This is a genomic window from Streptomyces sp. NBRC 109706, assembly GCF_000974485.1.
Taxonomy (GTDB): Bacteria; Actinomycetota; Actinomycetes; order Streptomycetales; family Streptomycetaceae; genus Streptomyces.
In genome coordinates this window covers 55,863-111,684 of record NZ_BBOM01000013.1, presented here as the reverse complement: position 1 = coordinate 111,684, position 55,822 = coordinate 55,863, and the positions used below count along the sequence as shown (strand labels likewise).

Below are 55,822 nucleotides of genomic sequence, written 5' to 3'. Positions count from 1 at the left end.
CCGGCCGAGCCCGCCCTCGCCGGCTGATCGCGTCGCCCGCCGCTGAGGCGTCCCGCGCCTCAGCGGTCGCCGGCGCCGGCTTCCGTTTCCGCCGAGGCCCGGCGGAGGGCGGCGTCGCGGGCGCGGACGTACCAGAGGCCGATGAGGCCGAGGCCGGCGCCGGCCGCGCAGGTCCAGAGCCACCAGGTGTGGTCGTGGTCGTCGAACCAGCCGTAGAACGGGAGCTGGACGAGGAAGAGCGCGGCCCACAGCACCGTGCCGATCAGCACCGTGCGGACCGGATTGCCCTCCAGCGGTTCCGGCGCCTCCCGCTTGCCGTCCGCCAGATCGCCCCAGCGCATCGCGCCGCCTCCCATGTGCCGTGAACCCGTCCCGATGGACCCGCCGGCTCAGCGTACCCGTGGCCGGGAAACGGGTGAGCTTCGTGGGGTTGCTCACTACTTCGGCCCTAAGGAATGTACAGGGGCCACCAATCGTCTTATATTTCGTTAGGCAAGCTAATGAGCGAACGGTGGTGTTCATGCCTCACGCGATGGATCGTCCGGAGGACGCCGAGGCGGTCAACACCCTGCGGGTGGGAGTGCTACGGCTCTCCCGGCGCATGCGCCACCTGAGCGTCGACCGCACACTGAGCCTGGCCGAGCTGTCCGCCCTGGGCACCCTCGCCCGCTGCGGGGCGATGACCCCGGGGGAGCTGGCCCGCAAGGAGCATGTGCAGCCGCCGTCGATGACCCGCATCCTGTCGCTGCTGCAGGACCGGGATCTGGTCGCCCTCCAGCCGCATCCGGAGGACCGGCGGCAGAAGTTGGTGGTCGCGACGGACCAGGCCGAGGAGATGCTTGCGGCGAGCCGCGCCCAGCGGAACGCCTGGCTCGCCGGGCTCGCCGACGAGCTGGACGAGGAGGAGTGGGCCGCGCTGCGTGCCGCCGCCCCCATCCTCCACAAACTCGCGCACCTGTAGCGCGGGCAGCACCATCAGCAGAGAAGCAAGAGAAGCGAAGAAGTAAAGAAACAGAGAACGGCACAACCAGTACGGAACAGTACAGAGGAGAGTCACCCTTGAGTCCGGGAACCGGAGCAGGCTCCGCACCCGCATCCCTGACCGCCACCGACAAAGTATCCACCTTCAGCTCGTTCCGGGTTCGGAACTACCGCATCCACTTCATGGGCTCGTCGATATCCAACATCGGCACCTGGATGCAGCGCATCGCCCAGGACTGGCTGGTCCACGAACTGACCGGTTCCGCGGCCGCCGTCGGCGTCACGCTGGCGCTCCAGTTCCTCCCCATGCTGCTCTTCGGCCTCTACGGCGGGGTACTCGCCGACCGGCTCGACAAGCGCAAGCTGCTCATCGGCACCCAGATAGCCATGGGCCTGACCGGCCTCACCCTCGCCGCGCTGACGTTCACCGGCGTCGTGAACGTCTACCACGTGTACGCGCTGGCGCTGATCGTCGGCCTGGTCACCGTCGTCGACAACCCGGCCAGGCAGACGTTTGTCTCGGACATGGTCGGCCCGGCGCTGCTGCGGAACGCGGTCTCGTTGAACTCCGCGAACTTCCAGTCCGCGCGACTGATCGGCCCGGCCGTCGCCGGCGTGATGATCGCCGCCGTGGGCAGCGGCTGGGCGTTTCTCGCCAACGGGCTGTCCTTCATCGCGCCCATCGTCGGACTGCTGATGATGCGCACCTCCGAGCTGATCCCCGCCGAGCGCCAGCCGCGCGCCAAGGGACAGCTGCGCGAGGGCCTGCGGTATGTCGGGGGCCGCCCCGACCTGCTCTGGATGATCGTGCTGGTCGGCTTCATTGGCACCTTCGGCTACAACTTCGCGATCTGGCTGGTCGCCTTCACCGACCAGGTCTTCGCCTCCGGCGCCGGCACCTACGGTCTGCTGAACTCGATGATGGCCTCCGGATCCGTGATCGGCGCGCTGCTGGCCGCGCGCCGCGGCAGCAGCCGGATACGGTTCACCGTCGCCGCCGCCGCGGTCTTCGCGATCCTGCTGCTGATCGCCTCCGCCGCGCCGACGTTCCTGGTGTTCGCGCTGATGATGCCGCTGATCGGGCTGGCCGGCATGACGTTCCAGGTGACCGCGAACTCCACCATCCAGCTCGGCAGCGACCCGGCGATGCGGGGCCGGGTGATCAGCCTCTTCATGATGGTGTTCGTCGGCGGTACCCCGTTCGGCGGACCGCTGGTCGGCTGGCTCAGCGACGCCTTCGGCGCCCGGATCGGGCTGATCAGCGGCGCGGCCGTCTGCCTGGCCGCCGCCGTCGGCGTGGCCCTGATCCTGGCCAGGGTCGGCGGGCTGCGGCTGCGGATCAGCCTGCGTGCCGGCAGCCGGGGCGTGGCCCTGGTGCCGCGCGACGTCGAGCCGGCGCCCGCCGGCGCGGCGGCGGCCGTCCGCCCGGCGTGAGGGACGCCTGCCCCGGGCGCACGCCGCCCGGGGCGCGCCCCCTCGTCAGGCCACCCGCATCGCCAGCACCTGACCCGGCCAGTCGCCCACCGTGAACGTCTCGGTCGGGCTGAACCCCTGGCCCTCGTAGTAGGCGACGAGCCGCCCCTCCGAGCCGGCATAGCAGTCGACGCGCAGCAGATCGACCCCCTGCCGCCTGGTCTCCGCCGCCGCGTGCGCCAGCAGCGCGGCGCCGACACCCCGGCCGGCGAACCGGCGATCGGTGGCCAGCAGATGCACATACCGCTCGGGCTCGTCCGCCGGCGCCACCTCGGGCCCCGGGCCGTCGGTGAGCGTGAGGGTGCCGGCGGGCTCCCCGTCGATCTCGGCGATCCACGGATCGCCTTCGGCGACCATCCGCTCGACCTTCGCCACCGCCCTGGGCCGCGCCGACCACGGCTCCGTCCCCCACTGCCCCGTCCACCCCCGCCCCACCAACCACTCCACCGCACCGTCCAACATCCCCAGCACCAACGGCACATCGGCCGGGCTTCCCGATCTGATCTTCATGCCGCGCATCGTAGGCGGGGCTTACGATCACCGGCTATGAGAATCTTCGCGGCCCTGCTGCCGCCGTCCGAGGTGGTGGACGAACTGGCCCTGGCCGTCGAGCCGTTGCTCGCCCTCGACGAGGGCGACCGGCTGCGGTGGACGGACCGGGCCGGTTGGCATATCACCCTCGCCTTCTACGGCGAGGTGGACGGGCACCAGCTGCCGACGCTCCACGACGGGCTCACCGACGCGGCCAGGGCCTGCGCCCCGCTGACGCTGCGGCTCGCCGGCAGCGGCGACTTCGGCGGCCGGCATCTGTGGGCCGGCGTCGAGGGGGACGTTGACCGGCTGGCCGAGCTGGCCGCCGACACCGCGACGGCCGGCCGCACCGCCGGCGCCCCCGGCGGCGGCACCCAGGACACCTACCGCCCCCACCTCACCCTGGCCAGAGCCCGCCCCGGCCTCCAGCTCGCCCCCTGGCTCACCGCCCTCGCCGACTTCCGAGGCAGAACGTGGACGGCGGACCGGCTGACCCTCATGCACAGCGAAACCCTCCCCGAGGGCGCCCGCTACACCGCGCTGGGAGAGTGGCCACTGGGCGGGGTGACCGGTTAGCGAACGCGCCCGCGTACCGTGGAGGGCGTGGATGCCAAGACTCGTGCTCGTATCGTCAGTGCCGGACTCGTTCTGATCTTCGCCGTGGTGGCGATCGCCGCCGCCTTCGGCTGAGGGCGGCGGCGCACCAGCGGCGTCTTTACCAGGCGAAGGACTCCGGCGACGGGCCGGGGCCCGGGAAGATCCTGTCCAGTTCGGTCAGGATCTCGTCGCTCAGCTCCAACTCCACCGCGCGCAGCGCCGAGTCCAGCTGCTCGCGGACACGCGGGCCGACGATCGGCCCGGTCACGCCCGGCCGGGTCAGCAGCCAGGCCAGCGCCGCGTCGCCCGGCTCGATGCCGTGCTTCTCCAACAGGTCCTCGTACGCCTGCACCTTGGCGCGGAGTGTCGGGTCGGCCAGCGCCTCGGCGGACCGGCCGCCGGTGCTCCTGGACCCACCGCCGTCCCGTTCCTTACGGATCGCGCCGCCGAGCAGGCCGCCCTGCAGCGGCGACCAGGGGATCACGCCCAGGCCATAGCCCTCGGCGGCCGGGATGACCTCCATCTCGGCGCTGCGCTCGACCAGGTTGTACAGGCACTGCTCGCTCACCAGGCCCAGCGAACTGCGCCTGACCGCCGCCTCGTTGGCGCGCGCGATATGCCAGCCGGCGAAGTTGGACGACCCGGCGTACAGGATCTTGCCCTGCTGCACCAGCACGTCGATCGCCTGCCAGATCTCGTCCCAGGGGGTGTCCCTGTCCACATGGTGGAACTGGTAGAGATCGATATGGTCCGTCTGGAGCCGCTTGAGGCTGGCGTCCACCGCCCGGCGGATGTTCACCGCCGACAGCTTGTCGTGGTTGGGCCACGGCGCCTGACCGTCGCCGGCCATGTTGCCGTACACCTTGGTGGCCAACACCACCTTGTCGCGGCGGTCACCGCCCTTCGCGAACCAGGTGCCGAGGATTTCCTCGGTACGGCCCTTGTTGTCGCCCCAGCCGTAAACGTTCGCGGTGTCGAAGAAGTTCACTCCCGCGTCCAGCGCGGCATCCATGATCGAATGACTGTCCGCCTCGTCGGTGAGCGGGCCGAAGTTCATCGTCCCCAGCACCAACCTGCTGACCTTGAGTCCCGTGCGTCCCAGCTGTGTGTACTTCATGTTGGCCAAGAAAACGCCCTGGAGTGCGCTCGAAGCAAGGACCCGCGCCGCCGGGCCCGGGCGGCGCCGACCGAAGACCGACGGAAGGCTGACGGAAGGCTGACGGAAAGCGAAAGTCGGCCACCACGGAGTGATGACCGACTCACGGACGCCGAGCGGGAAGCAAGTCCCAGGTGACTTCCGGTTATTGCTTGTGTTGCTTGAGTAAACCAGCCGAACTACTTCTTCAGCTTGGTGGCCGCGAACCCGCCGACCCCGAGGGCGAGCAGGCCACCGACCAGCACCATGTAGAGGCCGACGCCGGCGGAGAAGTCGAACGCATTCAGGATGAAGTCGATCTCCTCGGATGTGAGGTTCGCGGCTTCCGGTTCACTTTCCAGATCCGCGCGCGCGATCCGGTCCAGGTCGGCGAAGTTGAGCACCCCGATGATCAGCGCGATCAGCCCGGGCGCCGCGGCGGCGGCAGTGAACACCACCTTCTTGGTGGCCAGGCCGGCCGCGAAGAGGCCGATCACGGCGATGCCTAGGAGCAGGGTCCAGAGACCGTCGCCCTCAAGTCCCTTGGCGCTGCCCGATTCTCCTTCGACGTCGACCGTCGCCCACGCGAGCACCGAGCCCAGCGCAGCGAGAACGCCGCCCGCGATGCCCGCGAAGTGGATCTGCTGCGGCAGGGCCGACGGCGCGGGGCCGGCGGGCTGGCCGTAGGGGGAGGGCTGGCCGTAAGGGGCCGGCTGCTGGGGCTGGCCGTAAGGCGCGGGCTGCTGAGGCTGCTGCCCGTAGGGCTGCTGGCCGCCCGGGGGAGGCGTCTGAGGTTGTCCGTATCCGCTCATAACGAGAGACGGTAGGAAGGTGTGATCAATCCACGCAAGCTACTTGACCGATAGACCGCTTATGCGCCATTTATCTTTGCGCACTTGTGTCCCGGGGGCCAAAGCCTCCCCATCCGGAATGGGCGCTCCGTTTGCCCCGATTCCGCGACCTATCCCATCATGCCCCCGCTGACCACCGGGTATTCCCACCCCCACAACGAAGTTGGTTCCCCGTCAGTTCCTCAGGTTGGTCGCGGCGAGAATGCCCGCGATCACGCTCGCCAGAGCGCCCGCGCTCACCACGAAGATGCCCAGGGCGCTGTGGAACTCGAAGTTGGCCATGGCCAGCTCCCACATCAGGTCCGAGACCGGTATCTCGCTCTCGGTGTCGGCGCGGGCCACCCGGTCGGGGTTGGCCAGGTTGATCAGGGCGATGATCGTCGCGAACAGCCCGGGTATTCCGGCGATCGCGTTGAGCACCGGCTTCCTGGCCGCCATGGCGACGATGGCAAGGCCGACGATCAGCACGCCCAGGATCAGGGTCCACACGCCGTCGCCCGAGGTGCCCCTGAAGCCGTACCGCGTGCCGGGTTCGACCGTTGGGCCCTCCACCCTGGTCCAGATGAGGAGCGAGCCGACGACCAGGCAGATGCCGCCGACCATGGCGACGATGTGTAACTGCTGCGGGAAGGCCGCCCGAGGCGGCGGTGGCGGGGGCGGGGGATAGGGGGGCGGCGATCCGAATCCGGTCATGGCGTGAACGTAGGGAGCGTTGGGTAACCGGGCAAGCCCCTCTGCGCGACGGCCGGTTCACGCGGTCGGCGCCCGCTCGTCGGGGATGGCAGGCTTGGGGCATGGCCTCATGGATCACCCGTCGTCTCGTTCTTCCCTGCCTGGTGGCGGCCGGTTGGGGTGCCGCAGTCGCCGTGCCGGCGGTGGCCGACGAGGGCGGGCCCGCCGCGTTCACCATCGAGGACCCGCGGATCACCGAGTCCAGTGGTCTGGCGGCCAGCGCGCAACACCCCGGGGTCTACTGGACGCACAACGACAGCGACGACGCGGCCCGGATCTACGCCGTCGACGGGGCCACGGGGGAGACCAGGGCGACGATCGATCTGGACGGGGTGACGGCCAGGGATGTCGAGGCGATCTCGCTCGGCCCGGACGGGGACCTCTATATAGCCGATATCGGCGACAACTACGGCGGCGAGTGGCCGGAGGTGTGGATCTACCGCGTCCCCGAGCCGGCGACGCTCGCCGACGCGCGGGTCACGCCGACCGTGCACACCGTCCAGTACGCCGACGGGCCGCGCGACGCCGAGGCGTTGATGGTGCACCCGACCACGGGCCGGGTGTATATCGCCAGCAAGCGGGGCGACGGCAGCGGCGCGCTGTACGCGGGGCCGGAGGAGCTGTCCAGCGCCGAGGTCAATGTGTTCGAGCCGGTCGCCGACATCGAACTGGAGGTCACCGACGGGGCGTTCTCGCCGGACGGCACCCGGCTGCTGCTGCGCGGCTACTTCGCGGCCCGGATGTATGCCTGGACGGACGAGGGGGTGCCGGAACGGATGGAACGCCGGGTGCCGGTGCCGCTGCAGCAGCAGGGCGAGTCGCTGACGTTCGCCCTCGACGGCCGGTATGTGATGTTCGGCTCGGAGGGTGAGCTGAGCGGGGTCGAACCGGTCGCGCTGGAGGGCGAGTTGCGGCCGGACAGCGTCCGGGAGGCCGAGGATGCCGGTGAGGAGGAGAGCTCCGGCCGGGAGAACGGGACGGCGGGGGACGGGGAGGACGAGGAGGGTTCGGACGGGTTGAGCGCCAACGCGATCACCGCGCTGCTGGTGGTCGGCGCCATCGCCCTGCTGGCCTCGCGCCGGCTGCCGAACCGGGGCGGCGGGAGCTGAGCCGGTGCTGACCCGGACGCGCCCTACCGGCAGGACCCGGCGCCGGGGTCGGCGCCGTCCGGGGGCGGGGGCCGCTCCGACCGTCTGGCGTTGACAAAGACCTCGATGCCGTCCAGCACCCGGGTCAGGCCGAACTCGATGATCTGCTCGGGGGAGTCGGCGAAGGAGTCCTCGTCCATCGTCATCACATGGGAGAACTCGTCCCCGCGCAGGGCCGTTTCCAGCGCCGGGCCCTGCATCTCCCAGAACTCCTCCTCGGTGATGTCCGACTCCTCGTTCGCCTGGCGCAGCAGCTCGTAGTGCCGGGTGATCCCGGTGACATAGGAGTCCAGCGTCATGATCACGCCGACCTTCTCCCGGCCGTTGAGCCCGGTGCCCTCCAGCGCGGCGACCGCCGCGTTGAAGCCGAGCAGCGCGTTGGGGCCCAACAGGGGGCGTGAGGAGTTGATCTGCAGGAGCCAGGGGTGGTCCTGGAAGAGCCGGTAGGTGGCCCAGCCGATCTCCTCCAGCTTGCCGCGCCAGTCGTCCGGCGCCGGCGGATCGCCGTCGGCGGGTGGTTCCGGCGGGCCGGAGACCTGGTCGAGCATCAGGTTGAGCAGTTCGGCCTTGCCCGGCACATAGCGGTAGAGCGACATGGTGCCGACGCCCAGCTCGGCGGCGACGCGGCGCATCGAGAGGGCGTTCAGGCCCTCCCGGTCGGCCAGGGTGACGGCGGCGGTGACGACGCGCTCCAGGGTGAGCCCCGGCTTGGGCCCCCGGGCGCGGGGGCCCCGCCCCTGCCAGAGCAGCTCCAGGCTGCGGGCGAGGATCGCGCGGTCGCGTCCCTGCGCCGGGCGTTCGCTCCCCAACTCCGTGCCCTCCGCGCTCGCGCTCCCGGTGCCCGCGCCGACCACGCGCTCACTCTCCGATTTCATCGCGGGCCATCCTAGAACTCACTAGGAGATGCGTACAGCGTACGCTACATTGGGGACGCTGTACTCAGTCAGCGGTGTCAGTCAGCCGTACCACAGCGCCCGAGGGCGGGAGGGGAACGTTTCCCATGGGGTCATCCGAGTACTCAGTGGTCGCCGAGGGGCTGCGCAAGCGCTATGGCGACAAGGTCGCCCTGGACGGGCTCGATCTGCAGGTCAGACGGGGCACGGTCTGCGGTCTGCTGGGGCCCAACGGCGCGGGCAAGACCACCTCCGTGCGGATCCTCGCCACCCTGCTGCGGGCGGACGGCGGCCGGGCCGAGGTGGGCGGGGTCGACGTCCGGGCCCGGCCGGATCTGGTGCGCCGGCGGATCGGGCTGACCGGGCAGAACGCGGCGGTGGACGAGATCCTGAGCGCCCGGCAGAACCTCCGGATGTTCGCCCGGCTCTTCCATCTGGACCATGCCACCGCGCGGCGCAGGACGGAGGAGCTGCTGGAGCAGTTCGATCTGACCGAATCGGCCGACAAGCAGGTGAAGGGGTTCAGCGGGGGGATGCGCCGGCGGCTCGATCTGGCCGCCTCGATGATCCTGGCGCCCGAGGTGCTGTTCCTCGACGAGCCGACCACCGGGCTCGACCCGCGCGGGCGCAGCGAGGTCTGGGACGCGGTGCGGGCGTTGACCGCCGAGGGCACCACGGTGCTGCTGACCACCCACTACCTGGACGAGGCGGACAAGCTCTCGGACCGGATCGCGGTGATCGACCAGGGCCGCAACATCACCGAGGACACCCCGGCCGGCCTCAAGCGCGCGGTCGGCGGGGACCGTCTTGAGGTGGTGGTCTCCGATCCCTCCGATGTCCCGCTGGTGGTCCGCACCATGGCGCGGGTGGCCAGGGGCGTCGGGCCCGAGACGGACGAGGCGGAGCTGCGGGTGCACGCCCCGGTGGACGACGGGGTGGCCGCGCTCACCGCCGTCGCCAAGCAGTTGGAGGAGGCCGGCGTCAGCGTCGCCGACATCGGGCTGCGCCGCCCAACGCTGGACGAGGTCTTCCTCCGGCTCACCGGGGGAAGGGCCGACGAGCCCGCCACGACGCCCGCCACGACCGAGGACGCCGCCGGTGAGCGGAGCAAGGAGCGGATCGTATGACCAGCGGCCCGACGACGGAGAAGACCCCGCCCCCCTCGGTCGTCCGGTTCGAACCGGGGCCCGAGCGGCGCCTCTACTGGGCCGTCACGGACTGCCTGACCATCGTCCGGCGGGAGTTGACCCATCTCCGCAAGCAACCCTCCCTGATCGCCTGGCAGTTGGGCTTCCCGATCGTCTCGGTGCTGCTCTTCGTCTATGTCTTCGGCAGCGCCATGGACGTGGGCGAAGGGGCGGACTACAAGTCCTTCGCGATGCCGGGGCTGTTCGCGATGACCATGGCGTTCGGCTTTATGAACACCGCGATGGCCGTTGTGGTGGAGAAGGACCGGGGGGTGATCGACCGCTTCCGTTCGATGCCGATGGCCTCATCGGCGGTGGTCACCGGGCGCGGCGTCTCGGATGTGCTGCACGCCGCGCTCGATCTGGTGGTGATCGCGATCATCGCGCTGGTCATCGGCTGGCGCTCCAACGGCGGACTGGCGGCCACCCTCGCCGCCTTCGGCCTGTTGCTGCTGCTGCGCTTCGCGCTGATCTGGATCGGCGTCTTCCTCGGCCTGGTGACGCCCAACCAGGAGGCGGCGGGCAACCTCTTCGCGGTGGCCTTCCCGTTCGGGATGGTCTCCAGCGTGTTCACGCCGCCGTCGATGATGCCGGACTGGCTGGGCACCATCGCCATGTGGAACCCGGTCTCCTCCACGGCCAACGCCATCCGCGACCTGTTCGGCAACCCGCTGCCCACCGGCGACAGCTGGATCGAGCAGAACGCGCTGCTGATGTCCGTGGTCTGGCCGCTGGTCATCACCGCGATCTTCCTCCCCCTCGCCGTCCGCCGCTACCAGGCCCTGGGCCGCTGACGGCGGGATACACGTGACAAGCGCCGGCGCCCGCAACGGGGCGTCGGCGCTTGTCACGTCGTGCGGAGGGAGCGGAGAGGTCAGAGGCGTTCGATGACGTGGTCGACGCAGTGGGTCAGGGCCTCGACGTCGTCCGGGGTGATCGCCGGGTACATCGCGATGCGGAGCTGGTTGCGGCCCAGCTTGCGGTAGGGCTCGGTGTCCACGATGCCGTTGGCGCGGAGCACGGAGGCGACCTTCGCCGCGTCCACCGAGTCGGCGAAGTCGATGGTGCCGACCACCGCCGAACGCGCCTCCGGGTCCGTGACATAGGGGGAGGCGACCTCGGACTTCTCGGCCCAGGAGTAGAGGCGGCCGGAGGAGTCGGCGGTGCGCTCGACGGCCCAGTCGAGGCCGCCCTGGCCGTTGATCCACTCCAGCTGGTCGGCCAGCAGGAAGAGCGTGGCCACCGCCGGGGTGTTGTAGGTCTGGTCCTTGCGGGAGTTGTCGATCGCCGTGGGCAGCGAGAAGAACTCCGGGATGTGCCGGCCCGATGCGGCGATCCGCTCCACCCGCTCCAGCGCGGTCGGCGAGAACACCGCGATCCACAGGCCGCCGTCGGCGGCGAAGGACTTCTGCGGGGCGAAGTAGTAGACGTCGGTCTCGGCGATGTCGACCGGCAGGCCGCCCGCGCCCGAGGTGGCGTCGACCAGCACCAGCGAGCCCTCGTCCGCGCCGGCGACCCGGCGGATCGGGGCCGCGACGCCCGTGGAGGTCTCGTTGTGGGTGAGGGCGTAGGCGTCGACGCCGCGCTGGGCGCGCGCCTGCGGCAGGCTGCCCGGGTTGGCGCTGATGACGGTGGGCTCGTCCAGCCAGGGCGCCTTGCTGGCGGCCTTGGCGAACTTCGAGGAGAACTCACCGAACGTCAGATGCTGAGACTTCGCCTCGATCAGGCCGTGGGTGGCGATGTCCCAGAAGGCGGTGGAGCCGCCGTTGCCGAGCACCACCTCGTAGCCGTCGGGGAGGGAGAACAGCGACGCCACGCCCGCGCGGACGCGGCCCACCAGACTCTTCACCGGAGCCTTCCGGTGCGAGGTGCCCAGCACGGAGACGCCGGTCCCGGCCAGGGCGTCCAGCGCCTCGACGCGCACCTTGGAGGGGCCCGATCCGAACCGGCCGTCGGCGGGCTTGATGTCAGCGGGAATCTCGATATCGGCCACGAGCCGGAGCGTAGTCCCTCGGTGCCTCGAAGCGCACCTCGTCCGCGAGGTGAGACACGTCGCTCCGCCTCGTGGTCGGTCGCTCCGGCTCGTATCCGGAGGTCAGCCGGCCGTGCCGTGCAGCAGGACGGGCAGTTCGTAGAGGTCGTTCTGGGTGACGTTGGGGCGGTGCCGCAGCTTGTCGTCGGGGACGGCCGGCGTCAGTTCGGGGAAGCGCTCGAAGAGCGCCGGCAGCGCCACCGCGCCCTCAAGTCGGGAGAGCGGCGCGCCCGGGCAGACATGGGGGCCGTGGCCGAAGGACATGTGCCGGATCGGGGTCGGCCGGGTGACGTCGAACCGGTCGGCGTCCGGGCCGTGTTGCGCCTCGTCCCAGCCGATGGCCACATAGGAGGTGATCAGGCCCTCGCCCTTGGGGATCACCTGCTCGCCCACCTCGATGTCCTCGGTGGCGAACCGGATCAGCACATGGGAGGTCGGCGACGACCAGCGCAGCGTCTCCTCGACCACCGTCTCCCAGGAGATCTCGCCGGCCAGCACCCGGGCCTTCTGGTCGGGGTTGGCCAGCAGCCCGCGCACCGCGTTGTTGATCAGCGCGATCGTGGTCTCATGGCCGGCGGTGACCATCAGCTGGAGGGTGTTGGTCACCTCGTCGTCGGTGAGCGGTTCGCCGCCCTCGTCCGCGTCGATCAGGGCGCTGGTCAGATCGTCGCCAGGCTGTGCGCGCTTCCCCGCGACCGTCCTGGCGAAGATGTCGTGCAGCTCCGCCAGCATCGCCGGCACCCGGGCCGGCGGCGTCTGGGTGTTGAAGAACTCGTCGTACAGCTCGCGCAGCTTCGGCTGGTCCGCCGGGTCTATGCCCATCAGCTCGCTGACCACGCCCATCGGCAGCGGATAGGCGAAGAGCGCCTTGAGATCGACCGGCCGCCCCGCCGGCTGGGCGGACAGCCCGTCGAGCAGCTTCGCGGTGATCCGCTCGATGCCGGGGCGCAGCCGCTGCACCCGGCGCGGGGTGAGCGCCTGCGCGGTCTTGGCGCGCAACCGCCGGTGCTCGGCGCCGTCGACGGTGAGCATGGAACGGGGCGGCGCGGCGAGGCCGATCAGCGGCCACTCCTGGGAGATCTCGCCGCGCTGCCAGGCGCCCCACGCCCGGACGTCCTTCACCAGCCGGGGATCGTTCAGCAGCCGCCGCGCCTCGGCGTGGTGGGTGACCGCCAACACGGGGACGCCGCCCGGGAGTTCGACCCGGGCGATGGGGCCGGCGGCCAGTAGTGCCCGCCCCTCACCCGCCAGATCGCCGACCAACGGGTCGAGCACGATGGTCTCGGTGGCTCCGGATCCGGCGGAGTGGTGGACGGGGCAGCTCATCTATGGCCTCCATGGGTGGGGGTCGGCGTGAAGCGCACCGGGAGCGTGGTCATGCCCCGCAGCCAGGGTGACGGCCGCCGCTGGAGCGCTTCCGGGGGTACGGACAGGTCAAGGTCGGGCAGCCGGTCGAGGATCACCTCGATTCCGGTCCTGGCGATGACTTCCGCGATTTCCATCGCGGGAAACGGGCAACGGTGTTCGCCGTGGCTGAAAGAGAAGAAGGCGTTGTTGCTCCCGGGACTCCCCGGGGAGCCGGGCAGCCCCGGGCCGCCGGCGTGCGGGTCGACCCGCACCTGGGGATCGTCGTTGGCGCCCTGGATGCCCAGCAGCAGCAGATCGCCCGCCAGGATGTGGCGGTCGCCGAGGCGGGTGTCCTTGCTGGCCCAGCGCCCGGCGATGATCTGGCTGGGCGCGTCCTCCCAGAGGACCTGGTTCATCGCGTCGCCGACGCTGTTCCGGCCGCCGAAGAACGAGGCGGCGAACCGGTCGTCCGTCAGCATCAGCCGCAGCGTGTTGCCGATCCAGTCGGCCGTTGGCTGGTGGCCGGCCGCCGACATCACCATCAGGTCCTGCACCAGCTCCTCGTCCGAGAAGCCCCTGGCGCCGGCGAGCATCCGGGTGGCGACGTCGGCGGTGGGCTGGACACGCCGCGCCGCGACCAACCTCCGCATGGAACCGAGCAGATGTTGCTGCCCGGCTATCGCGTCCGCACCGCCGTCGATCATGTCGTGAAGCGCCTCGGCCAGCGCCGGACACTCCGCGTCGGGGAAGCCGAACAGCCGCGCCAGCACCAGGATCGGCAGCGAGCTGGCGAAGTTCGCGATCAGCTCGGCCTCGCCCTGACCGCAGAAGCCGTCGATCAGCCGGTCCGCGTAGTACTCCACGATCCCGCGCAGCTCGATCCGGTCCACGGCGTCCAGGGCGTCGCTGACCATCGCGCCGCGCCGGGTGTGCGCCTCGCCCACGGTGTAGAGGATCGACGGCTGTTTCCGGCCGATCATCGGCAGCATCGGCCAGTCGTCCGCGATATACGGCCACTGGCTCCACAGATCCGAATCGCGGCTGAACAGCACCGGATCGCTGAGCAGTCGGTGCAGCTCGCGATAGCCGACGACCAGCCAGGCCGGCACATCCCCCACCAGCACCACCGGCACCACCGTGCCGTGCCGCTGCCGCAGCTCCCGATACATCCGGTGCGGATCCGAGTGGAAGCCCTCGATGCTCAGCGGCACCGCCTCCGGGTCCAGCGGGGGACGCGTGCCGGGGGCGGGCGGGGAGGCGGGAGTCGTCACGGAGCGGCCTCCTGGGCGCTGGACAGCGTGTGCAGATACTCGACGAGGGTGATCAGCACGTTCTTGCTCGAAGGGCGGGAACGCGCGTCGCAGTCGATCAGCGGGATGGACTCGGACAGGTCCAGCGCCTCCCGCACCTGCTCGGCGCTGTGCGCGGCCCCGCCGAAGTCGTTCCTGGCCACGATGAACGGGGTGCCGTGGTGTTCGAGGCGGTCGATGGCGTACCAGGAGTCGGCCAGCCTTCTGGTGTCCACCAGCACCACGGCGCCCAGCGTGCCGGTGAAGAGCCGGTCCCAGAGGAACCAGAAGCGTTCCTGCCCCGGGGCGCCGAAGAGGTAGAGCACGGTGCGCTCGTCGAGGGTGATCCGCCCGAAGTCGAACGCCACGGTGGTGGCCGTCTTGCCCCGGACCGCCGAGACGTCGTCGACCTGCTCCCCGGCCCTGGTCATCACCTCCTCGGTGTTCAACGGGCGGATATCGCTGACGGAGCGGACCATGGTGGTCTTGCCCACGCCGAAGCCGCCGACGATGACGATCTTCAGACCGTTGTCGGCTGCCCGGCCGAGGGGGGTGCGTATGGCCGGGCGGTCAGAGGTTGCGGAGTCCAACGAGCACCTGCTCAAGGAGATTCGAGTCGGGAAGGTGGTTCGCCGTGCCGGCGGTCCTGGGGTGGCGGGCGGTGATCCGGCCCATGTCGAGCAGATCGCTCAGCAGGATCCGCACCACGGTGATCGGCATGCGCAGCTCGGCGGAGATCTCGACCACGGCCGTGGGGAACTGGCACATCCGCAGGATCCTGGCGTGCTCCGACTGCATCCCCGCCGTCGGCTCCGATTCGCTCACCACCAGCGTGACCAGGTCGAACGCCTGGGAAGCGGCCCGGCTGCGCCCCTTGGTCACGGTGTAGAGGCGGTCCGGGTCGTCATCCCGGCCGGGCCGTGTCACGCGGCGCCTTCGGCTCGGTCTTCGGCCGCGCCGCCCGCTTCGCCCTCGGCCTGGTCGTCGGCCTCGTCGGTGGTGCGCGGCGCCGCCGTCAGATGCTCGCCCAACTGCTCGACCAGCTCGTTCATGTTGTGCCCTATCAGCCCGACGTCCGCGTGCTGATCGGCCACGATGGCCAGATGGGCGCCCTCGCCGGCCTCCACTATGAAGAGGATGCCGCCGTAGAACTCGGTCATGGACTGGCGCACCCCGCCGGTGCCGTCGCCGAACTCGATGGACGCGCCGTGCGACAGGCTCTGGATGCCGGCGGCGATCGCGGCCAACTGGTCGCCCTGGTCCTCGGACAGCTCGGGGGTGCGACACAGTTTGAGCCCGTCCCGGGAGAGCACCAGCGCGTGCCGGGCCCCCGGGGTGCGGACAAGCAGCTTCTCCAACAACCAGTTCAGCTGCTCGTTCGCCCCGGCGGATGATGTGGTCATGGTGCTTCTTCCTCTGGGTGGGACGTCGCGTTGCGGGAGGTGTCGGCGGGGTCGGGTGCCTGTCCCCGCAGGGCCTGGCGGAAGGCGCCGAACCTGGCGGCGGACTCGGCCGGCGAGTGACCGTTCGCCCGGGTGGTCTCCTGGGGCTCCCGCTGTCGGCTCCGCTCCTGGCGGAGGGCGTTGGCCAGCGTCCGGCCACGGCGCCGCTTGGGCAGACCGCTGTCGCCGAACGTCGGCAGCTCGTTGGTGCCCGTGCTCGACGAGTCGGCCGGCGCGTGCTCCTCGGTGGCGACCGGCCCTTCGAACGGGTCGGGAAGGGCCGGCGCGACGGGCGTCGCCGGCGGCCGGCCCTGGTTCTGCGGCTGGCTGAGGGGCTGGCTCTGGGGCTGGGTCTGGCTCGGCGGTGTCGCCGCTGCGGGCAGCCAGTCGGCCTCCTTGGGCCGGGTGATCAACTGCTGGGGGATCATCAGCAGCACGCCGGTGCCGCCGCGCGCCGACGGCCGGAACGAGACCTTCAACCCGTGCTTACGCGCCAGCCGGCCGACCACGGCCAGGCCGAGACGGGTGCCGGAGAGGGCCGCCGGGTCCAGGTTCTCGCCCGAGACGGCCTGCTCGGCGCGGCGCAGCGCGATATCGCTCATCACCAGTCCGCTGTCCTCCACGGTGATCACCACGCCGGCCTGCACCTCCTCGACATAGACATGCACCTCGGCGGTGGGCGGCGAGAAGTTGGCGGCGTTGTCCAGCAGTTCGGCCAGCGCGTGCATCACACCCTCGGCGGCGTGGCCGGCGACGGCCGTGTTCACCGTGGAGTGCGGGCGCACCCGCTGGTAGGCGCCGATCCGGCCCATGGCGCCGCGCAGGATGCTCTCCATCACGATCGGCTTGGCCCAGCGGCGGCCCGAACGGGCGCCGGTGAGCACCGCGAGGCTGTCCGCGAGGCGGCCGGCCTGGGCGGTGCGGTGGTCGAGCAGCAGCAGATCGCCCAGCACGTCCTCGTCGCCGTGCCGGTGTTCCATCTCGCGCAGGTCGGCCAGCATGCTGATGGCCAACGCCTGCATCCGGCCGGCCGCGTTGGCGCAGGCGGCCAGCGCCGCCGCCTTGCCGGCCTCGCTGCGCCCGACCTCCTCGGCCAGCAACCGGAGCACCCGTGCCTCGGGGGCGTCCGCCGGCTGCTCGATGGCGGCCAGCGCCGTATCGGCCGAGGCACCGACGCGCAGATGCCTGACCAACGCGGGCGCGGTCACGTCGGCGAAGTGCGCGGCGCGGCGGTCGCGTTCGGTCAGGACTGTGGACAGGCGTCGGGTTTCGGCCCGCCCGTGCACGGCGAGGGCCACCGCGGCGCACAGCGCCAGGCCGCCGGTGCCGGCGCCCCAGGCGAGGGGCAGCCGCACGGAGTCGGGCGCGCTGTAGACCGCGACCAACCAGGCCACACCGGTGGCGGCGAGAGAAATCAACAGGGCGAGCAGCGTCTGGCGCAGGGGGGGACGCTCTGCCCTGGGGCGCGCCTGGAGTGTGTGCGCTGTCATGAATCGGCGACCTCGGGGGGACATCAGGAGCATTAATTCGCCAACACTATAGGGTGAGTTGAGGACCACGGTGACGCAGTGTTCTTGGGGGTTCTCTGGAATTGCGTGTGCTTTCTGTGTGTTCGGATGCCGGGCCGCGCGGGAAAAGGGTGCAGGCTGGGAGTTATGGAACGGCAAAGGCGACGGATGGCGGATGGACAGGACGTCGGCGGTGTGACGGAGTTGGCCGCCGCGCTGCGCGGCCGGATGCGCGGCGAGGTGGAATTCGACGCGGCCAGTCGCGCGCTGGCCACCATGGACGCCTCCAACTACCGCCGGGTTCCGGTGGGGGTGGTTGCCCCGGTCGACGCGGCGGACGTGGCCGTGGCCCTGGAGGTCTGCCGGGCGCATGACACCCCGGTGGTGGCGCGCGGCGGCGGCACCAGCATCGCGGGCCAGGCCACCGGCATCGGCGTGGTGGTGGACTTCACCCGCCATATGAACAAGGTCCTGGCCATCGATCCCGAGGCGCGCACCGCCGTCGTCCAGCCGGGCGTGGTCTGCGACACGCTGCGCGCCGAGGCCGGCCGGCACGGGCTGACGTTCGGCCCCGATCCGTCCACCCACAGCCGGTGCACGCTGGGCGGGATGATCGGCAACAACTCCTGTGGCGCGCACTCCGTCGCCTGGGGTACCACGGCCGACAACGTGCGGGAGCTCGACGTGCTCACCTACCGGGGCGAGCGGGCGCTGCTCGGCCGGGGCGGCGCCGGGGTGCCGGCCCCGCTGCGGGAGCGGGTCGAGGAGCTGGTCGCCGGTGAACTGGCGCTGCTGCGCACCGGGTTCCCCGATCTGCCGCGCCGGATCTCCGGGTACGCGCTGGACGAGCTGCTGCCGGAGCGCGGCCGGGACTGGGCCCGCGCCTTCACCGGCAGCGAGGGCACCCTCGGCGTGGTCACCGAGGCCACCGTCGCGCTGGTCGCCGAGCCGGCCGCCCGGGTGCTCGCCGTGCTGGGCTATCCCGAGGAGGGCGACGCGGCCGACGCGGCGTCCGGGCTGCTGGCGCACGGCCCGCTGACCGTCGAGGGGATGGCCGTCGACCTGGTCGGCCGGCAGGCGGCGCGGGCGCTGCCGCCCGGCGGGGCCTGGCTCTTCGTCGAGGTCGGCGGCGCGGACGAGGCCGAGGCCAGGGCCTCGGCCGAGGCGCTCTGCCGGTCCGTCGCCGACTCCACCACGGGGCACACCGTGATCACGGATCCGGCGGCGCGCCGCGCGCTGTGGCGGATCAGGGAGGACGCCTCCGGCACCGCCACCCGGCTGCCCGACGGCGGCGAGGCGTGGCCGGGTTGGGAGGACTGTGCGGTGCCGCCGGCCCGACTCGGCGGCTATCTGCGGGAGTTCCGCGGCCTGCTGCGCGACCACGGGCTGCGCGGCCTGCCGTACGGGCACTTCGGCGACGGCTGCATCCATGTGCGGATCGACTTCGATCTGCTCAGCCTCGAAGGCGTCGCGCGCTTCCGGGAGTTCAGCCAGGATCTGGCCGATCTGGTGGTGGCGCACGGCGGTTCGCTCTCCGGCGAGCACGGCGACGGACTGGCCCGCTCCGAGCTGCTGCCCCGGATGTACGGGGAGCGGCTGACCGGGCTCTTCGACCGGTTCAAGACCGTCTGGGATCCCGACGACGGGCTCAACCCCGGGGTGCTGGCCCGGCCGGCCAGGCTGGACGAGCAGCTGCGGTTCACCGGGCTGCCCACCGGGCCGCCGGTCGCGTTCTCCTATCCGCACGACGGCGGGGACTTCTCGGCCGCCGTGCGGCGCTGCGTCGGCGTGGCCAAATGCCGCAACACCGAGGCGGGCGCCGGGGTGATGTGCCCCTCCTTCCGGGCCACCGGCGAGGAGACGCACTCCACCAGGGGCCGGGCCAGGCTGCTGCACGAGATGCTGCTGGGCGAGGTGGTCACCGACGGCTGGCGGTCGACGGAGGTGCGGGACGCGCTCGATCTCTGCCTCTCCTGCAAGGGCTGCCGCAGCGACTGCCCGGTGGGCGTCGACATGGCCACCTACAAGGCCGAGTTCCTGCACCAGCACTATGCCGGCCGGCTGCGTCCGGCCGGGCACTACGCGATGGGCCGGCTGCCGAGTTGGCTGCGGCTGACCTCGGCGCTGCGGCTGGCCGGGCCGGCCAATCTGGCGGCCAGGGTGCCGCCGCTGGCCGCGATCGCCAAGCGGCTCGGCGGCATCGCGCCGGAGCGCGCCATCCCGCCGCTGGCCGCCGAGTCGTTCACCCGCTGGTGGGCCAGGCAGGGGCGCGACGGCGGCGCGGATGTGCTGCTCTTCCCCGACAGTTTCACCAACTACCTGTCGCCCGAGGCGGGTCGGGCCGCCGTCCGGGTCCTCGACGACGCGGGGCTGCGGGTCGGCGTGCCGGAGGGCGCGGTCTGCTGTGGGCTGACGGAGATCTCCACCGGTCAGCTGGACCGGGCCAGGGCCACCGGGCGCCGCACCCTGGACCGGCTGGCCGAGCCGCTGGCCGCCGGCCGCACGGTCACCGTGCTGGAGCCGCCGTGCGCCGCCGCGCTCCGCACCGACCTGCCGGAGCTGCTGCCCGACGATCCGCGCGCCGCGCGACTGGCCGGGCAGGTCAGGACGTTCGCCGAGACGCTGGCCGAGCTGGCCCCCGACTGGGCGCCGCCGAGCGTCGGGCGGCCGGTCGCCGGGCAGACGCACTGCCATCAGCACGCGGTGCTCGGAGACACCGCCGACCGTCAGCTGCGCGCCAGGGCGGGTCTCGACGGCGCGCTCTCCGGCGGCTGTTGCGGTCTCGCGGGCAACTTCGGCTTCGAGAAGGGGCACTACGAGGTCTCCGTCGCCTGCGCGGAGGACCAACTGCTGCCCGCCGTGCGCCAGGCCCCTGACGACGCCGTGCTGTTGGCCGACGGCTACTCCTGCCGGCTTCAGCTGGAGCAGTTGGCGGGGCGCCGGGCGCGGCATCTGGCCGAGGTGCTGGCCGAGGCCATCGACCGCGACGCCGCCGCATCCGCCCGATAAGGCCGGCCGCCGCAGCCCGCCGCGATTCCGTGAACGCCGGATCTTGGTGGGCCTCGGCGGCCTGAGCCGCAGGGCCGGATAGGGGCGGGCGGGGAATTTCCGAACCCCTGTCCGAATGGGTGCGGTCGGCCGTCGGAAATACGGCGCGGTCGGGGCGGTCGGCCGGTTGCCGAGGGCCGTCGGCGACGGCGTTCTTCGGCCACGTTGTTTTCGTGGGCGGGGCAAGTTCGCGGGGCGAGTTCATTTAGCCATCAAGAAACCGTGCGTCAAATCGTCGGCTGAAAAGTCGGCTGGAAACAGCCATGTCCGTGGGCCGGTCGACGCGGCGCCGAGCCCCCGTGCGCCGCTCCCGGGGCCGGCCCGGCGCCCCGGGGCGGCCCCGGTCGGGCCAGGTTCAGACGGCTGAATCCGAGGGGGCGGCTCCCGCTGTTCAGACCCTTGACGCTCCCCAGGCGCACTTCTACAGTTGCCGGGTCTGTTCATGAGAATGGCCAAAGTTCAAATATGTGAATGGCTGGCTATGCGTATACGTGAGATCCACCTGACCCCCGTCGCCTTCAGGGACCCGCCGCTGCTCAACGCCAGCGGGGTGCACGAGCCTTGGGCGCTGCGGACCGTCGTCGAGATCGTCACCGACGAGGGCGTATCGGGGTTGGGCGAGACCTACGGCGACATCTCGCACCTCGACCGGCTGCGGGCCGCCGTGCCCGGGCTGATCGGTCTTGAGGTGCACGCCCACCACGCGATCTACGCCCGGGTCGCAGCCAGCGTCGGCGAGGATGTCGTCGTCGACCAGCACGGACTCATCGGCGCCGGCAGCAACCAGAAGACGGTGGACGCGGTCTTCTCCCCGTTCGAGGTCGCCTGCCTCGACATCCGGGGCAAGGCCGCCGGGCTGCGCGTCGCCGATCTGCTCGGCGGGCCGGTGCGGGACGCCGTCCCCTACAGCGCCTACCTCTTCTACAAGTGGGCGGGACACCCCGGCGCCGCCGAGGACCGCTTCGGCGCCGCGCTCGACCCCGAGGGCATCGTCGCCCAGGCCCGGCTGTTCATCGAGGAGTACGGCTTCGCCTCGATCAAGCTCAAGGGCGGCGTCTTCCCGCCCGACCAGGAGATCGACGCGGTGCTCGCGCTGCGCGACGCCTTCCCCGACCTCCCGCTGCGCATCGACCCCAACGCGGCCTGGACGCCGGCCACCTCGATCCGGGTCGGCCGCGCGCTCGCCGGCGTCCTGGAGTACCTGGAGGACCCGGCCCCGGAGATCGAGGGGATGGCCCAGGTGGCCCCCGAGGTCCCGATGCCGCTGGCCACCAACATGTGTGTGGTCACCCACGACCATCTGCCGCCCGCCATCGCCCAGGGCGCCATCGGCGTGCTGCTCACCGACCACCACTACTGGGGCGGGCTGCTGCGCTCCACCCAGGTCGCCGCGCTCTGCGGCACCTTCGGCCTGGAACTCTCCATGCACTCCAACACCCATCTGGGGATCAGCCTGGCCGCGATGACCCAACTCGCCGCCGCCACCCCCAACATCAACCACGCCTGTGACACCCACACCCCCTGGCAGCAGGGACAGGACGTGGTCGCCCCCGGCGCGCTGCGCTTCGTCGACGGCGCGGTCCCGCTCCCCGAAGGGCCGGGGCTCGGCGTCGAACTCGACCGCGACGCGCTGGCCGTGCTGCACGAGAACTACCTGAAGTGCGGCGTCGAACGCCGCGACGACACCGCCTACATGCGACGCACCGATCCCGCGTTCCAACCCAGACGCGGTCACTGGTGAGTCGCGAGCGGCTTTTGCACCGCCCCCGTTCCCCACCTCCTCCCTTTAGGAGCCGCGATGTCCCCACTCGACTGGATCGTGGTCGCCGCCTACTTCTTCGTCGTGGTCGCCATCGGATGGTGGTCCAAGAAACGCATCCACAACGTCGCCGACTTCTTCACCGCCAGCGGGCGCATACCCTGGTGGCTCTCCGGCATATCGCACCATATGTCCGGCTACAGCGCGGTGATGTTCGTCGCCTTCGCCGCCGTCGCCTACAACGACGGCATCACCGTCTACTTCTGGTGGCCGCTGACCATCGGCCTCGGCGTGGGCATCGGCGCCTTCCTCTTCGCAGCCCGCTGGAACCGGCTGCGCTCCAAGCACGACGTCAAGTCCCCGCTCGAATACCTGACCCGGCGTTACAACCTGCCCACCCAGCAGGTCCTCGCCTACAGCGGCGCCGCGCTCAAGGTCGTGGACATCGCCGCCAAGTGGGTCGCGATCTCCATCCTGCTGAAGGGCTTCGCGGACATCCCGCTCGAAGTCGGCATCATCTTCACCGGCGTCGCCACCATGGCCTATATGACGGTCGGCGGCCTCTGGGCCGATGTGCTCACCGACATGGGCCAGTTCGTCATCCAGGCCGTCGCCGGCTTCGCGATGCTCTTCGCCGTGATGGCCAAGCTCGGCGCCGACTTCCCGTTCACCATGTGGGGCGATCTGCCGGACGGACACGGCGACCCGATCAGCGGATCGGTCACCACCTGGCTGGTGATCGCGTTCCTCTTCGTCAAGACCTTCGAGTACAACGGCGGCATGTGGAACCTGGCGCAGCGCTATATGGCGGCGCCCTCCGGCTCGGCTGCCAAGCGCTCGGCGCTGCTCTCCAGCGTGCTCTGGCTGATCTGGCCGCTGATCCTCTTCCTGCCGATGGTCGCCGCGCCGCTGATCGTGCCCGGACTCACCTCCGGCGAGGAGTCCTATATCGCGCTCTCCCAGGAGCTGTTGCCGGCCGGACTGATCGGGCTGATGTTGGCCGGTTTCTTCTCCCACACGATGGCCATGGTCGCCTCCGACTCCAATGTGATCACCGCCGTGATCACCCGGGACCTCGCGCCGGTGCTGGCGCCCAAGGTCCGACGGCTCAGCGAGGCCGCCCAACTGACGTTCGCCCGGATCACCACCGTGCTCTTCGTCAGCCTCAGCATGCTGATCGCCATCACCACCAGGGGCGAGGGCTTCGTCCTCGACACCGTGGTGCAGCTGGTCGCCGCCACCATGGGGCCGATCTCCATCCCGCTGATGCTCGGCCTGCTGCCCTGGTTCCGCCGGGTCGGCCCCACGGCGGCCATCATCTCCTGGGCCGGCGGCCTGCTGGTCTGGTATGTCGTCCGCTACCAGATCGACAGCTCGACGGAGGCCGCCATCGTCGGCCTGCCACTGGTCACCTCGCTTGTCCTCTATATCGGCATCGGCTTCCTCAAACCCGAATCGACCCCGGAACGCGACGCGTTGGTGCTCTCCCTCAACACCGACCCCGACGATGAGGACGACGACACCGGGGACCGCCCCGGCCGCGACCAGGTGCCGGCTCCCTAGCCCCCGACCGCCCACCCCGCACCCCGGGGCCCTCGTCCACCTGCCGGGACGGGGGCCCCGGCCGCGTCCGCACGATCCGGCGCCGGCCCGGGCGGACCGCGTCACACCGTCAACTCGCCCGAGGCCACCAGCACCGTATGGCCGCCGACCGAGGCGGAGACCAGCGCGCCGTCCACCCACCGCGCGGAGGCCGCGATCACACTGGGCCGGCCCATCGCCACGCCCTGGTCGATGGTCAGGGACAGCGCGCCGTCCGGCGTCCCCGGCCCCGCCGCGTGCCCGGAAGCGACCCCGGCCACCAGCCCGGCCGCCGCCGCACCCGTCGCCGGATCCTCCACCACCCCCATCCCGGGGATGAACGAACGGGCGTGCAGCCGCGACCCGTCCGTCAACTCGCCGGCGAACACATAGAGATCGGAGGCGAACCCGCCGACCTCGGGGCCGAAGGCGGCCGCCCACGCCGCCCGGTCCAGCACCGCCCCGTCCACCGCGGCGGCATCGGTCAGCCGCGCATAGCAGAACGGCACCCCGACCGAGCCGAACCAGCACTCCAGCACGGCGCCCGCCGGCAGCGACAGCGCCGCCGCCACCGCCACCGGATCGGGGCGCTCGGCCGAGGTGCGGTACGGCGCGGTCATCGTCAGCTCGGCGAACGAGCCGTCGACCCGCACCGACACCAGACCCACGCCCTCCTCGAAGAGCACCGCCCCGCCCGTCGCCGCCGGATCCACCAGCCCCTGCCCCACCAGCACGGCGGCGGCGCCCACCGTGGGATGCCCGGCGAACGGCAGCTCGACGGCCGGCGTCAGGATGCGCAGCCGCGCGCTGTGCGCCGGATCCTCGGGCGGGAGCACGAAGACCGTCTCGGAGAAGTTGAACTCCCGGGCGATCTCGGCGAGTCGTTTGTCCGACAGCCCCCGGGCATCCGGCACCACGGCCAGCTGGTTCCCCCCGAAGGGACGATCGGTGAACACGTCGGCGATATGGAAGGCAAGACTCATACCCGCAGACTAGGCCGCCCCTCTGACAACGGCCTTGCTCCCGGCGCGGCTACGCGCCCAGGGCGCTCGCCGGGCGCGCGGGCGGACCGACATAGCGCGCGGACGGGCGCACCAGCCGCCCGGTGCGCTTCTGCTCCAGGATGTGCGCCGACCAGCCGGCCGTCCTGGCGCAGGTGAACATCGCGGTGAACATGTGCGCCGGCACCTCGGCGAAGTCCAGCACGATCGCCGCCCAGAACTCCACATTGGTGGCCAGCACCCGATCGGGCCGCCGCGCCGCCAACTCCGCCAGCGCCGCCCGCTCCAGCGCCTCCGCCACCTCGAACCTGGGCGCGCCCAACTCCCGTGCGGTGCGCCGCAACACCCGGGCCCGCGGGTCCTCCGCGCGGTACACCCGATGGCCGAAGCCCATCAGCCGCTCGCCCGCGTCCAGCGCCCGCCGCACATAGCCCTCGGCGTCCCCCGTCCGCTCGATCTCCTCGATCATGCCCAGCACCCGGGACGGCGCCCCGCCGTGCAGCGGCCCCGACATCGCGCCCACCGCGCCGGACAGCGCCGCCGCCACATCGGCCCCGGTGGACGCGATCACCCGGGCGGTGAACGTGGAGGCGTTCATCCCGTGCTCGGCCGCCGACGTCCAGTACGCGTCAAGGGCGGCGACATGCCGGGGGTCGGGCTCGCCGCGCCAGCGGCGCAGGAACCGCTCGGTGATGCTCTCCGCCCGGTCGATCTCCCGCTGCGGCACCATCGGCAGGCCGAGACCACGCGCCGACTGCGCGACAAAGCTCAGGGCCATCACCGCCGCCCGCGCCAGATCCTCCCTGGCCTGCTCCTCGTCGATGTCCAACAGCGGACGCAGCCCCCACACCGGCGCCAGCAGCGCGAGCGCCGACTGCACATCCACCCGGACATCGCCCGAGTGCACCGGGATCGGGAACGGCTCGGCCGGCGGCAGCCCGGGATCGAACGCGCCGTCCACCAGCAGGCCCCACACCTTGCCGAAGGAGACGTGGCCGACCAGCTCCTCGATGTCCACCCCCCGGTAGCGCAACGAACCCCCGTCGCGGTCCGGTTCGGCGATCTCCGTCTCGAAGGCGACGACGCCCTCCAGACCCGGTACGAAGTCGGCGGACATCAGCGGCTCCTCGCGGCTCGTCCAGCGGTTGGGCTGGTGGTCAGTCTGGCGGCCACCTTAACCACGCGTGTCGCCCCGGCGCGGGCTCGGGGAACGATTCTCGGGGGCGTGGGCCACTGTCAGACCGATGTTGCAAGATATGGCGCGTGTCCCACGCCGAGAACGCCGACCAACCCCGCCGTCCTCCCGCCCGGCGCGCGCAGCGCGGGCGTCGCGCCTCGCCCTCCGCTCTCGGGCAGGTCCCGGCGAGGCAGGAGCCCCCGCCGCCGCCCGAGCGGGCCGATCCCGCCTCGATGCGCGCGCACTACCGCGAAGTCGGCCTCGCCGAGGAGGAGTTGGCGGCCGAGCCGATCGCCCAGTTCCAACGCTGGTTCGACGACACGGTGCGCGGCGGTCTGCACGAGCCCAACGCCATGATCCTCGCCACGGCGGACCAGGCCGGCCGGCCCAGCCAGCGCACGGTCCTGCTCAAGGGCTTCGACGAGCGGGGCTTCGTCTTCTTCAGCAACTACGCCTCCCGCAAGGGCCGGGAGATCGAGGACAACCCGCATGTCTCGCTGCTCTTCCCCTGGCATCCCGTCGCCCGCCAGGTGATCGTCCGGGGCACGGTCGCCCGCACCGGGCGGGACGAGACGGCGGCCTACTTCCGCACCCGGCCGCACGGCTCCCAGCTCGGCGCCTGGGCCAGCGAGCAGTCGGCGCCGGTCGCCTCAAGGGCGGCGCTCGACAGCATGTACGCGGAGCTGGCCGCCCGCTATCCGGAGGGCGAGGACGTGCCGGCCCCGCCCAACTGGGGCGGCTACCGGGTGCGCCCCGAGGCCGTCGAGTTCTGGCAGGGCCGCGCCAACCGCCTGCACGACCGGCTCACCTACGAGCGCGCCGCGCACGGCGGCTGGTCCGTCACCCGGCTCTGCCCCTGACGGCCCTCGGCCCCGGCCCCCGGCCCTTCGGAGCCGGGCACAAAAAAACGATCCGCGAGCCTTTGGTCCCCGGGGCGCTCGGCGCCCCGGGGAGCCGGCCGGACTTACCGGCGGCTCGCGGATCGGGTGACTGCTTGGGATTGGCCGGCGGCGCCGGCTTCGCCACGTGTCGTGTGAACCAGCGACCTAGGCCGCAGTCACCTCACGCGTCCGGTTGTCATACATCTGACGAACCACCTCCCTTCTCGTGTGCCTCAGACGTTAGGCGAACCCCACCGCCGACGCCAAGGGAATTTCGCCCCGCCACCGGCGGGACCTCCGCCCTGGTCTCGGTGCGACAACGACCTTGGTTCAAACCCTATGTGACCGACGTCACCGTGCAGTTGAATGGATCGGCGCGCACTCGACCGGTGCCCACTCTCCTGTGCTGGGGGTACAGCAGGTGACCACTCACTCCGAGGCAGCTCACTCCGAGGCAGTCCATCCCGAGACCATGCACGCCGCCGGCCATCCCGAGGGCGTGCCCGACGGCACCGCACCGACGGACCAGATGGTCCCCGACGACCGGCTGCTCTCCGCGCTGCTCGACGGCATGGACGCGGCCCTGTTCGCCCTCGACACCACGGGCCGCGTCACCCACTGGAACCAGCGCGCCGAGGCACTGCTGGGCTGGACCGCCGACCAGGTCGTCGGCCGCACCGGACTCGGCGGCTGGCTGGTCCGCGAGGCCGACGAGGCCGAGGCGCTGGCCGGGCTGCTGGCCGTGTCGCGGCCCCCGGCCGACGGCCGCCCCGACGCCCGCCAGGTGCGACAGCTCCCGTTCCGCCGCGCCGACGGCGGCCGGGGCCTGATGCGCGTCGCCACCACCGCGATCCGCGACACGGCCGGCCGCCCGATCGGCGTCTACTGCGCCTTCGGCGAGGCGCTGGCCCAACTCGACCTGGAACGCGATCTGGCCCTGAGCGCCGCGCTGTTGGGCGAGGCCGCCTGGGGCGTTCTGGTGCTGGACGCCGACCTCCGCGTGGTCGCGGCCAACGGCAGGGGCGCCGACGGACTCTCCGCCGCGCCCGTCGGCCTGCTGGGCGAACCGCTCGCCGAATTCCTCGCCGGCGGGTTCGAGGAGCTGGAGAGCGCGCTCGAACACAGCCTGGCCGGGCAGCCGCCCCGGGACCCCGTCGAGCTGTGGATCACCCTCGGCGACGACGGCCTCAGCGGCGTCGCCCCCTTCGACGACCGCCCCATCGAACAGCGCCGCTGCCTGCTGAGCGGCTTCCTCCGGCTCGGCTCCACCGTGAGCGACGACGACGCGCCGCTCGGCGTCGCCTGGATCTTCCAGGACGTGACGGAGACCAAACGCGCCGGTCAGGGCGCCGCGCGGCAGCGCTTCCGCGACAGCCAGCTCAGCCGCGCCTCCCGCGCCGCCGCCGACTGCGCCGATCCGATGGACGCGGCCGTCCTCCATCTCCACTACGCCCTGGCCGGCTTCGCCGAACACGCCCTGCTCGACGCGGCGCGGGACGTCGGCGGCCTCACCCGGATCGCCGAGAGCCCGGGCAGCTTCGCCGGGCCGACCACGGCGCGGGGCGTTCCGATCCGCTACCGCGCCGGCCACCCGGCCCTCCAGGCGGCGGACTGCGGGGTGCCGGTCAGGGCGACCGGCGGGGTTTCCCGTTCGGCCTGGGCCCAGGACCACCGTTGGCCGTCCGACGTCCAGCACGCGCTCTGCGTCCCCGTCCGCAGCCGAGGCCGCGTCCTGGGCGCGCTGACCTTCCTCCGTGGCGACGGCCGCCGGCCCTTCGACCGCGCCGACGCCGCCTACGGCGAGGAGGTCGCCCTCCGCATCGGCACCGCCCTCGACCTCGCCCGCCTCCTCGGCGCCAGCCACTGACGGCTCCGCCGACACGCGGCCGGGCCTCGGCGGCCCGGCCACGGCCAGGCCGAAGGGCCTGCCGGCGGTCCACGGTGGGCGGGGCTCCGCCGGTCCGGCTCCGCCGGGGCTCTGCGGCCGGATCGCCGGCGTCAGCCGCCGGCGGTCCAAGGCGGGCGGGGCTCCGCCGGTCCGGCTCCGCCCGGGCACCGCGGCCGGATCGCCGGCGGGGGGCCACCGGCGCCGGCTGCTTCGCGCCGCCGGCGGAGGCCCCGTCGCCTCCCGGGCCCGGGCGGTTCACCCGGCGCCGAGCGCCGGGCCGCGCGCCGGTCGGTGGAGGTTCCGTCGCCCTCCGGGCCCGGGCCGGTTCGCCCGGTGCCGGTGCCCTGTCGGCGGAGGTCTCGCCGTCCGGGCCCCGGGCCGCCGGGTCGTCCGGCGTCAGCCGCAGGCGGTTGCGGCGGTTTCGCCCACCGCGTGCTGGTGCGTGAACGCCCCGCCGGGCGCCCTGCCGCCGTCCGGGCCCGGGCCGGTTCACCGGGCCGCCGGCGTCGCACGCCGTGCGCAGGGCTGTCGGCACCGGACCGTTGGCTCCTGTCGCACGTGGTGCGTGGTGCCTCCGCCTGTTGCCCGCCCACCCACGAGCGTCCCGCCGATAGGGTCTCGGCGGCCTCGGGGCGGCCGGGCCGTCCGGTGTCAGCCGCAGGCGGTTGCGGCGGTTTTGCCCACCGCGTGCTGGTGCGTGAACACCCCGCTGGGCGCCCTGCCGAAGTCCGGGTCCGGCCGGTGCCTGGCCGACGAGCGGCCCGTCCCTGGGGCAGCCGGCCGCCGGCGTCGCGCGTCGTGGGTGGGGTTCGGCCCGGCCCGGGTAGGGCTATCGGCGCCAGAGGATCTGGTCGGAGTGTTCGCGGAAGACGCGTTCGTTCCACGCCCCGCCGCCGTCCACGTTGGCCGAGCGCAGCAGTGGCGGTTCGATGCCCCGGTCGGCCAGTCGGCCGGCCGCCTCGGCGAAGACGGCCTGCAGCAGTGCGCAGGTCACGACCGTGGACGCGGGGGCGAACGGGGCGCCGATCCGCTCGCTGCTGAGCGTCGCGTCACCGATCGGGATGGCGCTGTCGAGGACCACGTCGCAGTGGTCCTTGAGGAAGGTGCCCGACGGATGGCGGGACGCCGTTCCGGTCGCGTAGCCGACGGAGGTGACGCCGAGCACGGTCAGCCCGCGTTCCCTGGCGTGCTGGGCCAGTTCGATGGGCAGGGTGTTGCGCCCGGAGAGCGAGATCACGATCAGCAGATCGCCGGGGGCGGCCGGGCTGTTGTCGAGGGTGGCCGGAGCCAGCCCGCTGACCCGTTCCAGCGCGCTGCCCAGCGTCGCGGGGGAGACGTCGACCCCGGTGGTGCCGGGGATGGCCAGCAGATTGACCAGTGCCATCCCCCCTGCCCGGTAGACTAGATCCTGGGCGGGCAGCGCGGAGTGCCCCGCGCCACTGGCGAACACCTTGCCGCCGGCGGTCACGGTGTCGGCGATCAACGTGGCGGCCTCGGCGACAGGCGCCGCCTCCTGGTCTCTGACTCGGCGCAGCAGTTCGATCGCGGCATCGAAGAACTGGTGGGCGAGGGTGTCTTCGCGCATCTGCGGTGCGTCCCTTGCTGCTGGCCGGTGGCGGCGATCCGGGTCTGATAGGGCACACCGTAATGGTCCAGACCAGTTCGGTGTCAATACGCGCGCGCTCGGTTACCTGAGAGCCGGGTCCGTTTTCAGCGGTGTGCGTCAGAATTGCAACAGGGCCACCGCACGAGAATATCGAGGGGCACTTATGTCCGGACTGATCGATACCACCGAGATGTACCTCCGAACCATCCTGGAGCTGGAGGAGGAAGGGGTGGTCCCGATGCGTGCCCGCATCGCCGAGCGGCTTGAGCAGAGCGGCCCCACGGTGAGCCAGACGGTGGCCAGGATGGAGCGCGACGGGCTGCTCACCATCGCCGGCGACCGTCATCTGGAGCTGACGGAGCAGGGGCGTCGGCTGGCACAGCGGGTGATGCGCAAGCACCGGCTCGCCGAGTGCCTGTTGGTCGACGTGATCGGCCTGGAGTGGGAGCAGGTGCACGCGGAGGCGTGTCGCTGGGAGCATGTGATGAGTGACGACGTGGAGCGGCGGGTGCTCGCTCTGCTGAACCACCCGACGGAGTCGCCCTATGGGAACCCGATCCCGGGGCTGGCGGAGCTGGGCGAGACGACCGAGGTCGACGCCTTCCTCGCCGAGGGCGTGGTGGCGCTCTCCGATCTTGATGTGGACGGCGGGAAGACCGTGATCGTCCGGCGGATCGGCGAGCCGGTGCAGACGGACCAGCAGGTCATGCAGACGTTGCGGCGGGCCGGCGTCCAGCCGGGCGCCTCGGTGAGCGTGTCCTCGGCCGCGGCCGGCGGCGTCCAGGTCGGCAGCGGGGGCGAGTCGGCGGAGCTGGACTCGCAGGTCGCGATGCATGTCTTCGTCGCCAAGGCGTGAACGTCTAGGGAGCGCGGAGCGGCCGGTCACCGACGGTGACCGGCCGCTCCGTTGTTTTCCGGCATGGCGCGGCGTCAACTGATGGGGGACTGCCACTCGTTAGGGGGAAGAGCGGCGCCATCTCCTTCTGTTCGAATACCTGTTCGGTATTCTGGGTCGTGGTGATCGGTCGAACGGGAGGAGGGGCGGCCATGGGGCGCACGATCGAGGTGTCGGGGCAGGGGAAACTGCCCCTGGTGGTTCGGGAGTTCGGCCGGCCGGCGGAGCGGCGGCGTCCCGGTGCGCTGCTGTTGCACGGGCTGATGGGGCATGCTGACCACTGGGCCGCCACCGGCCGGTGGCTCTCCCGCCGCTTTCGGGTGGTGGCGCTGGATCAGCGGGGCCATGGGCGTAGCGCCAAGCCGCCGGCGGGGCCCTTCGGTCGGGAGGCGTTTGTCGCGGATGCCGAGGCGGTGGTCGAGGAGTTGGGGCTGGCTCCCGCGCTGCTGGTGGGGCATGGCATGGGGGCGCTCACCGCCTGGCAGTTGGCGGCCCGTCGGCCGGATCTGGTGCGGGCGCTGGTGATCTGCGAGATGCGGGCCTCCCCGCCCGCCGTCGAGGCGCAGCGGAGTTGGCGGCGCTGGCTGGGCTCCTGGCCGCTGCCGTTCGCGTCGATAGAGGAGGTGCGGAGCTGGTTCGCCGAGCGGGATCCCACGCTCGGTGCGCCCCAGCCGGTCAGGGGTTCGTTCTTCGCCGAGGTCATGGCCCGCCGCTCGGACGGCTGGCGGCCGGTGTTCAGCCGGGAGCAGATGGCCGCCATCAGGGACGGCTTCGCTCATGACGCGTTCTGGGAGGAGTTGGCCGAGGTCTTCTGCCCCACGCTGGTGGTGCGGGGCGTGGATGGCGAGTTGGGGCGCGCCGAGGCGCAGGAGATGGTGCGCGCGCTCCCCAGGGGGCGGTATGCGGATATCCCCAAAGCGGGGCATCTGCCGCATCTGGAGCGCCCGGATGCATGGCAGGAGACTCTCCAACATTTCGTTGAGGACACGTTGATAGCGTGAGCCCTGGCGCTGAGTTCGTCGGTGCCTCACAACGATGACCGTGATCACTTTTATGGGGGGCCCGATGAGTCTCATAACCCGACGTACCCGTGTGGCGGCCGCCGCGATGGCGACGGCCGCGATGGTGGCGCTGGCCGGTTGTTCCAGCGACGACAGCAGTGACGAGGAGACCGAGCCCACGGAGTCGGAGGCCACCGCCGAGGAGGAGCCCGAGGACGAGGCTCCCGAGGCCGGCGGCGCCTTCGGCGACCTTGAGGCCGACGAGATCGGGGACCAGGCGCTGGAGGCGCTGTTGGGCGCCGACTCCCTGCGGATGGCGGGCAGCGTCGAGCAGGCCGGGGACGAGATCTCCCTGGATCTGCACCTCAGCCGCGAGGGCGACTGCGCCGGCTCCGTCTCCGTCGCCTCCCAGGGGTCCTTCGAGATCATCAAGCTGGGCGACGAGGTCTGGATGAAGCCGGACACCACCTTCTGGCAGACCGCTGCCGGCACCGCCGACCCCGAGGTGCTGGGCCAGATCGACGGCTTCTACCTCTACGGCGCGGCCAACGAGCCCCCGATGAACTCCTCGGCCGAGTCCTGCAACCTGGAGACCTTCCTCGGCTCCATCGGCGCCACCAGCTCCATCGGCCTGACCAAGGGCGAGGAGACGGAGGTGAACGGCACCCCGGTGCTCACGCTGCACGACGGTGAGGACGCCACGATCCTGGTCGCCTCCGAGGGCGAGCCGTACCCGCTGCGCATCGAGAGCAGCGACCCGACGGCCCCCTCCGTGATCGACTTCAGCGCCTTCGACGAGCCGGTCCCCACCGACCAGCCCGGTGCCGACGAGGTCATCACCATCGAGGACCTGCAGTCCGGCGCCTTCCTCAACTGATCGGCCGGATCAGCCCCGACGCTGCGGGCGGCAACGAACTCCGTTGCCGCCCGGCGCTCTCGCCTTCGCCGCCCGCCCGCACACCCCCAAGGGCCGGGCGGCGATTGGCGCTTGATGGGCGCAGGTTGGCGCGGATTGCGAAGGTGCTGATTCCTTCGGCGCGTCAGAGTGATGGTTTGATCACTCTTTGGGGGGCCGATGAGCCTGATGACCCGACGTACCCGGGTGGCGGCCGCCGCGATGGCGGCGGCGATGGTGGCGCTGGCCGGTTGTTCCGGCGGTGACAGCGGTGATGGGCGGCCCTGGTTGAGGGGGGCCGGGCTTACGGATTCCGGGCCCACGGATTCCGGGCCCACACCCGAGGGGGAGCCGGCGCCCGAAGGGCCGTTCCCCGGCCTCGACGGGGAGCAGATCGGCGATCTGGCGCAGGACGCGCTGGTGGGGGCCGACTCCCTGCGGATGACAGGCACCAGCGTGCAGGCGGGGGAGGAGGTGACGATGGACATGCACTACAACCGCGAGGGCGACTGCGCGGGCTCCGTCTCCGCCGCCCCCGTGGGGTCCTTCGAGATCATCAAGCAGGGTAACGAGGTCTGGATGCAGGCGCATGTCTCCGTCTGGGAGGAGGTGCTGGGCTCCGCCGCCGACCCGGAGACGCTGGCCCACGTCGAGCGCCGGTACCTTCATGGCCCCGCCGACGAGCCCCCGATGGAGGGCTCGGCCCAGGCCTGTGATCTGGCGGCCTTCCTCGACTCCATCCCCGGGTCGTCCGCCGGCCTGGTCAGGGGCGAGGAGACGGAGGTGAACGGCATCCCCGCAATCACCCTGCGCCATAGTGACGGGGGCGTGATGCTGGTCGCCACCGAGGGCGAGCCGTATCTGCTGCGCTTCGAGACCCGGGACCCGGCGACGCCGACCATCGAGTTCAGCGCCTTCGACGAGCCGGTCCCCACGGACCTGCCCCCGCCGACCAGATCATCACCGTCGACGACCTGCGGTCCGGCGCCTTCCTCGACTGAGTTGACCGAGCCGACGGGGCGGAGGGATCAGCCCTGGTGGAGGGCGTGGGCGGCCACGGGCGTTTCGTCGTGGGCCCGTTGATAGCGTGAGCCCCGGCGTCGACCCTGTCGGTGCCGTACAACGATGACCGTGATCACTTTGCGGGGGCCCCGATGAGTCTCATAACCCGACGTACCCGTGTGGCGGCCGCCGCGATGGCGACGGCCGCGATGCTGGCGCTGGCCGGTTGTTCCAGCGACGACAGCGGTGACGAGGAGACCGAGCCCACGGAGTCGGACGCCCCCTCCGAGGAGGAGCCGAAGGACGACGCTCCCGAGGCCGGCGGCGCCTTCGACGGCCTTGAGGCCGACGAGATCGGCGATCTGGCGCTGGCGGCGCTGGAGGGCGCCGACTCCCTGCGGTTGGCGGCCACCGTCCAGGACGCCGGGGAGGAGATGGTCATGGATCTCTTCCTCAGCCGCGAGGGCGACTGCGCCGGCTCCATCTCCGCCGCCTCCCAGGGGTCCTTCGAGATCATCAAGCTGGGCGACGAGGCCTGGGTCATGCCGGACACCACCTTCTGGCAGACCGCGATAGGCGCCACCGACCCGGTGGTTCTCAGCCAGGTCGACGGCTACTACCTCTACGGCGCGACCAACGAGCCCCCGATGGACTCCATGGTCGAGTCCTGCAATCTGGACACCTTCCTCGGCTCGATGACCGGGAACTCCCACGGCCTGACCAGGGGCGAGGAGACCGAGGTGGACGGCACCCCGGTGCTCACCCTGCACAGCGACGACAGCACGCTGCTGGTCGCCTCCGAGGGCGAGCCTTACCCGCTGCGCATCGAGAGCAACGACCCGGCGGACCCCTCCGTGATCGACTTCAGCGCCTTCGACGAGCCGGTTCCCACCGACCGGCCCGGTGCCGACGAGGTCATCAGCGTCGCTGACCTGCAGTCCGGCGCCTTCCTCAGCTGAGCCGACGGGCGGCGACGGTGATCCGTCGCCGCCCGCGGCGTCCGCGTTCTCAGCCCCTGCTCACCGCCGCCAGGATCTCCGGCAGCGTCTCGGCGACCCGACGGGCCGCGACCCACAGCGCCAACGAGCACAGGGCCAGGCCGTAGGCGAAGCCGATCGGCACCAGCAGCCAGCCCAGCGCCTCCCCGTGCCACCAGTTCGCCAACAGCCCCACCGGCGCCGCGATCGCCGCGCCGGCCAGCATTCCGCCCACGATGCCGCCCCAGGCCAGCCCCGCCTGTCCGGGCGCGACGCTCTTCATCGCGCCCTCCTGCGGGATCGAGTACGGCAGCCAGGCGCTGGCCACGGCGCCCACCGCCAGCATCGAGCCCAGCAGCGCCAGGCAGAGCCCGAGGGCGGTCGGCACGCCCGCCCAGTCGTCGAGCAGGGCCGCCGTGCCGAGCACGACCAGCACCGTGAGGGGCAGCCCGAGCAGGCAGATCGCCAGCGTCCTGGCCCGCAGTTCCACCAAGGCGTCGTGCCTCGACCGGATGGTCTGGGCCACCAGCCAGAAGCCGCTGTAGTCCGCGCCGAACTGGTTGTACATCAACAGGCCGAGCAGCCCCGGCGCCCAGCAGGCCACATAGACGCTGCTCCCGCCCTGGACGGCCATGACCACCGGCAGCAGCAGGCCCATGCCCAGCGAAGTGGCCCAGGACATCTTGCTCTTGGGGTCGCGCCAGGCGTACCGCAGGACGCGCAGCATGACGGTGCCGGTGCGACCGGTGGGCAGCCGGCCGGCGAGGCCACCTTCGCGGCCCGCGCCGGTCCGCTCCGTCGGCGCGTCGTTCTGCAGGGTGGAGGCGTCAGGGGCGGTCAACAGCCGGGTCAGGGTCCCTCGCCACCAGCGGAGCAGCAGCGCGAGTGCCCCGGCGGTGGCGGCCAGCGCCAGCACCGCCCAGGCGTAGGAGCCCTCGTCGGCCAGCCGGACGGCCTGCACGGCGGTGGCCGGCGGCAGCCAGCGCAGCACGTCGGCCATGGTGCCCACCGGCGCCAGGCTGCCGTCCTCGTCGGCCATCCGGCTGATGGCCAGGTTGAGGCCCTGGAGCCCGAAGGCCACCAACAGGCCGCTGAGCACGGCCAGATCGCGTCCCCTGCGGCTGTTGAGCAGCCGGGCGTTGGCGGTCGCCAGGGCGCGGGTGAGGGCCACACACACCAGCATCACCAGCGGAACCGCAAGCACCGCGACGAGCAGCGCCGCCGTGCCGTGCACGGTGGTCACCATCGCGCCCAGCACCAGCAGCAGGGTGAACACCGGGCCGCTGCCCACCAGCCCGGAGACCAGCTGGGCGGTCATCAGCGGCCCGGGGCGGAGCGGCAGCATCGCGAGACGCCCGGGGTCCAGCGTCTCGTCGCCGCCGATGAAGAGCGGCAGAAAGGCCCAGCCGACGGCGACGAACGCGACCAGCACGACGGCGGCGTCGGGACCGTACCGGTGCCCGCGCAGGGCGACCATGACCAGCAGCCCGAGGCCGCCGGCGAGCAGCGAGAGGATCACCGTGCCGATGAACGCCGTCGACTTGCCGGTGGACTGGCGCAGGCCGTTGCGCAGCAGGGCGAGCTTCATCCGGACGAAGACGGTGGTGACCGTGCCGGTGCTCGGGGTGGCGAGCGCGCTCATCGGGCGCCGCCCAGCCATTCGAGCCGCTGACCCCCGGGGTTCCCCTGGGCGCCGACCAGTTCGAGGAAGGCGCTGTGCAGCGACTCGGCGTCGCCGCGCACCTCGGCCAGCGGCCCGTGCGCCCGGATCCGGCCGGCCGCCAACACGGCGACCCAGTCGCAGAGCGACTCCACCAGCTCCATCACATGGCTGGAGAAGACCACCGTGGCGCCCGAGTCGGTGTAGCGCTCCAGCACGCCCCTGATGGCCTGCGCCGACACCGGGTCGACTCCCTCGAAGGGCTCGTCGAGGAAAAGCACCTCCGGGTTGTGCAGCAGCGCGGCGGCCAGACCGATCTTCTTGCGCATGCCGGTCGAGTAGTCCACCACCAGCTTGTGCTGGCTCCCCGAAAGGTCCAGCACATCGAGGAGCTGGTCGGCGCGGTGCTCCAACTCCGTCGCCGGCAGGCCGCGCATCCGGCCCATATAGGTCAACAGCTCGCGGCCGGAGAGCCGTTCGAAAAGGCGAAGCCCCTCGGGCAGGACGCCGATCCTGGTCTTCACGTCCGCCGGGTCCCGCCAGACGTCCCGGCCCACCACCTCGACCTGTCCCGAGTCGGGTCGGAGCAGTCCGGTGATCATCGACAGGGTGGTGGTCTTGCCGGCGCCGTTGGGCCCGACCAGGCCCACGAACCGGCCGGCGGGGAGGTCGAGATCGATGCCGGAGACGGCCACCTGTTCGCCGAAGCTCTTCCACAGGCCCCGCACCCGGACCGCGACCGATGCGCCGTCCTGCCCGGCCGGTTGGCCGTTCGCGTCGTTTGCTGCCGCTATGTCCTGTTCCCCGTTGTCGGTCATGCGGCACACCCTATAAGCCCGATATGGGGCTGATGTATGTGGGCGGGACGCGCTGTCCCGGGAGCGCCGGCGGGAGTTCAACCCTGGCGCGCGGGGCGGCGGACCGGCGCGCGTGGTGAACCACCCGGCGCGGGCACCGGGGAACGCGCCCCACGGGCCCCGGTGGCACGCGCCCCCCGCGCGCTGCCGGCGCGGACCGCAACACGCCGCCGGATCACGGTCGTTCGTCCCGTGATCCGGGCTGGTCCCGGGCCCGCCCCCGGCCGCGTCCCGCGCGCCGGGCCCGATCACGGTCCCGGCCCGCCGCCCGCCGGGGCGGCGTTCGCCCCGGTTCGTGCGCCGGGTCCCACGCCCGGGGCGCATGGATGCATCGATGGGGGCATACGGGATGGACCCGTTACCGAACGGGCATTGTTCTGCCCGGGATCACCCGGGCCCTGCCCCGGGACCAGCCCGGCGTGCCGGTCAGCCAAGGGAGCCACCGATGTCTGCCAGACCACTGATCGCCCGACAGCCCAACGAACGCCTGCTGGCGCTGATTCGGGAGGCCAACTGCTCCAACGCGGGGCTGGCCCGGCGGGTCAACATGTGCGCGGCCGAGCGCGCCCTCGACTTCCGCTACGACAAGACCTCGGTGGCGCGCTGGATCCGTGGCCAGCAGCCGCGCGGTCGGGCCCCCGAGCTGATCGCCGAGGCGCTGGGCCGCAAGCTGGGCCGCCCGGTCACCGTGGACGAGATCGGCATGGGCGCCACCCGTCAGCTCACCTCGTCCGTCGGGCTGCACTTCGCCGCCGGTCTCGGCGAGTGTCTGGAGCAGGCGGCCGAGCTGTGGCGCGGCGATGTCGGGCGGAACGAGGGGGCGGCCGACGGAGCCGCGCATCCGTACGCCCCCGGGGGCTCCCAGGTGGCGCCCGCCGCGCTGGTCGAGCCCAGCAGGGACTGGCTGATCACCCCGCCGGACGCGGAGGTGGCCAGGTCGAGCGGGCCCAGGGTCGGCGAGGCCGATGTGGCGGCCGTCGTCTCCACCACGGCCGCGCTGGTCGATCTGGACCGCCGTTGGGGCTCGGGCCATGTCCGGCCGCTGGTGGTGCACTACCTCAACGGCACCGTGGCCGGGCTGCTGGCCGGCTCCTACCGGGAGGCCACGGGGCGCGAGCTGTTCGCCGCCGCCGCCCGACTCACCGAGCTGGCCGGCTACATGGCCGTGGACAGCGGGCTGCCCGGGCTCGCCCAGCGCTACTACATCCAGGCGCTCCGGCTGGCCCAGGCGTCCGGGGACCGGGGCTTCGGCGGCTATGTGCTGGCCGCCGGAATGAGCCATCTGGCCGCCGAGTTGGGCAATCCCCGCGAGGTGATCCAGCTGGCCAGGGCCGCCCAGGAGGGCACCAGGGGGCGGGTGCCGGCGCGCGCCGAATCGCTGTTCCTCGCCGCCGAGGCGCGCGGCCACGCCCAGTTGGGCGACCGCGAGGGCTGCCGGCGGGCCGCGTCCGACGCCCTGGCGGCGCACGAGCGTGCCGGCGGCGAGGGCGAGGAGCCGGCCTGGATCAGCCATTTCGACACCGCCTATCTGGCCGACGAGCTGGCCCACTGCCACCGCGATCTCGGCCAGGGCCGCGCCGCGCAGCGCCGGGCCGCCGAGGCGCTGGCGGCGCACCCGGAGAAGCGCACCAGAAGGCGCGCTATAGGCATGCTCATCATGGCGACGGGCCAGCTTCAGGAAGGTGATCTGGAACACGCCTGCCACACCGCGAACGAGGCCGGCGGGCTGCTCGGCGGCCTCCGTTCCGGTCGCGGCGCCGAGTACTTCGGCGACTTCAGGGCCCGTCTGGAGCCCCATCGGGACCATCAGCTGGTCCGCGACTTCGTCGGCCGCTGGTCGCCGGCGCCGACTGCGGCCTGATTCCGCACACTTGACGGCCGGCGGGCGGCACACGAGGCTGCGCGGAGCCGGTAGCGTGGCCCGGCGAGCGGCGTTGATCGAACGAGGAGCCCCGGGTGACGAGCCACAACGGACGGGACGACGAGCCACGCGAGGGCGTGATACTGCCCCCGGGCGGTGCCCCCAGCGGTGAGCCCCGCCCGACCCCGACGCCGGCCGCCCCACCCGCCGGCCAGCCGTGGAACCAGCCCTGGGGGCCGGGCCGGACGGGCCCGGCGCAGCCGCCTCCGCCACCGGCGCCGCCCACCCCCACGCAGCAGGTGCCCCGGCTGCCCGCCTCGCCCGAGCCGCCCCGGCGTCCCGAACTGCCGCAGGGCGGCGGCCAGCACGCGCTGCCCACCCAGACGACGCCGGTGATCCCCAGCGGCCCGCCGCCGACGCCCCCCGTGGACAACGAGGGCGCCACCGAGCTCATCCCGCCGATCGAGACCACCACCCAGCTGCGCGTCATCTCGCCCAAGGGCCGGCCGCCCCGGTCCGGCGGCCGGCACGGGCAGCGCCCCGCGCCGCAGGGCCCGCCGGCCCTGCCCGCCGCGTCGGCCCCCGACGAGGGCGCCACCGAGCTGATCCCGATGGTCACCGACCGGCATCCGAACGAGGCGGCCACCGAGCTGATCGCGCCGGTCTCCGCCGCCAGCCCGGAGGACACCACCCAGCTGCGTCCGGTGCCGCCCCGCCAGCCGGGCCGGCACCGTTCTCCGGAACGTGCCCCGGAACGTGCCCCCGCCCCCGAGCCGACCGGCGGCGCGGACGAGACCCAGGCGCTGCCGCCCGTCGACGGCGAGTTCGGCCAGCTCTTCCGCTCGGCCGCCGACCGCGAGCCGCAGCCGCCCGCCTGGGGCGGCCCCCCGCAGGCGCCCGGCGGCTATCCCGGGCGGCAGTTCGCCGGGGGACCGCCGGAGCCCGAGCGCAGGGGCAACCCGAAGCTGCTGATCGGCGGCGTGATCGTGGGCTGCGCGCTGGTCGGCCTGATCGGCGGCTATCTGCTGAGCGGCGACGACGGCGGCTCGCCGGCCGATCCGGTGTCGCCCGAGGCGCAGGGCGAGGACCAGGGCGGCGCCGGGGGCGACGACCAGCAGGAGCAGCCGGAGGAGGGCGGCGCCGGCGGCGACGACGCCGACGCCGGCGCGGCCCGGGCGCAGGCCGAGGCGCTTTCCGCGCTGCTTGAGGACAGCAACGACAGCCGCGACTCGGTCATCGAGTCGGTCGCCAACATCCGCGCCTGTCAGGACCTCGACCGCGCCGCCGACGATCTGCGGGCCGCGGCCGACCAGCGCAACGGCCTGGTGACCCGGCTGAACGAACTGACGTTGGACGAACTGCCGGAGAGCGAGCAGCTGATCCAGGCGCTGACCGAGGCGTGGCACGCCTCGGCCGAGGCCGACGACCACTACGCCGCCTGGGCCGACGAGGCCAGGGACAGCGGCGGGAACGTCTGCCGGGGCGGCCAGGCCCGGCACACCGCGACGGCCGGCGAGGGCGACGCGGCCAGCGGTCGCGCCACCTCGGCCAAGGAGCGCGCCGCCGCCCTCTGGAACCCGCTGGCCAGCGAGTACGGCCTCCCGGAGAGGGCGGCCACCCAGCTGTGAACGGTCAACCCGTAGCATCGGTCGACGTGCAAGGTACGGAAAGGTCTTCCCGTCGACCCCGAGGTTCCTCCACCATGGCGGGTATGCCGCTCAACGACATGCCCTGGTGGCGCTGGCGGGCCAACGTTCGCTCGGCGCTGCACATGCTCTCCGACCCGGTGTTCCACGAGACCTGCTGGCTGCCCGGGCTGCCCGGCTACGGCGATGTCACCGACGCCGTCTACCGGCTCGTCGAGGACACCTGGCTGGACAACTGGTCGGCCGAGAAGTACGTCGGCGCCGTCTTCCGGGACGCCGACGAGGCCGCGCTGGTGGATGTCGCCGTGCTGCGGGTGCTGCGGATCATGCACCAGGTCGGCGCGGACGCGCCGGTCGCCGACTACCTCCGGCACGCCGGCTGGCCGGACGCGGTGCGGGCGGCCCGCGAGGCGCACCAGCTGCTCGCGGTCAACGACGGTGAGGACCCGAACGTCCCCCCGCGCACGCTGGACGAGGTGGCCGCCGGCGCCGGCGTCGTCTGACGCGCCCCGCCGGATGTGCCAGGCTTGGCGACCATGACGACCTCAACGGACCGGGGCGCCGCCCGGGGCGACGGGCAGAGCGACCAGTATGTGCTGACCCTGTCCTGCCCGGACAAGCCAGGCATCGTGCACGCGGTCTCCAGCTACCTGTTCATGACCGGCTGCAACATCGAGGACAGCCAGCAGTTCGGCGACCGCGACACCGGACTGTTCTTCATGCGGGTGCACTTCACCGGACAGGCCCCCGTCACCCTGGCCAAGCTGCGGGCCAGCTTCGCCGCCGTCGGTGACACGTTCCAGATGGAGTGGCGGCTGCACCGCGCCGACGAGAAGATGCGCGTGCTGCTGATGGTCAGCAAGTTCGGGCACTGCCTCAACGACCTGCTCTTCCGCACCCGGATCGGCGCGCTGCCCATCGAGATCGCCGGCGTGGTCTCCAACCACCCGACGTTCGAGGAGCTGGTCGGCTCCTACGGCATCCCGTTCCACCACATCCCCGTGACGGCGGACAGCAAGCCGGAGGCGGAGGCGGCGGTGCTGGAGATCGTGCGTTCCGAGGGCGTCGAACTCGTCGTCCTGGCCCGCTATATGCAGGTGATCTCGGACGATCTGTGCAAGCAGCTGGCCGGCCGGCTGATCAATATCCACCACTCGTTCCTGCCGAGCTTCAAGGGCGCCAAGCCGTACCACCAGGCGCACGCCAGGGGCGTGAAGCTGATCGGCGCGACCGCGCACTATGTCACGGCCGAACTGGACGAGGGCCCGATCATCGAGCAGGAGGTCGAGCGCGTCGGGCACGGCCTCACCCCGAGCCAGCTGGTCGCGGTGGGCCGGGACGTCGAATGCCGGGCGCTGGCCAGGGCGGTGCACTGGCACAGCGAGCACCGGGTGCTGCTCAACGGCCGCCGCACCGTCGTCTTCGACTGACGGCCGGCCGGCCCCGCCGCTCTACAGTCGGGACATCGCGGCCGTCGCCGCCAGCACGTCGTGGACGATGTCCGGATCGCCCTCGATGCCGGACGCGGCGTCGTCCGGGGTGACCCGGCCGGCCGCCAACTGGCAGAACACCACGTCGTCCAGGGCGATATGGGCCACCGAGGCGCGGGCGGCGGTGCGGCTGACGCCGGCCACCGGCGAGTCCAGCGGGATGTACCAGTCGCCACCGCCCTCGCCCTCGATCTCCAGATGCAGCGTGCGCCCGGGCGAGCCGGCCGTGGTCAGCCGCGCGGGGGAACGGGCCAGACCGGCCCGGCGCCGGCCGGCGATGCTGTGCGGCAGCCGTCGCGCGGCCAGATCGACCAGCAGCCGCAGGTGGGGGGCCAGCGGCGGCCCGTAGGGATACTCCACCGCCTCGGCGATATCGCCGGCGTGCACCCAGCAGGCGAACGCCCGGTCCAGATAGAGGTCGGAGAGCGAGAGCGCGCCGCCCTCGGCGGGAAGATGGCTCGGGCCGTAGCCGGACCTGGGCACCCGGCGCTCGCCCATGCGCCCGCCGGTGCGGGACGCGGCCCAGACCAGTGCCCTGGTCTGCGCCCGCCAGGACTGCCAGGCGGCCGTCGGCCGGGCCGTCCCCCGCTCGTCGGCCGCCCAACCGGCCAGCGTGCGGGCCACCGGATCGTCCGGATCGGTCAGCCCCGGCTGGTCGGCGAGCGGATCGCGCAGCCCCATGGTCCGCGCCAACAGCCCGTCCACGGCCAGCAGATGGCCCAGCACCCCGGAGACGGTGGTGGTCCGGTCCAGCTCGGCGTCGTCGGCGAACCAGCGCAGCCGGACGGTCGTCGGCCACTCGTCCTCCGCCATGTCGTGCAGCAGTGCGTCCAGTCTGGCGGCCTCCGCGTCCAGCGGCGCGGCCCAGGTGGGCACGGGCAGCCGCGCCGGGCGGCGGGCCAGGCAGTCGTCCAACACGTCGGCCCGCAGCTCGGGGTCCAGATCGAGGCTGCCGCGCGGTTCGAGCAGCATCGCGGCGTCGCGCAGCCGTATCCCCTCGTCGGCGCATCCGGCGCAGCGCCCGAGGTGCGCTTCGACGCGTGCCACCTCCTCGTCCGAGCAGGCGGACAGGGCCCAGGCGCCCAGCAGGGCCAGCACCTCCTGATGGCGGCCCGGCAGCTCGTCCCGCACGGTGTCCGGGGGGTCCTCGGGCTCCTCGGCCCGTTCGTCGTCGCCGAACCGGCTGGTCAGCCGGTCCCTCGGCGTGGCCGTGCCACGACGCGGTTCGGGCACCCGGGACACCGCGTCCATGGCGCTCACGCCGTCGCGCGCGCCGGCGCGTTCCGGATCGGGACCGCCGGGGCGTGCGCCGTTCACCCGGCCTCCCGCCGCAGCTCGGACGAGGCGGCGCCCGGCACCGCGTCCGAGCTGTACTGCGCGGCGGAGGACAGCAGTTGGAGCCCGAGCCGCAGCCGGCGTCTGGCCTCGTCCTCGCTGATCCCCAGACGCTCGGCCATCTGCCGGTAGTCCTGCCGCTGGAACCTGGTCAGCTCCAGGGCGGCCCGCAGCGGCGCCGGCATCGCGGTGACGATGTAGTCCGCCCGCGCGGCCGTGGAGGCGGCCCTGACCTGCGCCGAGACGGCCGGCCCCGTGGCGCCGTCGCGCAGCCTGGCGACGGCGATCCGGTGCGCCAGACCGGCGATCCAGGCCCGCATGGTGCCCTGCCTGGGGTCGAAGTCGTCGGGCGACTCCCAGATGGCGCCGAACACCTCGCGGGTGACCCGACCGGCGGCCTCGTCGTCGTCCAGCACCCGCCGCGCCATCCCGTAGGCGAGGGAGGCGAAGCGGTCGTACAGCTCGGCCAGCGCGGCCGCCTCCCCGCGACGGAGCCGTTCGCGCATGTTCCGGTCCCAGTGTGGCGGCGTCTCGTGCGCCATTCGGCCCCCATTCCCGTCCGCCTGACGACAACCTCCGGCCCCGTAGGCACGTCAAATGTAGTGTGCGGTGCGCTCCCCGCGCGCCCCCACGAGTTGACCTTTCCCCGGCTCGCCGGGGAACGCCGGCCTTCGCGCCGCCGCCGGCCGGCGACGGGTGGCCGGGATTGGGCCGGAAGACGGGTGGTGGTACGGCTCGCGGCCGAGTTGTGACGCGTGCCGCAGGGGAAAGTGGGCAGGTCGCGTAGAGGAGATTCGTTGAAGACCGGTGGGCGAGCGAGGAAGGACGCACGATGACGGCGCTACGGGTGCGGGCGGAGCAGTGGGGGGAGTGGACCGTGCTGCGCGTCGTCGGCGAGCTGGATCTGGCGACGTCGCCGACCGTGCGCCAACGGGTGCACGACGCGGTGGCCGACGGTCAAAGACGTTTGGTGCTCGATCTGTCCGAGGTCCTTTTCTGCGACTCCAGCGGGGTGGGCGTGCTGGTCGGGGCGCGGCGGCTGATGCGCTCCTGCGCCGGTGAGCTGCGGCTGATCCTGCCGGCCAGGGGCGCGGAGGACGGCTCCCATGTGAACCGCGTGCTGGCCGCGCTGGGCGTGCGCCGGCTCTTCGACTGCCACCCCGATCTGGCGTCCGCCGTCGGCGACGCCAACGCCCCGCTCTCCGCGTAGCCGTTTCTCCCCCTCGCGAACCCGGTGCGTCCGGGCCTTCGCGCGCCGGTTGTGCGCCCCCTCATGTTGGCGCGCGCCGTTCTCCACCACAGTGCGTCGCTGTGAACTGGCTCTCGTGAGCCTTGCCTTACTCCTGTTCGAGCGAACGTTTCAGAGCTCGTACAGTCCCCCGCCGGCTTACTCCTTTGCGCCGGATTATTCCTGAAGCGCTTGTTGTCCGACTCGCCCGTCAATCATGCTGTCCTGAGCTGGGGTTGTGCCTCGGTGTGAGGTGTTTTGTCCGGCGGTTCGGATGGTGTGAACGGTGCAGGAGCAGGAAAGACAGTTGGAGGTGGCCCCCGAGCCCTCGGAGGTGGCCCGTGCGCGGAGCTGGGTGCGGGCACAGCTGGGGCGGGGGCGGCCCTGCCCTGCCTGCCCCGACGCGGCGCCCGGCGACACCCTGGTGCTGTTGGTCTCGGAGTTGGTGACCAACGCCGTGGTCCACACCGGCCGCCCGGCCGTGCTGCGGCTGGCGGTTCGGCGTCCCGAGGTCGCGCGGGCCGAGCGCGGCTGCGCCGGGGTCCCGGTGCGGCTCGAAGTGGTGGACGGCAGCGGCCAGGCGCCGATGCCCCGCCAGGCCACCCGCTGCGACACCGGGGGGCGCGGCCTGGAGCTGGTCGAGGTGCTGGCCGACCGCTGGGGCTGGCAGTGGGAGGGGGAGGGGAAGCGCGTCTGGTGCGAGTTGGACTGCTCGCCCCCGGGGCAACCCCCGGACGAGGTCTCCCCCGAGGGCCGCAAGGTTCCGGCCAGCTATTGACGTCCTGTATTGGCTTGATGACCCTGTGAAGGGTTCCGTTCGGCCGTGGAGGCCGGCTCGAACGGGGCGGGGTGATGCGTTGCGAGGGGACGTCGAGGCCGGTCGGGAACGGTCGGAGCCCTCGGCGAGTGCGGATCACCCGGTGTGGGGCCCCTCCCTCTCACCGGGGAGGGGAACCCCGCGTCAGCGGCGGCGGGCGGTGCCCCGCCGGTCGGCGGCGGCCGAGGCGATGGCGCCGGCGATGCGTGGCGCGTCCCGGCCGAGTTCGCGCAGGGTGCCGCTGATCGGATTGCTGTAGCCGGTGAAGTAGAGGTCGGGGGCGGCCGGATGGGTCTCCCGCCCGTGCACCAGCGGCCGCCCCTCGCCGTCCAGCAGGCCCAGATGGCCGACCAGCGGCTCAAGGCCGCGCCGGTAGCCGGTGGCGGCGATCACCACATCGGGGGTCAGGCTCGTTCCGTCGGCCAGCAGCACCCGGGGCCCGTCGAAGGACTCGACGGCGGCCACCGGCAGCACCCGGCGCCGCTTCACCGCGCGGACCAGACCCCGGTCCAGCACCGGGATCGCGCCCTCCAACACCCTTGAGTACAGGCCGACCTCGGGGCGCGGCAGCCCCTGGGCGCTCAGATCGGGCAGCAGCCGCGCCAGCGGCCGGGCGGCGCGGTCCACCAGGCCGACGGGCAGCCGGCGGCAGAGGATCGCGTTGGCCTGGGACGGCCAGCCGAGGGTGGCCCGGCGCAGGATGTGCGGTGGGGTGCGCACCGAGAGCCAGACCCGGCCGGTGCCCGACCCGGACAGTTCGGCGGCTATCTCGGCGCCGGTGTTGCCGACGCCGACGACCAGCACGTCGCGGCCGGCGTAGGGCGAGGGCTCGCGGTAGGAGCGGGCGTGCAGCAACTCGCCGTCGAAGCCGTCCGCGCCCGGCCAGTCGGGCAGTCTGGGCGTGTGGTTGAAGCCGGTGGCCACCACGACGGCCGAGGCGCGCAACCTGCGCCCGCCGGTCGCCGTCAGCAGCCAGCCGTCCTCGCCCTCGGCGCGCTCCATCCGGAACACCTCGACGCCGGCCGCCAGATCGAGCCGGTGATGGCGGGCGTACTCCTCCAGATAACGGACGAAATCGCCCCTGGACACCCAGCGTCCGGCGGACCTGGGTATGGAGAGCCCGGGGAGCGCGGACCAGCGCCGGGTGGTGTGCAGGCGCAACCCCTCGTAGTGGCCGCGCCAACTGGCGCCCACATCGGGGGACTTCTCCACCACCACGGAACGGATGCCCCGTTGGGCGAGCGCAGCGGCGACTGCGAGGCCGCCGGGCCCCGCGCCGATCACATGCACGGGGGCGGTGGAGTCCGGCGGTACGGGCGGATTCGGCATGGGCAGGAGCATACGCAGCCAACTGCCCACCCCAGCAGGGGCTGGGGTGGGCAGTCGCGCGCCGGCGGGGATGCGCCGGCGCATCACATCGGCGGGACGCGCCGTCCCGGAGACAGGGGCCGGGCGGCAGCGCCCGTCCCCTTACTTCGCGGGCTTGCGGCCGGTGACGCCCAGATACACCAACAGGGAGAGCGCCGGCTTGAGTTCGGACTGTTTGGCGCCCAGTGCCTGCAGGCTCTTGGGCTGGGCCGACACCGCGGCCAGCATCGTCACCAGCGAACCGGCGAGCGCCGCCGGCGAGGCGGGGGGCTTGGCCCGGCCCCGGCCGAGTTGGCTCTCGATCGATTCGGTCAACGGCTTCACCACGGCGCCCTGCACCCGGGTTCTGATCCGGACAAACCGGCGATCTCCCTCGGCCGCGCCGAGGTCGATCACCCGGAGGATAGCGTCATGTTTGCGCCAGAAGCCGAGGAGGCCGTCGACGAGCTTGTCGGCCGTCTCCTTGCCGGCCTTGCCGGTCCACGACCGGCCGGCGACCAACTCCGAGAGGGCCGCGCTGTCGCGCACCGTGTCCTCGGCGATCTCCAGGACGGCGGCCTCGACATCCGGGAAATACTGGTAGAAAGTGGCCGGTGAGGTGCCCGCTTTGCGAGCTACGTCAATGACCTTGACGTCTCGGTAGGGGGAGCTGCTGAGCATTTTTCCCAGGCAGTCGAGGAGCTTCTGCCGCGTCGCCTGACCGCGTCGGCCGGCTACCCTGCCGTCGACGGTCGTTACCTTTCCTGTCATGCCAGTCAGCTTATCGACGCGCGATCTAGGCGCGATTTGATCGCATCCGAATGGGGAATGGGCCCGTTGGTCGGGGGGTGGTCCCGGGGCCGGCGCGAGGGATGCCGCACATCCCGAAAGATTCGGCCCCCGCGTTCGTCTCTGTCAGTCCCGGGGGGAAGAATCGTCTCGGAAGCCCGCTCCTGTCAGGCGTCAATGAGATGCTGCCTGGGGGGCTGGATGAGGCAAGTGCCCAGACGGGGAGGTGGCAAGCACATGGTGGGGCAGCTGACGCAGCACGATCCCCGGCGGATCGGGCCGTTCGAGGTGCTCGGACGGCTGGGCGCCGGCGGCATGGGGTTGGTGTATCTGGCCCGTTCGGCCTCGGGCCGGCGGGTCGCGATCAAGACCGTGCGCAGCGAGCTCGCCGAGGACCAGCTGTTCCGGGTGCGGTTCACCAGGGAGGTGGAGGCGGCCCGCGCGGTCAGCGGCTTCTACACCGCCGCCGTGGTGGACGCCGACCCCCGTGCCGCCGTGCCCTGGCTGGCCACCGCCTATGTGCCGGCCCCGTCCCTGGAGGAGATCGTCAGCGAGTGCGGGCCGCTGCCCGCCCAGGCGGTGCGCTGGCTGGCCGCCGGCATCGCCGAGGCGCTCCAGTCGATCCACGGCGCCGGCCTGGTCCACCGCGATCTCAAGCCCTCCAACGTGCTGGTCGTCGAGGACGGCCCCCGGGTGATCGACTTCGGCATCGCGTCCGGCGTCTCCAACACCCGGCTCACCATGACCAACGTCGCGGTCGGCACCCCCGCCTACATGTCCCCCGAGCAGGCCAGGGACTCCCGCAGCGTCAACGGCGCCAGCGATGTCTTCTCTCTCGCCTCCACCCTGGTCTTCGCCGCCACCGGACATCCGCCCTACCACGGCGGCAATCCGGTGGAGACGGTCTTCATGCTGTTGCGCGAGCGCCCCGACCTCTCCGGCCTGCCCGACGAACTGCTCCCGCTCATCGAGTCGTTGATGGAGCACAAGCCGGAGGACCGGCCCAGCCCCGCCGATCTCCAGGCGCAGCTCGCCCCCTATCTCTTCGCCGCCGGCGACGACGGCGGCAGCGCCTCCGCCTGGCTGCCGCCGGGCGCCGTGGCCATGATCGAGGCCCGCAGGGGCCGCACCAACAGCGCGGGCCCGCCCCGGCAGCACACCGGCGGCGGCTGGGCCGGCGCTGAGGCGCCGCCGTCCCCGCCGTCCCCGCCGCCATCGTCTGTGCGGCCCCCGCCCTCGCCGGTGCCGCCGTCCCGGGCGCACGAGATGCCGCCGCAGTCGTCGCAGGCCGCCTCGATGGCGCCGCCGCCGATGCCGTCGATGCCGCCGCCCCCGCTGCCCAGCACGCCCCCGCCGCCGACCAACAACCCGAGCCAGTCGGTGCCCGAACCGCCGCCGGTGCTGCCGCCGCACGGCGAGCAGCAGGCGGGCCCGGACTGGGCGAGGCCGCCCACGGCCCACCAGCAGGCCGCCGTGCCCAGCCCCAACACGGCGCATCCGGGCCAGATGCACCAGCCGGGATCGACGGCCGACCATCCGATGGCCCGGGACGCCGGCGAGGCGGCGCCGCGCTGGCGCCCCTGGCGCTTCCGGATGAACAACGACCTCTGGGGCTCGCCCACGGTCGCGGGCGGCGCGCTCTATGTCACCTCCCTTGAGGTGCACGCGCTCGACGTGGCCACCGGCAGGCGCCGCTTCCGCACCCGGGAGGTCGCCTGGTCGATGGCGGTCACCAGCGGTGTCGTGCTGGCCTCGGACGGTCCCAGCCTCTACGCGCTGGACGCCGCCGACGGCTCCGACCGCTGGCGGATGGGCACCGACGGCTGGATCTACGCCCTCACCGCCGAACGCGGCACGGTGGTCACCGCCTCCCGAGGCGGCCTGGTCCAGGCGTGGGAGGTGGGCAACGGCGAGCAGCTGTGGGAGCTGTCCGGCGCGCAGAGCGACTTCGAGACCCAGGACGCCGCGCCCGTGCTGCGGGACGGCGTGGTCTACGCCTGGGGCGAGGGTCAGCTCTATGTCCTGGAGGCGCGCACCGGCTCCGAGCTGTGGCGCTATCCGGTGGGCGACACCTCGGTCACCGGCGGTGTCCCCGTCCGGGTCACGCCCACGGATCAGGGCGTCGTCTATGTGGCGGCCGGCTCGCGGGTGTTGGCGTTGGACGCCGCCTCGGGCGCGGAGCGCTGGCGCTTCGACGCGCCGGCGGCGATCCTCTGCCCCCCGACGTACCAGCCGGCCGGCGGCCGGGACGCCGGCCTCTACTTCACGGACTACCTGGGCACGGTCTACGCGTTGGACGTCACCACCGGCGACGACCGCTGGCGCATCGCCACGGAGTCCCGGCAGTCCACGGAGCCGGTGCTGGTCTCCGACGGCCTGGTGCATCTGGGCAGCGGCACCGCGATGTACACGCTGGACGCGGTCAGCGGCACGCCGCGCTGGCGGTTCGCCGCCGGCGAGGCGATCGTCGGCTCGCCGGTGGTCTCCGACGGCCGGCTGCACTTCGGCTCCGAGGACCACTGCCTCTACACGCTGGACGCGGTCAGCGGCCGGCTGAGCTGGAAGCTGGAGACCGGCGGCGCGATCACGGGCACCCCGGCGGCCTCGGGCGGCATGGTCTTCGCCTGCAGCAAGGACCACTGCGTCTACGCCCTCGACGCCGCCCGCGGCACCCGCCAGTCGTAGCAGCCACCCCTTCACCCTGCGATACGGGCCGCCGCCCACCCTGGCGGGCGGGGGCATGACGGCACCGCCGTCCCCGGGTGGGGGCGGCGGTGGGGGGATGGGCGAGGGGGCCTAGGCGACGTCGCGGCGGCCGTGTTCCTCGTGTTCACCGTGTTCGTCGTGGCGCCTGCGCCACGGGCCCTGCCGGACCTCGCCGCCCCGCTCGTCACGGTCTCCCCGACCGTGCTTGTGGCCGTGTTCGTGGCCGTGTTCATGACCACGCCGCTCGGCCAGGTGGCGGCCGGCCATGGTCGACGCCGCGTACAGCAGCAGCAGACCGGAGCCCAAAGCGGCCAGCACCGCCCACTTGAGGCCACCCTGGCCGATGAGCAGGCTGTCGGTGGTGTTGTACTGCCGCACCATCCACAGGATGGTGAAGCCCAGGATCGCCGCGCCGGAGAGCGCGGTGAGCAGGCGGGACCGCAGCAGGACGCCCGCCAGGGCAAGGGCAGCGGCGACCAGCATCGGGAGGAAGAGCCCCGCGAACAACGCCGCGTTACTCCCTGTGACGCCGGCCCCGTTGAACAGGTCCCACCATCGGTAGTGGCGTCCGTCGCGTCCTCCGTACCAGTTGAAGAACACGCTGCCGATTCCCACTACCGCGGCTATCAGAGCGAGTATCGCCCCGATCGTGTTACGCACCATGACGAGCCTCCCTAGGCACGACTGTCTGATTCCGGCTCGTGTTTCGACGCTACGCGCACCCCACCGGGCTCGCACCCCGAACGGAGGCGCCCCGGATGCGGGCATTAACCTCAGCCGCCATGAGCTTCGTCGCGCGTCCGTTGCCCCTGCTCACCTCCGTCGTCGCCTTTGTCACACTGGAGCTGCTGCGTCTGGCGGCGACCGTGCTCAGCGGTTCGGGGGCCGTCGAAGTGGCCGCCGTCCCCGCGTTGGCCTGCCTGGCCGGCCCGTTGACCTGGTGGCTCGGCAGTCGGCAGGCCCTGACCGTCGCGGTGGGGGTGCTGGCCGGGGCCCGGCTGCTGGTGCAGTTCCCGGTGGGGCGTTCCGAACCTTTGGTCGGGCTGGCGTTGGCCGCGGCGCTGGCGTCGCTGGTGCTGGTGGTGCGGCGCGCGATGGGCGACGCGGTGGCCGGCCCCGGGCGGGTGGCCAGGGCGATCGGCCTGGCGGTGGCCGTCGATCTGGCGCTCCGGTTGCCGCTCGATCTGCTGGATCCGCTCTGGAGCGGACAGCTGCTCGGCTGGCTGCTGCTGCTCGCGCTGGCGGCGCTGCTGGGCCCGCTGGCCAGGGCGGCGCAGTCCGAACCGTTGAGCAGGCCGCACGGCGGCGCTCAACTGGTGTTGCTCGGCGTGGCGTTGGCGCTCTATGTGGTGCTGCTCGGCGCGCCGGGCGCGCTGTCGGCGGTCAGCGGGCTGTCGCTGACGGCCACCGGCTTCTGGCTGGGTGCCGGCGCGCTGGCCGGCGTCGCGCTGCTCTCGGTGCCGCTGCCGGCGCGGCTGGGCGCGGTCGGCGGTTACGGGGTGCCCGCCGTGCTGCCGCTGGCCGTGCTGCTCTGCGCGGTGGACGTGTCCTGGCTGGCGGTGCCGGCCGCCGTGCTGGGGCTCGCGGTGCTGCCGGTGGTGCTGCGGCGCGCGCTGGCCGTCCCGCTGGGGTTCGGCCGGGGGCAGCAGGTGGATCTGGCGTTCGCCGGTGCCGGCGCCGGGGTGGCCGGGGTGCTGCTGGTGGTCGCCTACGAGTTCCATGTGGTGCCCTGGGCGGTCGCCACGCTGCTGGCCCTCGCGCTGGCCGCGCCCGCGTTCCGGGTGGCGCCCCAGCCGCCGCTGGCCCGTGCCTTCGCCCCCGTGGTGCTGGCGGCGCTGCTGTTGGCCTGGCCGCCGCTGGCGGGCGCGTCGCGCGGCACGCCCGAGCCGCTGCCGACGGATACGGCCGGCGGCATGTACCGGCTGCTCACCTGGAACGTGCATGGCGCCGTGGGCCAGGACGGCGGCCTGTCCGCCGAGTCCGTCCGGCGGGTGATCGAGAGGTCGGGCGCCCAGGTGGTCGTTCTGCAGGAGGTGCCGAGGGGCAGTCCCGGCTCCGCCGGGTTCGATCTGGCCGTTTTCCTGGAGCGGCGCCTCGACGTGGAGACGGTCTGGAGCCCGGGGGCGGACGCCCGGTTCGGCAATCTGATCCTCACCAGCCTGCCGGTGGTCGACCGGGAGACCGCCGAACTCCCGCGCGCCGGGGGCGATATGGACCGTTCCTATGCGAGCGTCACGGTGCGGCTGACGGACGGGGAGACGGCCAGGATCGTGGGCACCCATCTGCACGGGGGCGCCTCGGCCGAGCCCCGGCTGGCCCAGTTGGAGCCGCTGCTGGACGAGGTGGCGGACGATCCGTCGGCGGTGCTCGCCGGCGATCTCAACGCCCGTCCCGGCAGCGAGGAGATCGAGGCGATCGAGGCGCGGGGCCTGCACAGCGCGCAGGACGGCGCGGGGAACCCGGATATGGACACCGCCGTGGCGCCGCCCCGGCGGGTGGACTGGATCTTCGGGGCGCCGGACATCGCCTTCGGCGGCTTCGAACTGCTGGAGACCAGGGCCTCCGACCATCTGCCGCTGGTGGTGACGGTCTTCCTGGAATGAGCCCGACCGTGCGGAGCCGGGCGCGGCCAACCTCGACAGGGCGCGGGACGGGGTGTCGGATGCGATGCCGGATGGGACGTCGGACGGGGCGCCGGATGGGACGTCGGATGGGGCAAGACCTCAAGTCCCCCTGTGTGACATGCCGTTGTGTGATGAGGTAGTCATATGGACGTCAATCGCATCGTGGTGGAGACCGGTGGCTATCGGGCCGTCACCCCGTGGGAGGACGAGACCTGGCGCGGGGAGGCGTTGGACTGGATCACCGCGTCCCTGGCGCGACGGGGGCTGGTGTCGGGCGGGCAGGTCTGGGCCCGGCTGCGCCCCTGGTCGGTGGTCCTGCGGGTGCCGGTGGACGAGGACGGGGCGGTCTGGTTCAAGGCCAACCCGCCGAGATCGGCGTTCGAGCCCGCCGTGATGGCGGCCCTCTCCCGCTGGGTGCCGGAGCGGGTGCTTGAGCCCATCGCGGTGGACACCGCCCGGGGCTGGTCCCTTCTCCCCGACGGCGGCTCGCTCTTCGCCGAGGTCCTGACCAACGATCCCGAGGACGTCTCGGCCTGGGCCGAGATGCTGCGCCAGTACGCGCTGCTGCAACGGGAGTTGGAGCCCCATGTCGATCAGCTGACCGGTCTCGGGGTGCCCGACTTCCGGCCCCAGCGGCTGGCCGAACGGTTTCTCGCGCTGATCGAGTCCACCGGAGTGCTGCGGCCGCAGGAGCGCGCGGCGCTGCGCGCGTTGGCGCCCCGCTTCGAGGAGTGGTGCCAGCAGTTGGCGCAGTCCCCGGTGGGCTGTTCCCTGGACCAGTCGGACCTGCACCCCGCCTCGGTGCTGACCGGCGGCCGGCGGCCCCTGGGCGACGGACGGTTGACGGGCGGCGGGGCCTACCGTTTCTTCGACTGGGGCGACGCCTCCGTCACCCATCCGTTTATGAGCCTGCTGGTGCTCGGCCGGGTGTTGGGCGAACGTTTCGACCAGGACCAGTCGGCCCGTGCCCGGGTGCTGGACGCCTACCTCGACGCCTGGGTGGCGCCGGGCACGGGGCTGGCCGAGCTGCGTTCCTCGGTCGAGTTGGCCTGCCGGGTGGCCGTGGTCTGTCGGGCCGACACCTGGGACCGTGTCTTCCCGACGATGCTGCTGACCACGGCCGACCGGGACGCCCATATCGCCCGCTGGCTGCGGGAGTTGCTCTGACGGCCGGCCGACCGGCTCAGCCGGGCCGGCGGCGCGCCTTGACGGTCTGGTCGGTGCGGGTGGTGGGCTCGCCGGTGGCCGGGTGGTTCTGCACCCGCTTGTGCCGCGCGGCCCGCAGCACCTCCCACTCCGCCGGATCCAGCGCCAGCGAGGCCACCGTCTCCTCGGGGGTGGGGAAGGGCACATCCGTCGGATGCCCGTGCTCCCACTTCGGGAAGCCGGCGTGCGCCTCGATCAGCAGGGTGCCGCCGGGGGCCACGGCGGAGGCGGCGGCGCGCAGCACCTTCGGGCCGAGCGTCCCGTCCATGAAGTGCAGGAAGTGCGTGGTGACCAGGTCGAACCGCCCGGCCGGGAAGGACTCCGCCAGATCGTGGCGCTGCCAGTCCACCCGGTCGGCGACACCGGCGGCCGCCGCGTGCTCGGCCGCCCTCGCCAGCGCGATGCCCGAGATGTCGACGCCGGTGACCCGCCAGCCGCGCCCGGCCAGATGGATGGCGTCGGCCCCCTCGCCGCAGCCCAGGTCGAGCGCGCTGCCGGGGGCGAGGTCGGCGGTCTCCTCGCGCAGCGCCGCGTTGGGCTCGCCGCTCCAGAGGTGGTCGCGGGAGGAGTAACGCTCGTCCCAGTAGCGCTCGTTGGCGAGCGGGTCCCCGGAGTCCGGGGGCAGCTGCGGGGCGTGCTCGTGCTGCCCGTGCTGTGCGTGCTCGTGCGGTCGGTGCGTGCTCATGCCGTTCCCTCCTCGGCCAGAGCCCGTGCGGTCTCGGCCTCGATCAGATCCATGTTGACGGCCGCCCCGGCGCGCACGCCCGCGCTCGCCGCCGCGACCAACTGCTCGGTGACGCTGCCGACATTGCCCGCCACCCAGACCCCGGGGACGGCGGTGCGGCCGGTGAAGTCCGACGGGATCTCGCTGCCCAGCACCACGCCGTCCCTGACCACCTCCTCGGCGTAGAGCCCGAGGCCGGCCAGCGGCTCGGCGCGCGCGACGCAGCGCGACGTCACCACCAGGGCGCGGCAGGGCACCCGGGTCCCGTCCGCCAGGGTGACGCCGGAGAGCGTCCCCCCGGTCAGCTCGACCCCGGTCACCTCGCCCCGGGTCACCGTGATGTCCCGGGCGGCGAGCCGGCGCAGATCCGTCTCCTCGAACGCGGGGGCGGTGTGGTTCAGCACGGTGATCCGGGAGCTCCACTGCCGCCAGAGCAGCGCCTGGTGGGCGGCGAGCGTGGGGTGGGCCGCCAGCACGGCGATCGGCTGGTCGCGCACCTCCCAGCCGTGGCAGTACGGGCAGTGCAGCACCTCCCGGCCCCAGCGGTCGGCCAGGCCCGGGATCCCGGGCAGCTCGTCCGTGACGCCGGTGGCCACCAGCAGCCGCCGCGCGCGGACGGCCGTCCCGTTCGCCAGCGTCACCAGGAACCCGGCTTCATCGGCTTGACCAGCTTGA

General features: G+C 72.5%; 51 protein-coding genes (2 of these 51 only partly in view). 26 read left to right on the top strand and 25 right to left on the bottom strand.

Features of this window, described 5'->3' with window-relative positions; all coding sequences use genetic code 11:
* Positions 1–27: the 3' portion of a hypothetical protein gene (locus AOM46_RS29135; RefSeq protein ID WP_062217104.1), read on the top strand. The gene continues 285 nt to the left of window position 1, outside the view; only the last 27 of its 312 coding nucleotides appear in the window; its start codon lies off the left edge, out of view; it ends in the stop codon at positions 25–27.
* A gap of 32 nt (positions 28–59) precedes the next feature.
* On the opposite strand, the gene AOM46_RS29130 is transcribed toward AOM46_RS29135, so the two are convergent.
* Positions 60–341 carry a DUF2530 domain-containing protein gene (locus AOM46_RS29130; protein ID WP_062217101.1) on the bottom strand — a complete coding sequence of 94 codons (282 nt, stop codon included), beginning with the start codon at positions 339–341 and terminating at the stop codon, positions 60–62.
* A gap of 179 nt (positions 342–520) precedes the next feature.
* Between AOM46_RS29130 and AOM46_RS29125 the strand changes: the two genes are divergently transcribed.
* Both AOM46_RS29125 and AOM46_RS29120 read left to right on the top strand, forming a co-directional pair.
* Positions 521–961: a MarR family winged helix-turn-helix transcriptional regulator gene (locus AOM46_RS29125; protein WP_062217418.1), complete on the top strand. Its 441-nt coding sequence runs from the start codon at positions 521–523 to the stop codon at positions 959–961.
* 98 nt (positions 962–1,059) lie between these two features.
* Complete coding sequence (locus AOM46_RS29120; protein ID WP_062217099.1) at positions 1,060–2,415, top strand: MFS transporter; 1,356 nt, start codon at positions 1,060–1,062, stop codon at positions 2,413–2,415.
* Positions 2,416–2,460: 45 nt separating this feature from the next.
* Here AOM46_RS29120 and AOM46_RS29115 read toward each other — a convergent pair whose 3' ends face one another.
* On the bottom strand, positions 2,461–2,964 hold the full coding sequence (locus AOM46_RS29115) for a GNAT family N-acetyltransferase (RefSeq protein WP_062217097.1): 504 nt from the start codon (positions 2,962–2,964) through the stop codon (positions 2,461–2,463).
* 36 nt (positions 2,965–3,000) lie between these two features.
* Between AOM46_RS29115 and thpR the strand changes: the two genes are divergently transcribed.
* Positions 3,001–3,561 (top strand): RNA 2',3'-cyclic phosphodiesterase, encoded by a 561-nt coding sequence (gene thpR, locus AOM46_RS29110; RefSeq protein WP_062217094.1) that lies wholly within the window; start codon positions 3,001–3,003, stop codon positions 3,559–3,561.
* 139 nt (positions 3,562–3,700) lie between these two features.
* On the opposite strand, the gene AOM46_RS29105 is transcribed toward thpR, so the two are convergent.
* The 3 genes from AOM46_RS29105 to AOM46_RS29095 all read right to left on the bottom strand — a co-directional run bounded on the left by AOM46_RS29105 (position 3,701) and on the right by AOM46_RS29095 (position 6,261).
* On the bottom strand, positions 3,701–4,699 hold the full coding sequence (locus tag AOM46_RS29105; protein ID WP_062217093.1) for an aldo/keto reductase: 999 nt from the start codon (positions 4,697–4,699) through the stop codon (positions 3,701–3,703).
* A gap of 218 nt (positions 4,700–4,917) precedes the next feature.
* On the bottom strand, positions 4,918–5,529 hold the full coding sequence (locus AOM46_RS29100; RefSeq protein ID WP_062217090.1) for a hypothetical protein: 612 nt from the start codon (positions 5,527–5,529) through the stop codon (positions 4,918–4,920).
* A gap of 213 nt (positions 5,530–5,742) precedes the next feature.
* Entirely contained in the window at positions 5,743–6,261 is a 519-nt protein-coding gene (locus AOM46_RS29095; RefSeq protein ID WP_158920752.1) for a hypothetical protein, read from the bottom strand.
* A gap of 101 nt (positions 6,262–6,362) precedes the next feature.
* On the opposite strand from AOM46_RS29095, the gene AOM46_RS29090 reads away from it, so the two are divergent.
* A complete protein-coding gene (locus tag AOM46_RS29090) occupies positions 6,363–7,409 on the top strand; it encodes a hypothetical protein (protein WP_078857297.1) in 1,047 nt (348 codons plus the stop codon).
* A gap of 23 nt (positions 7,410–7,432) precedes the next feature.
* Here the strand turns inward: AOM46_RS29090 and AOM46_RS29085 are convergent, their stop codons facing one another.
* Entirely contained in the window at positions 7,433–8,323 is an 891-nt protein-coding gene (locus AOM46_RS29085; RefSeq protein WP_078857296.1) for a TetR/AcrR family transcriptional regulator, read from the bottom strand.
* Between the two features lie 125 nt (positions 8,324–8,448).
* Between AOM46_RS29085 and AOM46_RS29080 the strand changes: the two genes are divergently transcribed.
* Positions 8,449–9,468, top strand: a complete 1,020-nt coding sequence (locus AOM46_RS29080; RefSeq protein ID WP_062217084.1) for an ATP-binding cassette domain-containing protein — start codon at positions 8,449–8,451, stop codon at positions 9,466–9,468.
* On the top strand, positions 9,465–10,322 hold the full coding sequence (locus tag AOM46_RS29075; protein WP_062217080.1) for an ABC transporter permease: 858 nt from the start codon (positions 9,465–9,467) through the stop codon (positions 10,320–10,322). Before AOM46_RS29080 ends, AOM46_RS29075 begins: the two co-directional genes overlap by 4 nt.
* A gap of 80 nt (positions 10,323–10,402) precedes the next feature.
* Here AOM46_RS29075 and serC read toward each other — a convergent pair whose 3' ends face one another.
* The 7 genes from serC to AOM46_RS29040 all read right to left on the bottom strand — a co-directional run bounded on the left by serC (position 10,403) and on the right by AOM46_RS29040 (position 17,128).
* Positions 10,403–11,521 (bottom strand): phosphoserine transaminase, encoded by a 1,119-nt coding sequence (serC, locus tag AOM46_RS29070; RefSeq protein ID WP_062217078.1) that lies wholly within the window; start codon positions 11,519–11,521, stop codon positions 10,403–10,405.
* Between the two features lie 102 nt (positions 11,522–11,623).
* Entirely contained in the window at positions 11,624–12,886 is a 1,263-nt protein-coding gene (locus AOM46_RS29065; protein ID WP_062217075.1) for a cytochrome P450, read from the bottom strand.
* Positions 12,883–14,076 carry a cytochrome P450 gene (locus tag AOM46_RS29060; protein ID WP_234314113.1) on the bottom strand — a complete coding sequence of 398 codons (1,194 nt, stop codon included), beginning with the start codon at positions 14,074–14,076 and terminating at the stop codon, positions 12,883–12,885. The genes AOM46_RS29065 and AOM46_RS29060 overlap by 4 nt, the downstream gene beginning before the upstream one ends.
* Positions 14,077–14,174: 98 nt before the next feature.
* Entirely contained in the window at positions 14,175–14,786 is a 612-nt protein-coding gene (locus AOM46_RS29055) for an ATP/GTP-binding protein (protein WP_062217071.1), read from the bottom strand.
* Positions 14,767–15,123: a DUF742 domain-containing protein gene (locus AOM46_RS29050; RefSeq protein ID WP_062217068.1), complete on the bottom strand. Its 357-nt coding sequence runs from the start codon at positions 15,121–15,123 to the stop codon at positions 14,767–14,769. Before AOM46_RS29050 ends, AOM46_RS29055 begins: the two co-directional genes overlap by 20 nt.
* Positions 15,120–15,599, bottom strand: a complete 480-nt coding sequence (locus AOM46_RS29045) for a roadblock/LC7 domain-containing protein (protein ID WP_062217065.1) — start codon at positions 15,597–15,599, stop codon at positions 15,120–15,122. The genes AOM46_RS29050 and AOM46_RS29045 overlap by 4 nt, the downstream gene beginning before the upstream one ends.
* Entirely contained in the window at positions 15,596–17,128 is a 1,533-nt protein-coding gene (locus AOM46_RS29040; RefSeq protein WP_062217063.1) for an ATP-binding protein, read from the bottom strand. Before AOM46_RS29040 ends, AOM46_RS29045 begins: the two co-directional genes overlap by 4 nt.
* A 186-nt stretch (positions 17,129–17,314) precedes the next feature.
* On the opposite strand from AOM46_RS29040, the gene AOM46_RS29035 reads away from it, so the two are divergent.
* The 3 genes from AOM46_RS29035 (at position 17,315) to AOM46_RS29025 (ending at position 23,516) form a co-directional block, all read left to right on the top strand.
* Positions 17,315–20,155 (top strand): FAD-binding and (Fe-S)-binding domain-containing protein, encoded by a 2,841-nt coding sequence (locus AOM46_RS29035; protein WP_062217059.1) that lies wholly within the window; start codon positions 17,315–17,317, stop codon positions 20,153–20,155.
* Between the two features lie 520 nt (positions 20,156–20,675).
* Positions 20,676–21,935 (top strand): glucarate dehydratase family protein, encoded by a 1,260-nt coding sequence (locus AOM46_RS29030; protein ID WP_062217056.1) that lies wholly within the window; start codon positions 20,676–20,678, stop codon positions 21,933–21,935.
* Positions 21,936–21,992: 57 nt separating this feature from the next.
* Positions 21,993–23,516 (top strand): sodium:solute symporter family protein, encoded by a 1,524-nt coding sequence (locus tag AOM46_RS29025; protein WP_062217053.1) that lies wholly within the window; start codon positions 21,993–21,995, stop codon positions 23,514–23,516.
* Between the two features lie 101 nt (positions 23,517–23,617).
* Here AOM46_RS29025 and AOM46_RS29020 read toward each other — a convergent pair whose 3' ends face one another.
* Positions 23,618–24,517: a PhzF family phenazine biosynthesis protein gene (locus AOM46_RS29020; protein WP_062217050.1), complete on the bottom strand. Its 900-nt coding sequence runs from the start codon at positions 24,515–24,517 to the stop codon at positions 23,618–23,620.
* Positions 24,518–24,566: 49 nt separating this feature from the next.
* Complete coding sequence (locus AOM46_RS29015; RefSeq protein WP_062217047.1) at positions 24,567–25,652, bottom strand: citrate synthase 2; 1,086 nt, start codon at positions 25,650–25,652, stop codon at positions 24,567–24,569.
* A gap of 293 nt (positions 25,653–25,945) precedes the next feature.
* On the opposite strand from AOM46_RS29015, the gene pdxH reads away from it, so the two are divergent.
* Both pdxH and AOM46_RS29005 read left to right on the top strand, forming a co-directional pair.
* Positions 25,946–26,572 (top strand): pyridoxamine 5'-phosphate oxidase, encoded by a 627-nt coding sequence (pdxH, locus tag AOM46_RS29010; RefSeq protein WP_062217045.1) that lies wholly within the window; start codon positions 25,946–25,948, stop codon positions 26,570–26,572.
* 442 nt (positions 26,573–27,014) lie between these two features.
* Positions 27,015–28,460: a PAS domain-containing protein gene (locus AOM46_RS29005; protein ID WP_234314101.1), complete on the top strand. Its 1,446-nt coding sequence runs from the start codon at positions 27,015–27,017 to the stop codon at positions 28,458–28,460.
* Between the two features lie 850 nt (positions 28,461–29,310).
* Here AOM46_RS29005 and AOM46_RS29000 read toward each other — a convergent pair.
* Positions 29,311–30,066 (bottom strand): SIS domain-containing protein, encoded by a 756-nt coding sequence (locus AOM46_RS29000; protein ID WP_062217042.1) that lies wholly within the window; start codon positions 30,064–30,066, stop codon positions 29,311–29,313.
* Between the two features lie 184 nt (positions 30,067–30,250).
* Between AOM46_RS29000 and AOM46_RS28995 the strand changes: the two genes are divergently transcribed.
* The 5 genes from AOM46_RS28995 (at position 30,251) to AOM46_RS28975 (ending at position 34,839) form a co-directional block, all read left to right on the top strand.
* The gene (locus tag AOM46_RS28995) at positions 30,251–30,943 is read left to right on the top strand and encodes a metal-dependent transcriptional regulator (RefSeq protein ID WP_062217039.1); all 693 of its coding nucleotides are present in this window, start codon (positions 30,251–30,253) and stop codon (positions 30,941–30,943) included.
* Positions 30,944–31,134: 191 nt separating this feature from the next.
* Positions 31,135–31,983: an alpha/beta fold hydrolase gene (locus AOM46_RS28990; RefSeq protein WP_062217036.1), complete on the top strand. Its 849-nt coding sequence runs from the start codon at positions 31,135–31,137 to the stop codon at positions 31,981–31,983.
* 64 nt (positions 31,984–32,047) lie between these two features.
* A complete protein-coding gene (locus tag AOM46_RS28985) occupies positions 32,048–32,860 on the top strand; it encodes a hypothetical protein (protein WP_158920750.1) in 813 nt (270 codons plus the stop codon).
* A 207-nt stretch (positions 32,861–33,067) separates the two neighbouring features.
* Entirely contained in the window at positions 33,068–33,961 is an 894-nt protein-coding gene (locus AOM46_RS28980) for a hypothetical protein (protein WP_158920748.1), read from the top strand.
* Positions 33,962–34,032: 71 nt separating this feature from the next.
* Complete coding sequence (locus AOM46_RS28975; protein WP_158920746.1) at positions 34,033–34,839, top strand: hypothetical protein; 807 nt, start codon at positions 34,033–34,035, stop codon at positions 34,837–34,839.
* A gap of 49 nt (positions 34,840–34,888) precedes the next feature.
* Here AOM46_RS28975 and AOM46_RS28970 read toward each other — a convergent pair whose 3' ends face one another.
* On the bottom strand, positions 34,889–36,499 hold the full coding sequence (locus tag AOM46_RS28970) for a transporter (protein WP_078857325.1): 1,611 nt from the start codon (positions 36,497–36,499) through the stop codon (positions 34,889–34,891).
* Complete coding sequence (locus tag AOM46_RS28965) at positions 36,496–37,335, bottom strand: ABC transporter ATP-binding protein (RefSeq protein WP_062217021.1); 840 nt, start codon at positions 37,333–37,335, stop codon at positions 36,496–36,498. The genes AOM46_RS28970 and AOM46_RS28965 overlap by 4 nt, the downstream gene beginning before the upstream one ends.
* Positions 37,336–37,819: 484 nt before the next feature.
* Between AOM46_RS28965 and AOM46_RS28960 the strand changes: the two genes are divergently transcribed.
* The 4 genes from AOM46_RS28960 to purU all read left to right on the top strand — a co-directional run bounded on the left by AOM46_RS28960 (position 37,820) and on the right by purU (position 42,311).
* Positions 37,820–39,235, top strand: a complete 1,416-nt coding sequence (locus tag AOM46_RS28960) for a hypothetical protein (protein ID WP_062217017.1) — start codon at positions 37,820–37,822, stop codon at positions 39,233–39,235.
* Positions 39,236–39,330: 95 nt separating this feature from the next.
* Positions 39,331–40,863 carry a hypothetical protein gene (locus AOM46_RS28955; RefSeq protein WP_062217014.1) on the top strand — a complete coding sequence of 511 codons (1,533 nt, stop codon included), beginning with the start codon at positions 39,331–39,333 and terminating at the stop codon, positions 40,861–40,863.
* A gap of 74 nt (positions 40,864–40,937) precedes the next feature.
* Positions 40,938–41,384 carry a hypothetical protein gene (locus tag AOM46_RS28950; RefSeq protein ID WP_062217011.1) on the top strand — a complete coding sequence of 149 codons (447 nt, stop codon included), beginning with the start codon at positions 40,938–40,940 and terminating at the stop codon, positions 41,382–41,384.
* 33 nt (positions 41,385–41,417) lie between these two features.
* Complete coding sequence (purU, locus tag AOM46_RS28945) at positions 41,418–42,311, top strand: formyltetrahydrofolate deformylase (RefSeq protein WP_062217008.1); 894 nt, start codon at positions 41,418–41,420, stop codon at positions 42,309–42,311.
* A 21-nt stretch (positions 42,312–42,332) separates the two neighbouring features.
* On the opposite strand, the gene AOM46_RS28940 is transcribed toward purU, so the two are convergent.
* Together AOM46_RS28940 and AOM46_RS28935 are read right to left on the bottom strand one after the other, a co-directional pair.
* Positions 42,333–43,688 (bottom strand): zf-HC2 domain-containing protein, encoded by a 1,356-nt coding sequence (locus AOM46_RS28940; RefSeq protein WP_234314100.1) that lies wholly within the window; start codon positions 43,686–43,688, stop codon positions 42,333–42,335.
* Positions 43,685–44,248, bottom strand: a complete 564-nt coding sequence (locus AOM46_RS28935) for a sigma factor (protein ID WP_062217005.1) — start codon at positions 44,246–44,248, stop codon at positions 43,685–43,687. Before AOM46_RS28935 ends, AOM46_RS28940 begins: the two co-directional genes overlap by 4 nt.
* A gap of 290 nt (positions 44,249–44,538) precedes the next feature.
* Here AOM46_RS28935 and AOM46_RS28930 point away from each other — a divergent pair, with 290 nt between their 5' ends.
* Positions 44,539–44,916: an STAS domain-containing protein gene (locus AOM46_RS28930; protein WP_062217002.1), complete on the top strand. Its 378-nt coding sequence runs from the start codon at positions 44,539–44,541 to the stop codon at positions 44,914–44,916.
* 304 nt (positions 44,917–45,220) lie between these two features.
* Positions 45,221–45,712 (top strand): ATP-binding protein, encoded by a 492-nt coding sequence (locus tag AOM46_RS28925; RefSeq protein WP_062216998.1) that lies wholly within the window; start codon positions 45,221–45,223, stop codon positions 45,710–45,712.
* 183 nt (positions 45,713–45,895) lie between these two features.
* Here the strand turns inward: AOM46_RS28925 and AOM46_RS28920 are convergent, their stop codons facing one another.
* Together AOM46_RS28920 and AOM46_RS28915 are read right to left on the bottom strand one after the other, a co-directional pair.
* Positions 45,896–47,080 carry an NAD(P)/FAD-dependent oxidoreductase gene (locus tag AOM46_RS28920; RefSeq protein WP_078857323.1) on the bottom strand — a complete coding sequence of 395 codons (1,185 nt, stop codon included), beginning with the start codon at positions 47,078–47,080 and terminating at the stop codon, positions 45,896–45,898.
* 141 nt (positions 47,081–47,221) lie between these two features.
* The gene (locus AOM46_RS28915) at positions 47,222–47,869 is read right to left on the bottom strand and encodes a TetR family transcriptional regulator (RefSeq protein ID WP_062216992.1); all 648 of its coding nucleotides are present in this window, start codon (positions 47,867–47,869) and stop codon (positions 47,222–47,224) included.
* A 255-nt stretch (positions 47,870–48,124) separates the two neighbouring features.
* On the opposite strand from AOM46_RS28915, the gene AOM46_RS28910 reads away from it, so the two are divergent.
* On the top strand, positions 48,125–50,572 hold the full coding sequence (locus AOM46_RS28910; RefSeq protein ID WP_062216988.1) for a PQQ-binding-like beta-propeller repeat protein: 2,448 nt from the start codon (positions 48,125–48,127) through the stop codon (positions 50,570–50,572).
* A 111-nt stretch (positions 50,573–50,683) separates the two neighbouring features.
* On the opposite strand, the gene AOM46_RS28905 is transcribed toward AOM46_RS28910, so the two are convergent.
* Positions 50,684–51,256, bottom strand: a complete 573-nt coding sequence (locus AOM46_RS28905) for a hypothetical protein (RefSeq protein WP_062216986.1) — start codon at positions 51,254–51,256, stop codon at positions 50,684–50,686.
* 119 nt (positions 51,257–51,375) lie between these two features.
* Between AOM46_RS28905 and AOM46_RS28900 the strand changes: the two genes are divergently transcribed.
* A complete protein-coding gene (locus AOM46_RS28900) occupies positions 51,376–53,196 on the top strand; it encodes an endonuclease/exonuclease/phosphatase family protein (RefSeq protein WP_062216983.1) in 1,821 nt (606 codons plus the stop codon).
* Positions 53,197–53,361: 165 nt separating this feature from the next.
* Positions 53,362–54,384, top strand: a complete 1,023-nt coding sequence (locus tag AOM46_RS28895; protein WP_062216980.1) for a hypothetical protein — start codon at positions 53,362–53,364, stop codon at positions 54,382–54,384.
* 16 nt (positions 54,385–54,400) lie between these two features.
* Here the strand turns inward: AOM46_RS28895 and AOM46_RS28890 are convergent, their stop codons facing one another.
* Both AOM46_RS28890 and AOM46_RS28885 read right to left on the bottom strand, forming a co-directional pair.
* Entirely contained in the window at positions 54,401–55,108 is a 708-nt protein-coding gene (locus tag AOM46_RS28890; protein ID WP_078857294.1) for a bifunctional 2-polyprenyl-6-hydroxyphenol methylase/3-demethylubiquinol 3-O-methyltransferase UbiG, read from the bottom strand.
* Positions 55,105–55,822: the 3' portion of an NAD(P)/FAD-dependent oxidoreductase gene (locus AOM46_RS28885; protein WP_062217405.1), read on the bottom strand. Its footprint extends 308 nt past the window's final position; only the last 718 of its 1,026 coding nucleotides appear in the window; its start codon lies beyond the right edge, outside the window; it ends in the stop codon at positions 55,105–55,107. Before AOM46_RS28885 ends, AOM46_RS28890 begins: the two co-directional genes overlap by 4 nt.

Excerpts from the sequence above, each read along its gene's own strand:
- AOM46_RS29090 (WP_078857297.1), top strand. The coding sequence starts at position 6,363 with ATGGCCTCATGGATCACCCGTCGTCTCGTTCTTCCCTGCCTGGTGGCG.
- AOM46_RS29065 (WP_062217075.1), bottom strand. The coding sequence starts at position 12,886 with ATGAGCTGCCCCGTCCACCACTCCGCCGGATCCGGAGCCACCGAGACC.
- AOM46_RS29015 (WP_062217047.1), bottom strand. The coding sequence starts at position 25,652 with ATGTCCGCCGACTTCGTACCGGGTCTGGAGGGCGTCGTCGCCTTCGAG.
- AOM46_RS28935 (WP_062217005.1), bottom strand. The coding sequence starts at position 44,248 with ATGGCGCACGAGACGCCGCCACACTGGGACCGGAACATGCGCGAACGG.
- AOM46_RS29085 (WP_078857296.1), bottom strand. The coding sequence starts at position 8,323 with ATGAAATCGGAGAGTGAGCGCGTGGTCGGCGCGGGCACCGGGAGCGCG.
- AOM46_RS29030 (WP_062217056.1), top strand. The coding sequence starts at position 20,676 with ATGCGTATACGTGAGATCCACCTGACCCCCGTCGCCTTCAGGGACCCG.
- AOM46_RS29035 (WP_062217059.1), top strand. The coding sequence starts at position 17,315 with ATGGCGGATGGACAGGACGTCGGCGGTGTGACGGAGTTGGCCGCCGCG.
- AOM46_RS29045 (WP_062217065.1), bottom strand. The coding sequence starts at position 15,599 with ATGACCACATCATCCGCCGGGGCGAACGAGCAGCTGAACTGGTTGTTG.
- AOM46_RS29115 (WP_062217097.1), bottom strand. The coding sequence starts at position 2,964 with ATGAAGATCAGATCGGGAAGCCCGGCCGATGTGCCGTTGGTGCTGGGG.
- AOM46_RS29125 (WP_062217418.1), top strand. The coding sequence starts at position 521 with ATGCCTCACGCGATGGATCGTCCGGAGGACGCCGAGGCGGTCAACACC.
- AOM46_RS28905 (WP_062216986.1), bottom strand. The coding sequence starts at position 51,256 with ATGGTGCGTAACACGATCGGGGCGATACTCGCTCTGATAGCCGCGGTA.
- thpR (WP_062217094.1), top strand. The coding sequence starts at position 3,001 with ATGAGAATCTTCGCGGCCCTGCTGCCGCCGTCCGAGGTGGTGGACGAA.
- AOM46_RS28985 (WP_158920750.1), top strand. The coding sequence starts at position 32,048 with ATGAGTCTCATAACCCGACGTACCCGTGTGGCGGCCGCCGCGATGGCG.
- AOM46_RS29000 (WP_062217042.1), bottom strand. The coding sequence starts at position 30,066 with ATGCGCGAAGACACCCTCGCCCACCAGTTCTTCGATGCCGCGATCGAA.
- AOM46_RS28895 (WP_062216980.1), top strand. The coding sequence starts at position 53,362 with ATGGACGTCAATCGCATCGTGGTGGAGACCGGTGGCTATCGGGCCGTC.
- AOM46_RS28975 (WP_158920746.1), top strand. The coding sequence starts at position 34,033 with ATGAGTCTCATAACCCGACGTACCCGTGTGGCGGCCGCCGCGATGGCG.
- AOM46_RS29100 (WP_062217090.1), bottom strand. The coding sequence starts at position 5,529 with ATGAGCGGATACGGACAACCTCAGACGCCTCCCCCGGGCGGCCAGCAG.
- AOM46_RS29020 (WP_062217050.1), bottom strand. The coding sequence starts at position 24,517 with ATGAGTCTTGCCTTCCATATCGCCGACGTGTTCACCGATCGTCCCTTC.
- AOM46_RS28965 (WP_062217021.1), bottom strand. The coding sequence starts at position 37,335 with ATGACCGACAACGGGGAACAGGACATAGCGGCAGCAAACGACGCGAAC.
- AOM46_RS28990 (WP_062217036.1), top strand. The coding sequence starts at position 31,135 with ATGGGGCGCACGATCGAGGTGTCGGGGCAGGGGAAACTGCCCCTGGTG.
- AOM46_RS28920 (WP_078857323.1), bottom strand. The coding sequence starts at position 47,080 with ATGCCGAATCCGCCCGTACCGCCGGACTCCACCGCCCCCGTGCATGTG.
- AOM46_RS29025 (WP_062217053.1), top strand. The coding sequence starts at position 21,993 with ATGTCCCCACTCGACTGGATCGTGGTCGCCGCCTACTTCTTCGTCGTG.
- AOM46_RS28930 (WP_062217002.1), top strand. The coding sequence starts at position 44,539 with ATGACGGCGCTACGGGTGCGGGCGGAGCAGTGGGGGGAGTGGACCGTG.
- AOM46_RS28995 (WP_062217039.1), top strand. The coding sequence starts at position 30,251 with ATGTCCGGACTGATCGATACCACCGAGATGTACCTCCGAACCATCCTG.
- AOM46_RS28970 (WP_078857325.1), bottom strand. The coding sequence starts at position 36,499 with ATGAGCGCGCTCGCCACCCCGAGCACCGGCACGGTCACCACCGTCTTC.
- pdxH (WP_062217045.1), top strand. The coding sequence starts at position 25,946 with ATGCGCGCGCACTACCGCGAAGTCGGCCTCGCCGAGGAGGAGTTGGCG.
- AOM46_RS29105 (WP_062217093.1), bottom strand. The coding sequence starts at position 4,699 with ATGAAGTACACACAGCTGGGACGCACGGGACTCAAGGTCAGCAGGTTG.
- AOM46_RS28910 (WP_062216988.1), top strand. The coding sequence starts at position 48,125 with ATGGTGGGGCAGCTGACGCAGCACGATCCCCGGCGGATCGGGCCGTTC.
- AOM46_RS28960 (WP_062217017.1), top strand. The coding sequence starts at position 37,820 with ATGTCTGCCAGACCACTGATCGCCCGACAGCCCAACGAACGCCTGCTG.
- AOM46_RS29095 (WP_158920752.1), bottom strand. The coding sequence starts at position 6,261 with ATGACCGGATTCGGATCGCCGCCCCCCTATCCCCCGCCCCCGCCACCG.
- purU (WP_062217008.1), top strand. The coding sequence starts at position 41,418 with ATGACGACCTCAACGGACCGGGGCGCCGCCCGGGGCGACGGGCAGAGC.
- AOM46_RS29080 (WP_062217084.1), top strand. The coding sequence starts at position 8,449 with ATGGGGTCATCCGAGTACTCAGTGGTCGCCGAGGGGCTGCGCAAGCGC.
- AOM46_RS29075 (WP_062217080.1), top strand. The coding sequence starts at position 9,465 with ATGACCAGCGGCCCGACGACGGAGAAGACCCCGCCCCCCTCGGTCGTC.
- AOM46_RS29060 (WP_234314113.1), bottom strand. The coding sequence starts at position 14,076 with ATGTATCGGGAGCTGCGGCAGCGGCACGGCACGGTGGTGCCGGTGGTG.
- AOM46_RS28980 (WP_158920748.1), top strand. The coding sequence starts at position 33,068 with ATGACCCGACGTACCCGGGTGGCGGCCGCCGCGATGGCGGCGGCGATG.
- AOM46_RS28915 (WP_062216992.1), bottom strand. The coding sequence starts at position 47,869 with ATGACAGGAAAGGTAACGACCGTCGACGGCAGGGTAGCCGGCCGACGC.
- AOM46_RS28950 (WP_062217011.1), top strand. The coding sequence starts at position 40,938 with ATGGCGGGTATGCCGCTCAACGACATGCCCTGGTGGCGCTGGCGGGCC.
- AOM46_RS29130 (WP_062217101.1), bottom strand. The coding sequence starts at position 341 with ATGCGCTGGGGCGATCTGGCGGACGGCAAGCGGGAGGCGCCGGAACCG.
- AOM46_RS28900 (WP_062216983.1), top strand. The coding sequence starts at position 51,376 with ATGAGCTTCGTCGCGCGTCCGTTGCCCCTGCTCACCTCCGTCGTCGCC.
- AOM46_RS28890 (WP_078857294.1), bottom strand. The coding sequence starts at position 55,108 with ATGAGCACGCACCGACCGCACGAGCACGCACAGCACGGGCAGCACGAG.
- AOM46_RS29040 (WP_062217063.1), bottom strand. The coding sequence starts at position 17,128 with ATGACAGCGCACACACTCCAGGCGCGCCCCAGGGCAGAGCGTCCCCCC.